This is a genomic window from Microbacterium sp. 18062, from assembly GCF_902706225.1.
Classification (GTDB): Bacteria; Actinomycetota; Actinomycetes; order Actinomycetales; family Microbacteriaceae; genus Microbacterium.
The window spans coordinates 1-53,114 of sequence record NZ_CACSKB010000026.1; the positions used below are offsets into that span (position 1 = coordinate 1).

The 53,114-nt window shown below is 70.9% G+C and carries 45 protein-coding genes; 21 read left to right on the forward strand and 24 right to left on the reverse strand.

The features are described from left to right. The coding region (locus tag GVL03_RS11005; RefSeq protein ID WP_159501044.1) for a multifunctional oxoglutarate decarboxylase/oxoglutarate dehydrogenase thiamine pyrophosphate-binding subunit/dihydrolipoyllysine-residue succinyltransferase subunit at positions 1 to 3,472 on the forward strand (3,472 nt) is incomplete at its 5' end. 198 nt (positions 3,473 to 3,670) lie between these two features. On the opposite strand, the gene GVL03_RS11010 is transcribed toward GVL03_RS11005, so the two are convergent. After that, entirely contained in the window at positions 3,671 to 3,916 is a 246-nt protein-coding gene (locus tag GVL03_RS11010; protein ID WP_159501045.1) for a zf-HC2 domain-containing protein, read from the reverse strand. Then, positions 3,913 to 4,566 carry a sigma-70 family RNA polymerase sigma factor gene (locus tag GVL03_RS11015; protein WP_373683840.1) on the reverse strand — a complete coding sequence of 218 codons (654 nt, stop codon included), beginning with the start codon at positions 4,564 to 4,566 and terminating at the stop codon, positions 3,913 to 3,915. The genes GVL03_RS11010 and GVL03_RS11015 overlap by 4 nt, the downstream gene beginning before the upstream one ends. Before the next feature lie 57 nt (positions 4,567 to 4,623). Between GVL03_RS11015 and aroA the strand changes: the two genes are divergently transcribed. The 3 genes from aroA (at position 4,624) to bcp (ending at position 7,599) form a co-directional block, all read left to right on the forward strand. Further along, positions 4,624 to 5,961 carry a 3-phosphoshikimate 1-carboxyvinyltransferase gene (aroA, locus tag GVL03_RS11020; RefSeq protein ID WP_159501046.1) on the forward strand — a complete coding sequence of 446 codons (1,338 nt, stop codon included), beginning with the start codon at positions 4,624 to 4,626 and terminating at the stop codon, positions 5,959 to 5,961. Continuing rightward, positions 5,958 to 7,001 (forward strand): ribosome small subunit-dependent GTPase A, encoded by a 1,044-nt coding sequence (rsgA, locus tag GVL03_RS11025; protein WP_159501047.1) that lies wholly within the window; start codon positions 5,958 to 5,960, stop codon positions 6,999 to 7,001. Before aroA ends, rsgA begins: the two co-directional genes overlap by 4 nt. A gap of 130 nt (positions 7,002 to 7,131) precedes the next feature. Next, complete coding sequence (gene bcp / locus GVL03_RS11030; RefSeq protein WP_159501048.1) at positions 7,132 to 7,599, forward strand: thioredoxin-dependent thiol peroxidase; 468 nt, start codon at positions 7,132 to 7,134, stop codon at positions 7,597 to 7,599. Between the two features lie 176 nt (positions 7,600 to 7,775). On the opposite strand, the gene GVL03_RS11035 is transcribed toward bcp, so the two are convergent. Beyond that, complete coding sequence (locus tag GVL03_RS11035; protein ID WP_159501049.1) at positions 7,776 to 8,177, reverse strand: histidine kinase; 402 nt, start codon at positions 8,175 to 8,177, stop codon at positions 7,776 to 7,778. A 238-nt stretch (positions 8,178 to 8,415) separates the two neighbouring features. Between GVL03_RS11035 and GVL03_RS11040 the strand changes: the two genes are divergently transcribed. After that, positions 8,416 to 8,664 carry a WhiB family transcriptional regulator gene (locus GVL03_RS11040; protein WP_047542656.1) on the forward strand — a complete coding sequence of 83 codons (249 nt, stop codon included), beginning with the start codon at positions 8,416 to 8,418 and terminating at the stop codon, positions 8,662 to 8,664. A 56-nt stretch (positions 8,665 to 8,720) separates the two neighbouring features. Here the strand turns inward: GVL03_RS11040 and GVL03_RS11045 are convergent, their stop codons facing one another. Genes GVL03_RS11045 through GVL03_RS11055 form a run of 3 tightly spaced genes read right to left on the reverse strand, consistent with a single transcriptional unit; the run spans position 8,721 to position 12,146 of the window. Then, positions 8,721 to 10,214, reverse strand: a complete 1,494-nt coding sequence (locus GVL03_RS11045; protein WP_159501050.1) for a sensor histidine kinase — start codon at positions 10,212 to 10,214, stop codon at positions 8,721 to 8,723. A 10-nt stretch (positions 10,215 to 10,224) separates the two neighbouring features. Then, on the reverse strand, positions 10,225 to 11,520 hold the full coding sequence (locus GVL03_RS11050) for a hypothetical protein (protein WP_159501051.1): 1,296 nt from the start codon (positions 11,518 to 11,520) through the stop codon (positions 10,225 to 10,227). Continuing rightward, on the reverse strand, positions 11,517 to 12,146 hold the full coding sequence (locus tag GVL03_RS11055; protein WP_159501052.1) for a hypothetical protein: 630 nt from the start codon (positions 12,144 to 12,146) through the stop codon (positions 11,517 to 11,519). Before GVL03_RS11055 ends, GVL03_RS11050 begins: the two co-directional genes overlap by 4 nt. Before the next feature lie 98 nt (positions 12,147 to 12,244). Between GVL03_RS11055 and GVL03_RS11060 the strand changes: the two genes are divergently transcribed. After that, entirely contained in the window at positions 12,245 to 12,526 is a 282-nt protein-coding gene (locus GVL03_RS11060) for a helix-turn-helix domain-containing protein (RefSeq protein ID WP_159501053.1), read from the forward strand. Between the two features lie 20 nt (positions 12,527 to 12,546). On the opposite strand, the gene GVL03_RS11065 is transcribed toward GVL03_RS11060, so the two are convergent. Further along, positions 12,547 to 13,149, reverse strand: coding sequence for a hypothetical protein (locus tag GVL03_RS11065; protein WP_159501054.1), 603 nt, complete (start codon positions 13,147 to 13,149; stop codon positions 12,547 to 12,549). 129 nt (positions 13,150 to 13,278) lie between these two features. On the opposite strand from GVL03_RS11065, the gene GVL03_RS11070 reads away from it, so the two are divergent. Beyond that, complete coding sequence (locus GVL03_RS11070; protein ID WP_159501055.1) at positions 13,279 to 13,707, forward strand: Rv3235 family protein; 429 nt, start codon at positions 13,279 to 13,281, stop codon at positions 13,705 to 13,707. Positions 13,708 to 13,917: 210 nt separating this feature from the next. On the opposite strand, the gene GVL03_RS11075 is transcribed toward GVL03_RS11070, so the two are convergent. The 5 genes from GVL03_RS11075 to GVL03_RS11095 all read right to left on the reverse strand — a co-directional run bounded on the left by GVL03_RS11075 (position 13,918) and on the right by GVL03_RS11095 (position 19,421). Further along, a complete protein-coding gene (locus tag GVL03_RS11075) occupies positions 13,918 to 15,144 on the reverse strand; it encodes a pyridoxal phosphate-dependent aminotransferase (protein WP_159501056.1) in 1,227 nt (408 codons plus the stop codon). 113 nt (positions 15,145 to 15,257) lie between these two features. Further along, entirely contained in the window at positions 15,258 to 16,076 is an 819-nt protein-coding gene (locus GVL03_RS11080; RefSeq protein WP_159501057.1) for an ABC transporter permease, read from the reverse strand. Continuing rightward, on the reverse strand, positions 16,073 to 16,996 hold the full coding sequence (locus GVL03_RS11085) for an ABC transporter permease (RefSeq protein WP_159501058.1): 924 nt from the start codon (positions 16,994 to 16,996) through the stop codon (positions 16,073 to 16,075). Before GVL03_RS11085 ends, GVL03_RS11080 begins: the two co-directional genes overlap by 4 nt. Positions 16,997 to 16,998: 2 nt before the next feature. After that, on the reverse strand, positions 16,999 to 18,186 hold the full coding sequence (locus GVL03_RS11090) for an ABC transporter ATP-binding protein (RefSeq protein ID WP_159501059.1): 1,188 nt from the start codon (positions 18,184 to 18,186) through the stop codon (positions 16,999 to 17,001). A gap of 5 nt (positions 18,187 to 18,191) precedes the next feature. Continuing rightward, complete coding sequence (locus tag GVL03_RS11095) at positions 18,192 to 19,421, reverse strand: PotD/PotF family extracellular solute-binding protein (RefSeq protein ID WP_159501060.1); 1,230 nt, start codon at positions 19,419 to 19,421, stop codon at positions 18,192 to 18,194. Between the two features lie 185 nt (positions 19,422 to 19,606). Between GVL03_RS11095 and GVL03_RS11100 the strand changes: the two genes are divergently transcribed. After that, positions 19,607 to 20,065 carry an Lrp/AsnC family transcriptional regulator gene (locus GVL03_RS11100; RefSeq protein WP_159501061.1) on the forward strand — a complete coding sequence of 153 codons (459 nt, stop codon included), beginning with the start codon at positions 19,607 to 19,609 and terminating at the stop codon, positions 20,063 to 20,065. 37 nt (positions 20,066 to 20,102) lie between these two features. Here the strand turns inward: GVL03_RS11100 and GVL03_RS11105 are convergent, their stop codons facing one another. The 3 genes from GVL03_RS11105 to secA form a co-directional block, all read right to left on the reverse strand. Continuing rightward, positions 20,103 to 20,891 (reverse strand): lytic murein transglycosylase, encoded by a 789-nt coding sequence (locus tag GVL03_RS11105; RefSeq protein WP_235038127.1) that lies wholly within the window; start codon positions 20,889 to 20,891, stop codon positions 20,103 to 20,105. A 79-nt stretch (positions 20,892 to 20,970) separates the two neighbouring features. After that, on the reverse strand, positions 20,971 to 25,641 hold the full coding sequence (locus tag GVL03_RS11110; RefSeq protein WP_159501063.1) for an HtaA domain-containing protein: 4,671 nt from the start codon (positions 25,639 to 25,641) through the stop codon (positions 20,971 to 20,973). A 340-nt stretch (positions 25,642 to 25,981) separates the two neighbouring features. Continuing rightward, positions 25,982 to 28,789 carry a preprotein translocase subunit SecA gene (secA, locus tag GVL03_RS11115; protein ID WP_159501064.1) on the reverse strand — a complete coding sequence of 936 codons (2,808 nt, stop codon included), beginning with the start codon at positions 28,787 to 28,789 and terminating at the stop codon, positions 25,982 to 25,984. Between the two features lie 249 nt (positions 28,790 to 29,038). On the opposite strand from secA, the gene GVL03_RS11120 reads away from it, so the two are divergent. From GVL03_RS11120 to GVL03_RS11145, 6 genes are all read left to right on the forward strand, one after another. Beyond that, on the forward strand, positions 29,039 to 29,965 hold the full coding sequence (locus GVL03_RS11120) for an efflux RND transporter periplasmic adaptor subunit (protein ID WP_159501065.1): 927 nt from the start codon (positions 29,039 to 29,041) through the stop codon (positions 29,963 to 29,965). Next, positions 29,962 to 30,693 (forward strand): ABC transporter ATP-binding protein, encoded by a 732-nt coding sequence (locus GVL03_RS11125; protein ID WP_159501066.1) that lies wholly within the window; start codon positions 29,962 to 29,964, stop codon positions 30,691 to 30,693. The genes GVL03_RS11120 and GVL03_RS11125 overlap by 4 nt, the downstream gene beginning before the upstream one ends. Next, the gene (locus GVL03_RS11130) at positions 30,690 to 31,910 is read left to right on the forward strand and encodes an ABC transporter permease (RefSeq protein WP_159501067.1); all 1,221 of its coding nucleotides are present in this window, start codon (positions 30,690 to 30,692) and stop codon (positions 31,908 to 31,910) included. The genes GVL03_RS11125 and GVL03_RS11130 overlap by 4 nt, the downstream gene beginning before the upstream one ends. An 18-nt stretch (positions 31,911 to 31,928) precedes the next feature. Next, on the forward strand, positions 31,929 to 32,531 hold the full coding sequence (locus GVL03_RS11135; protein ID WP_159501068.1) for a PadR family transcriptional regulator: 603 nt from the start codon (positions 31,929 to 31,931) through the stop codon (positions 32,529 to 32,531). Between the two features lie 206 nt (positions 32,532 to 32,737). Continuing rightward, the gene (locus GVL03_RS22635) at positions 32,738 to 32,872 is read left to right on the forward strand and encodes a hypothetical protein (protein ID WP_306770333.1); all 135 of its coding nucleotides are present in this window, start codon (positions 32,738 to 32,740) and stop codon (positions 32,870 to 32,872) included. Positions 32,873 to 32,920: 48 nt separating this feature from the next. Next, positions 32,921 to 34,249 (forward strand): hypothetical protein, encoded by a 1,329-nt coding sequence (locus tag GVL03_RS11145; protein WP_159501069.1) that lies wholly within the window; start codon positions 32,921 to 32,923, stop codon positions 34,247 to 34,249. Positions 34,250 to 34,519: 270 nt separating this feature from the next. Here GVL03_RS11145 and hpf read toward each other — a convergent pair whose 3' ends face one another. The 5 genes from hpf to mtrA form a co-directional block, all read right to left on the reverse strand. Continuing rightward, positions 34,520 to 35,179, reverse strand: a complete 660-nt coding sequence (hpf, locus tag GVL03_RS11150) for a ribosome hibernation-promoting factor, HPF/YfiA family (protein ID WP_159501070.1) — start codon at positions 35,177 to 35,179, stop codon at positions 34,520 to 34,522. A 65-nt stretch (positions 35,180 to 35,244) separates the two neighbouring features. Continuing rightward, a complete protein-coding gene (locus GVL03_RS11155) occupies positions 35,245 to 35,925 on the reverse strand; it encodes a ComF family protein (protein ID WP_159501071.1) in 681 nt (226 codons plus the stop codon). A gap of 91 nt (positions 35,926 to 36,016) precedes the next feature. Further along, a complete protein-coding gene (locus GVL03_RS11160) occupies positions 36,017 to 37,690 on the reverse strand; it encodes an LpqB family beta-propeller domain-containing protein (RefSeq protein WP_159501072.1) in 1,674 nt (557 codons plus the stop codon). Then, positions 37,687 to 39,366: an MtrAB system histidine kinase MtrB gene (gene mtrB, locus GVL03_RS11165; RefSeq protein ID WP_159501073.1), complete on the reverse strand. Its 1,680-nt coding sequence runs from the start codon at positions 39,364 to 39,366 to the stop codon at positions 37,687 to 37,689. Before mtrB ends, GVL03_RS11160 begins: the two co-directional genes overlap by 4 nt. A gap of 1 nt (position 39,367) precedes the next feature. Next, positions 39,368 to 40,048, reverse strand: a complete 681-nt coding sequence (gene mtrA, locus GVL03_RS11170) for an MtrAB system response regulator MtrA (protein WP_159501074.1) — start codon at positions 40,046 to 40,048, stop codon at positions 39,368 to 39,370. Between the two features lie 161 nt (positions 40,049 to 40,209). Here mtrA and GVL03_RS11175 point away from each other — a divergent pair, with 161 nt between their 5' ends. The 5 genes from GVL03_RS11175 to GVL03_RS11195 are packed head-to-tail and all read left to right on the forward strand — an operon-like array spanning position 40,210 to position 45,595. Further along, positions 40,210 to 41,529, forward strand: coding sequence for a glycerophosphoryl diester phosphodiesterase membrane domain-containing protein (locus GVL03_RS11175; protein ID WP_159501075.1), 1,320 nt, complete (start codon positions 40,210 to 40,212; stop codon positions 41,527 to 41,529). Beyond that, the gene (locus tag GVL03_RS11180) at positions 41,526 to 42,176 is read left to right on the forward strand and encodes a DUF4129 domain-containing protein (protein ID WP_159501076.1); all 651 of its coding nucleotides are present in this window, start codon (positions 41,526 to 41,528) and stop codon (positions 42,174 to 42,176) included. The genes GVL03_RS11175 and GVL03_RS11180 overlap by 4 nt, the downstream gene beginning before the upstream one ends. Then, on the forward strand, positions 42,173 to 43,327 hold the full coding sequence (locus GVL03_RS11185; protein WP_159501077.1) for a DUF4350 domain-containing protein: 1,155 nt from the start codon (positions 42,173 to 42,175) through the stop codon (positions 43,325 to 43,327). The genes GVL03_RS11180 and GVL03_RS11185 overlap by 4 nt, the downstream gene beginning before the upstream one ends. Further along, positions 43,324 to 44,289, forward strand: coding sequence for a MoxR family ATPase (locus GVL03_RS11190; protein ID WP_159501078.1), 966 nt, complete (start codon positions 43,324 to 43,326; stop codon positions 44,287 to 44,289). Before GVL03_RS11185 ends, GVL03_RS11190 begins: the two co-directional genes overlap by 4 nt. 1 nt (position 44,290) lies before the next feature. Then, on the forward strand, positions 44,291 to 45,595 hold the full coding sequence (locus GVL03_RS11195) for a DUF58 domain-containing protein (protein ID WP_159501079.1): 1,305 nt from the start codon (positions 44,291 to 44,293) through the stop codon (positions 45,593 to 45,595). 258 nt (positions 45,596 to 45,853) lie between these two features. On the opposite strand, the gene katG is transcribed toward GVL03_RS11195, so the two are convergent. Next, a complete protein-coding gene (gene katG / locus GVL03_RS11200) occupies positions 45,854 to 48,124 on the reverse strand; it encodes a catalase/peroxidase HPI (RefSeq protein ID WP_159501080.1) in 2,271 nt (756 codons plus the stop codon). Between the two features lie 8 nt (positions 48,125 to 48,132). After that, entirely contained in the window at positions 48,133 to 48,585 is a 453-nt protein-coding gene (locus GVL03_RS11205) for a Fur family transcriptional regulator (RefSeq protein ID WP_235038128.1), read from the reverse strand. A gap of 151 nt (positions 48,586 to 48,736) precedes the next feature. Between GVL03_RS11205 and GVL03_RS11210 the strand changes: the two genes are divergently transcribed. After that, positions 48,737 to 49,561: an aquaporin gene (locus GVL03_RS11210; protein ID WP_159501082.1), complete on the forward strand. Its 825-nt coding sequence runs from the start codon at positions 48,737 to 48,739 to the stop codon at positions 49,559 to 49,561. A gap of 86 nt (positions 49,562 to 49,647) precedes the next feature. Here GVL03_RS11210 and GVL03_RS11215 read toward each other — a convergent pair whose 3' ends face one another. After that, a complete protein-coding gene (locus GVL03_RS11215) occupies positions 49,648 to 50,643 on the reverse strand; it encodes a stage II sporulation protein M (RefSeq protein ID WP_159501083.1) in 996 nt (331 codons plus the stop codon). Positions 50,644 to 50,659: 16 nt separating this feature from the next. Here GVL03_RS11215 and GVL03_RS11220 point away from each other — a divergent pair, with 16 nt between their 5' ends. Beyond that, positions 50,660 to 51,463 (forward strand): RDD family protein, encoded by an 804-nt coding sequence (locus tag GVL03_RS11220; protein ID WP_159501084.1) that lies wholly within the window; start codon positions 50,660 to 50,662, stop codon positions 51,461 to 51,463. Between the two features lie 145 nt (positions 51,464 to 51,608). Here GVL03_RS11220 and ahcY read toward each other — a convergent pair whose 3' ends face one another. Continuing rightward, a complete protein-coding gene (ahcY, locus tag GVL03_RS11225) occupies positions 51,609 to 53,069 on the reverse strand; it encodes an adenosylhomocysteinase (RefSeq protein WP_159501085.1) in 1,461 nt (486 codons plus the stop codon). Between the last annotated feature and the right edge of the window lie 45 nt (positions 53,070 to 53,114).

Sequence of the window (53,114 nt, forward strand, 5' to 3'; positions counted from 1 at the left end):
CCCCGTCACCGCCCCCATCCCGGTGATCGGCACGCAGCCGGTGGCCCGAACGACGGCCAAGCCCGCCGCTCCGCAGCCGATCCCCGCGCAGGCGCCCAACGCCCAGCCGTCCGATCCGTCCGGCGCCGTCCAGGAGGACACCGTCACGGTGCTCCGCGGGATGACGAAGACCCTCGCGGCCAACATGGACGAGTCGCTGACCGTCCCGACCGCCACGAGCGTGCGCACCGTCCCGGCGAAGCTGATGATCGACAACCGCATCGTCATCAACAACCACATGGCGCGCACCCGCGGCGGCAAGGTGAGCTTCACGCATCTGATCGGCTGGGCACTGATCCAGGCGCTCAAGGAGTTCCCGAGCCAGAACGTCTTCTACGCCGAGGTCGACGGCAAGCCGTCGGTGGTCGCGCCTGCGCACATCAACCTCGGCATCGCGATCGACCTGCCCAAGCCCGACGGCACGCGCGCGCTGATGGTGCCGAGCATCAAGCGCGCCGAGGCGCTGACGTTCGACGAGTTCCTCGCCTCCTACGAGGACCTCGTCAAGCGCGCCCGCGGCAACAAGCTCACGGCAGCCGACTTCCAGGGCACGACGCTCTCGCTCACCAACCCCGGGGGCATCGGCACCGTGCACTCGGTGCCGCGTCTGATGAAGGGCCAGGGATGCATCGTGGGCGCGGGCGCCCTCGAGTACCCGGCCGAGTTCCAGGGCTCGAGCGACAAGACCCTCATCGAGCTCGGCATCGGCAAGACCATCACCCTGACGAGCACCTACGACCACCGGGTCATCCAGGGTGCCGGCTCCGGCGAGTTCCTGAAGAAGGTGCACGAGCTGCTCATCGGCCAGCGCGGCTTCTACCAGGGCATCTTCGCGGCGCTGCGCATCCCGTACGCGCCGATCCACTGGGCCAACGACATCAACGTGGATCTCGCCGAGCGCGTCGACAAGGGCGCGCGCGTGCAGGAGCTCATCAACTCCTTCCGGGTGCGCGGTCACCTCATGGCCGACATCGATCCGCTCGAGTACGTGCAGCGCACGCACCCCGACCTCGAGATCGAGAACCACGGGCTGACCTTCTGGGACCTCGACCGCGAGTTCGTCACCGGCGGATTCGGCGGCAAGCGCATCATGAAGCTGCGCGACATCCTGGGCGTCCTCCGCGACTCGTACTGCCGTACGACCGGCATCGAGTACATGCACATCCAGGACCCCGTGCAGCGCAAGTGGTTCCAGGACAACCTCGAGGTCAAGTACCAGAAGCCCGGGCACGCGGAGCAGCTGCGCATCCTGTCGAAGCTCAACGAGGCCGAGGCGTTCGAGACGTTCCTGCAGACGAAGTACGTCGGCCAGAAGCGCTTCAGCCTGGAGGGCGGCGAGTCCGTCATCCCGCTGCTCGACGAGGTGCTGCAGGGAGCCGCGTCCGCCGATCTCGACGGCGCCGCGATCGGGATGGCGCACCGCGGGCGCCTGAACGTCCTCACGAACATCGCCGGCAAGACCTACGGCCAGGTGTTCCGCGAGTTCGAGGGCACGAGCCTGCCGGGCAACAAGCGCGGGTCGGGCGATGTGAAGTACCACCTCGGCACCGAGGGCACCTTCCAGTCCGACCGCGACGAGGAGCTGCCGGTCGTGCTCGCCGCGAACCCGTCGCACCTCGAGACCGTCGACGGCGTGCTCGAGGGCATTGTCCGGGCCAAGCAGGACCGCAAGCCCATCGGCACCTTCTCGTGGCTTCCGATCCTCGTCCACGGCGACGCCGCCTTCGCCGGTCAGGGCGTCGTGGTCGAGACGCTGCAGATGTCACAGCTGCGCGGCTACCGCACCGGCGGCACCATCCACGTCGTCATCAACAACCAGCTGGGCTTCACGACCCTCCCCATCGACGGCCGCAGCTCGGTCTACGCCACGGACGTCGCGAAGACCATCCAGGCACCGATCCTGCACGTGAACGGCGACGACCCCGAGGCCGTGGTGCGCGCGGCGGAGCTCGCCTTCCGCTACCGCCAGGAGTTCCACCGCGACATCGTCGTCGACCTCGTCTGCTACCGCCGCCGCGGTCACAACGAGGGCGACGACCCGTCGATGACCCAGCCCCTCATGACGAACCTCGTCGAGGCCAAGCGGTCGGTGCGCCGCCTCTACACGGAGTCGCTCGTCGGTCGCGGCGACATCACCGAGGAGGAGTACGAGCAGGCCAAGCGCGACTTCCAGGACCGCCTCGAGATCGCCTTCGCCGAGACGCACGCCGCGGAGACCGGAACGCAGCCGATCGTCTCCGACGCCGTCGAGGTCGAACCCGCCTCGGGCGAGCCCGACACGACCGGGGTCTCGACCGAGGTCGTGCACCTGATCGGCGACGCGTTCGTCAACAAGCCCGACGGCTTCACCGTGCACGCGAAGCTGCAGCAGCTGCTCGACAAGCGTCATGCGATGAGCCGCTCCGGCGGGATCGACTGGGCGTTCGGCGAGCTGCTCGCGTTCGGTTCGCTCGTGCTCGAGGGCACGCCGGTGCGCCTGGCCGGGCAGGACTCGCGTCGTGGAACGTTCGTGCAGCGCCACGCCGTCTTCCACGACCGCTCGAACGGCCAGGAGTGGCTGCCACTGGTCAACATCGCGGACAACCAGGGCCGTTTCTTCGTCTACGACTCGTTGCTCAGCGAGTACGCGGCGGTCGGATTCGAGTACGGGTACTCGGTCGAGCGCCCCGACGCGCTCGTGCTGTGGGAGGCGCAGTTCGGCGACTTCGCGAACGGCGCGCAGACCGTGATCGACACGTACCTCTCGTCGGCCGACCAGAAATGGGGCCAGCAGTCCTCCGTGGTGCTGCTGCTCCCCCATGGCTACGAGGGCGCCGGCCCCGACCACTCCTCCGCCCGCATCGAGCGGTTCCTGCAGATGTGCGCCCAGGACAACATGGTCGTCGCGCGCCCGTCGACCCCGGCCTCGTACTTCCACCTGCTTCGCCGCCAGGCCTACGCCCGACCGCGAAAGCCCCTCGTGGTGTTCACCCCGAAGGCGATGCTGCGCCTGCGCGACGCCACGAGCCCCGTGGAGGCCTTCACCCGCGGCCGCTTCGAGCCGGTTCTCGACGACGACCGCGGTGTCGACAAGAACGCCGTGAAGCGCGTTCTGCTGCACTCGGGCAAGGTCCACTGGGACCTCCGCGTCGACCTCGACAAGACCCCGAACCCGGAGATCGCGCTCGTGCGGGTGGAGCAGTTCTATCCAGCGCCGATCGACGAGCTGAATGCGATCATCGACAGCTACCCGAACGCGGAGCTCGTCTGGGTCCAGGAGGAGCCGGAGAACCAGGGCGCCTGGCCGTTCATCGCCCTCGAGGTCGTCAAGCATCTGCACGGACGCACGATCAGCGTGGTCTCACGTGCCGCCTCGGCGTCGCCCGCGGCGGGCGCGGCCAAGGTGCACCAGGTCGAGCAGGCTGCCCTGCTCGCGAAGGCCCTCACGGTCTAGGCGCACCCGGGGGTCGGCGCCGGCTCGTTCGATCGCCGGGGTCGCCGCATCCCTCGATAGGTCGTGAGCCTGCCGCCGAGGACGCTGACCACGCCGGACGAGGACACGCGCACCGAATGCGGCCGGACGTTCTCGGGCCTACGCCGACGGCGATCCGATCGGCGCGCTTCCCCTCCGGGTGGAGGCGGGGCCCGGGTCTCAGTGGTGGGTGGACTGTGCGAGGCGCAGACGTGCCAGCACCTGGTCCCGCAGCTCCTCCGGCGCCGTCTCACGGCACGCGCGGGCCACCACGTCGGTGAGAGTACGCGCGACGAGCGCCTCATCACGGCACGCCTCGCAGCTGGCCAGGTGCTCGGTGATGTCGGTGTGCTCGGTGTGGCAGACCTCGTTGCGGAGATACTCCTCGAGGTCGCGTCGCGCCTTGTCGCAGCCGCAGTCGGTCATTTCCCACTCCTGGATGCCGACGGGGTGATGCCCCGTTCCTTCGCGTAGTCGGCGAGCAGTTCACGAAGCATCCGTCTGCCACGATGCAGACGGCTCATGACCGTGCCGATGGGGGTCTTCATGATGTCCGCGATCTCCTGGTAGGCGAAGCCCTCGACGTCTGCGAGGTACACCGCCAGCCGGAAGTCCTCGGGGATGGACTGCAGTGCGTCCTTCACGACGGAGGCGGGCATGTGGTCGATGGCCTCGGCCTCGGCCGAGCGCGCGCTCGTCGCGGTCGTGGACTCCGCACCGCCGAGCTGCCAGTCCTCGAGGTCGTCGATGGCGCTCTGGTAGGGCTCGCGCTGCTTCTTGCGGTACGTGTTGATGTACGTGTTGGTCAGGATGCGGTACAGCCACGCCTTGAGGTTCGTGCCCTGCGTGAACGTCGACCACGACGAGTAGGCCTTCACGAAGGTCTCCTGCACCAGATCGGCCGCGTCCGCGGGATTGCGCGTCATGCGCATGCCTGCGGCGTACAGCTGGTCCATGAAAGGCAGCGCCTGCTCTTCGAACTGTGCGCGCCTGTCCGCGGGATCCTGGTCGTCCATCACGGGCAAGTCTACGGCCGACTCCGCCGCGATCCGGGGACGCTCGATCACACCGTTCATCCGCATCCTTTCCCGCCGGTCCCTCTGCGGGCGAGGGCGTTCAGTAGTCTGGAACCGATGAGCGCCGACCGCTATTCCCCGAAGCCGACCGAGGCCGGCCCCTGGCAGGCGCCCACGGCGCCCGCCCCCCTCCACGCGGTGGTCGCGGTGCCGGGATCGAAGTCGCTGACCAACCGCGAGCTCGTGCTCGCCGCCCTCGCCGACGGCCCCAGCACGATCCACGCGCCGTTGCACTCCGACGACTCCGCCCGCATGATCGACGCCCTGCGCTCGCTCGGTGTCGGCATCGAGCCGCTCGCGGGCTCGGGCTCGTTCGGCGACGATCTGCGCGTCACTCCCCCGGAGCGCATCCCCGCCGGGGGGACGGTCGACTGCGGCCAGGCCGGGACGGTCATGCGCTTCGTCACGCCCGCCGCCGGCTTCGCCACCGGCGACGTGACGGTCACCGCGCACGCGAGCGCCCTGCACCGGCCGATGGGCGAGATGATCCGCGCCCTGCGCGAGGTGGGTGTCGACATCGACGACGGCGGCACGTGGGCGCTGCCGTTCACCGTGCGCGGTCGCGGGCACGTGCGCGGCGGCGAGGTGACGATCGACGCGAGCGCGTCGAGCCAGTTCGTCTCGGGCCTGCTGCTGTCGGCGGCGCGCTTCGACGTCGGGATGCAGCTCATCCACGAGGGAGCCCGGCTGCCGAGCGTGCCCCACATCGACATGACGGTCGAGTCGCTCGCGCATCGGGGCGTGCACGTGGAGCGCCCGGCTCAGGGACAATGGCTCGTGCCGCCCGGGCCGATCCGGGCCAAGGACGTCTCGATCGAGCCCGACCTCTCGAACGCGGCCCCCTTCCTCGCAGCGGCGCTCGTCACGCGCGGCCAGGTGTCGGTGCTCGGCTGGCCGGCGCACTCGACGCAGCCGGGTGCGCAGCTGCCCGAGCTGCTGTCGGTCTTCGGAGCGCGGTGCACGCGTCGCCACGGCATGCTCACCGTGACCGGCGGCAGCGGCATCCAGGGCGTCGATCTCGACCTGTCGGCGGTCGGCGAGCTGACCCCGACCCTCGTGGGGCTCGCGGCACTCGCCGACGGCCCCTCCACGTTCACCGGGATCGGCCACATCCGGGGCCACGAGACCGACCGCATCGCGGCGCTGGTCGGCGACCTGCGCGCCATCGGCGGCGAGGCGGAGGAGCTGCCCGACGGCATCCGGGTGATCCCCCGCCCGCCGACGGGGGGGCTCTGGCGCGCGCATCACGATCACCGACTGGCCACCACCGGCGCCCTCCTGGGCCTCGCGGTCCCGGGCGTCGCGGTCGACGACATCGGAACGACCGCGAAGACCATGCCGGAGTTCCCCGAGTTGTGGCAGCGGATGCTGGCCGGGGAGGACGCGACCGCGTGAGCTGGTTGCCGGACGACGACGAGGGCGACGACGAGGGTCTGGACGAGTCCGACTTCCGGGCGCGCCCGAACCCGAAGGCGAACCGTCCCCGGACCAAGCGCAGGCCGGCGCATCTCGACGCCCAGGTCGCGCGCGTGCTGGGCGTCGACCGCGGCCGGTACGCCGTTCTGGTGGGCGAGGATGGTCCGGACGAGCGGGATGTCGTGGCCACCAGGGCGCGCGAGCTGCGGAAGCAGCCCATCGTGACCGGCGACCGGGTACGCGTGGTGGGCGACCGGACGGGCTCGGAAGGCACGCTCGCGCGGATCGTCGGGATCGAGCCGCGCACGACGCTGCTGCGGCGCAGCGCCGACGACACCGACCAGGTGGAGCGCGTGGTCGTCGCGAACGCGGACCAGATGCTCGTGGTCGTCGCCGCGGCCGATCCCGAGCCCCGCGAGCGGCTCGTCGACCGCTATCTCATCGCCGCGCTGGATGCCGGCATCCGGCCGCTCCTGGTCGTGACCAAGACCGACCTCGCCGACCCGTCGGCGTTCCTCGCGCACTTCGACGGTCTCGACCTGGAGGTGTTCACGAGCGGGCAGGGCGAGATGCCGACGGAGCGGATCGGGGCGGCGCTGGTCGGCAGGTCGACGGTGTTCGTCGGCCACTCGGGCGTCGGAAAGTCGACGCTCGTGAACGCCCTGGTGCCGAGCGCGATGCGCGCGACCGGTCACGTGAACGTCGTCACGGGGCGCGGGCGCCACACCTCGAGCTCGACCGTCTCGCTGCGCTACCGCGGCGCTGGCGGCACCGGGTGGGTGATCGACACGCCGGGGGTGCGCTCGTTCGGTCTCGGGCACGTCGATCCGGCCAACGTGCTGCGCGCCTTCACCGACCTCGCCGAGGCCGCACAGGACTGTCCCCGCGGGTGCACGCACCTGCCCGATGCCCCCGACTGCGCGATCGTCGAGGCCGTCGCCGAGGGCCGTCTGGGGCCCAGCGCGCCTGCGCGTCTCGACTCGCTCCAGCGCCTGCTGACCACGTTCGCACATCGCTGACGGACGCTCATCGCGCTCCGATCCCCGGGCGAGGAGCGCCGAGGAGCGGCGCCCCGGAGAGGGACGTCCGCTCGCTCACGGGCGCCCGAACGCACGCGCGTGCGTGCCCGTGAGCGCATACGCTGGGGGCATGACCACGCTGCATCCCGGAGACATCGCGCCCGACTTCACGCTCGTCGATCAGGACGGCACCGCGGTGTCATTGCACGACCTGCGCGGGCGTCAGGTGATCCTGTACTTCTACCCGGCCGCGATGACGCCCGGCTGCACGACGCAGGCGTGCGACTTCCGCGACAGCCTGTCGTCGCTCGAGGCGGCCGGGTACACGGTGCTCGGCATCTCGCGCGACTCGCCCGCGAAGCTGAAGGAGTTCCGCGAGCGCGACGGCCTGACCTTCGAGCTGCTGTCGGACGAGGACCACGCCGTGCACGATGCGTACGGGGCGTGGGGCGAGAAGATGAACTACGGCAAGCGGATCGAGGGCGTGCTGCGATCGACGTTCGTGGTGGATGCGGAGGGTCGCATCCTGCACGCGCAGTACAACGTGAAGGCGACCGGCCACGTGGCCCGGCTGCGCAAGCTCCTCAGCATCGACTGATCGGCGGAACCGCGTCAGCGACCCACGGTCGCTGACCATCCCTGGCTGATCCGAGCTCTCGCCCTCCGGGGGACCTTCGGGTCCGCCGGTCAGCACCCCTGCGGGGCGCTCCGTGGGGTGGGGAAAGTCCAGGCAATGCGCCTGTTCAACAGAACCGGGGCGCGGAGACTTTCGGGTCAGGAGGACGCGTCCGGCGAGCCGTCGGCCTCGCGCGCGGCGCGGCGGACGGCGGCGAACAACAGCACCAGGGTGAGGATCGCGGGGATCGCGAGCTGGAGCCCGAGGAGCGGGTGGGCGTAGGCGCCCGTGGCCGCGCCGGCGGCGACCGCGAGGATCAGCAGCTGGGTCACGATCCCGCCCGACCGGCCCCACGAGCGGCCTCGGGCGGCGGCGACGCCGAAGGCGACGACGCCCGCGGCGGCGATGGACATGAGCACGAGCAGCGCGACGGCGGTGTCGACGGCGGCCGTGTCGCCTCCGAAGATGGCGCCGGCCTGCATCACGACGAGCACCGCCATCCCCGCCCCTTCCAGCACGAGCAGACCGCCCGCGATCGTGCTCAGCAGGTCGTGACGCATGGGGCTCCGCTCGGTCGAGTGTCGATGTGCGCGCACGATGGAACTTCGGTGAATGCCGACAAAACACGAAGTGAACCCTTGATAAGGTCACCGCCCTGTGGGACGATTGACCACGTCGTGTGCTCCCACAGCGGCGTGGGGCGAGCAATGCGCTCGCACACTCAGACAGGGTATCGGACCCTCGTTCCGTCCTGTCATCCCACCCGAAATCTTCGTTACGTCTTGAGGAGCAACAAGCATGGATTGGCGCGACAAATCAGCCTGCCTGACGGTCGACCCGGAACTCTTCTTCCCGGTGGGCAACACCGGCCCGGCGGTCGATCAGATCGAGAAGGCCAAGGCGGTCTGCGCACGTTGCACCGTGACCGAGGTCTGCCTCCAGTACGCGCTCGAGACCGGGCAGGACTCGGGCGTGTGGGGCGGCCTGTCGGAGGACGAGCGTCGCGCGCTGAAGCGTCGCGCAGCGCGCGCCCGCCGCGCCTCCTGATCGTGCCGACGGGCCCGGCGATCCGGGGTCGCTGACCGTACCGGACGCCCGGCGCGTCACACCTGCGCGCGGGCGATGTAGCGCATCGGGATGTCGATCGTCACCTCGGTGCCGCTGCCCATGATGGTGTGCCAGTCGATCGTGCCGCCGAGCTCTCCCTGGATGAGGGTGCGGACGATCTGCGTCCCGAGGCCTCGGCCGACCTGCCCTTCGGGCAGGCCCACGCCGGTGTCGCGGACCCGCACCTCCAGGTTGTCCTCGGTGCGCACGGCCGCGATCTCGACCTCGCCCTCCTGACCGGCGAGCCCGTGCTCGACGGCGTTGGTCACGAGCTCGGTCAGCGCGAGGGCGAGCGGTGTCGCGTACTCGCTCGGAAGAGGCCCGAAGGATCCGGTCTTACGTGTCTTCGCGCGCGTGTTGGGCGCCGCGGCGACCTCCGCGACGAGTTTCAGCACCCGGGAGAACACGTTGTCGAAGTCAACGCTCTGCGTGAGCCCCTCCGAGAGCGTGTCGTGCACGACGGCGATGGCCGAGACGCGGCGCGTGGCATGGGTCAGCGCCTCACGTGCCTCGTCGGAGTGCGTCCGGCGCGCCTGGATGCGCAGGAGCGAGGCGACCGTCTGCAGGTTGTTCTTGACCCGGTGGTGGATCTCGCGGATCGTCGCGTCCTTGGTGATCAGCTCCTGCTCCTGGTGACGCAGCTCGGTCACGTCGCGACACAGCACGATCGCGCCGATGCGCGTGCCGTGGTCGCGGAGGGGGATCGCGCGCAGCGAGACGGTCACCCCGCGCGCCTCGACGTCCGTCCGCCAGGGGGCACGACCGGCGACGACCACCGGCAGCGACTCGTCGAACTGGCGCTTGGCCGGGAGGATCTTGGTGATCACCTCGATCAGCGGCTCGCCCTCGAGCTCGTCGTCGAATCCCATCCGGTTGAACGCCGACAGCGCGTTGGGGCTCGCGAACGTGGCGAGCCCGTCGACGTCGATCCGGATGAGGCCGTCCGAGGCGCGAGGGGCCCCGCGACGAGGGGACGTCGGGGCGTCGAGGTCGGGGAACTCCCCCGACGCGATCATGCCGAACAGGTCGTCGGCGCAGTCGTTGAACGTGATCTGCTGGCGCGACGGCGTGCGCGCCTCACCGAGGTTGGTGTGGCGGGTGAGCACCGCGATCACCGTCGCCGGGGTGCCCGCGGGCCCGCGGGTGCGCATGATCGGGACGGCGCGCACCCGGGTCGGGGTCTCCTCGAACCAGTCCGGCGACGCCGAGTCGACGATCCGGCCGGTGACGAATGCCTCGCGCACCTGGGCTCGCCACTGCGGGCGCACGCGGTCGCCGACGATGTCGCGGTAGAACAGGGTCGCCGCGCCGCTCGGACGCGCATGGGCGACCGCGATGAACGAGTCGTCGGATGTCGGCACCCACACCACGATGTCGGCCGAGGCGAGGTCGGCGAGCAGCTGCCCGTCGCCCGCGAGCCGGTGGAGCCACTCCACATCTGCCGGGTCGGAGACGCCGTGCGCGTAGACGAGATCGCTGAGGGTCGACACGCTCCCCAGCCTAGACGTCGGCAGGCGCCCGCCGACGTGCGGCGCTGGGCCGGCCGGAACGCCGACGCACCCGCCGGGTGCTGTCCGCCGACGGCGCCGGAGCGGCCGCCGGCACGAGATCGCCGCCGACGATGCGGCGCACGGCCGCGACGAGCGTCGAGCGCGGCGCGACCTCCGAGACGGGGCGGGCGGCGAGCATGGCCGCATCCGCTCCACGCCGATCCTCGGGCACGAACCACACGTCGTCGATGTCGGCGTATCGCGCCAGCGTCCGGCGGATCTGCCCGCGGGCGTCCATGCCCACCGCCCCGGGGCGCAGGCGGTTCACCACCACCGACACCGGGGTGGGCCCCGCGACCGCACGCAGGTCGGGATAGGCCCGGAGGAAGCGGGCGACACCGACGGGGTCGGCCGAGAGCACCGCGACGACCCGGTCGGCGGCGGCGATCGCGGCCAGCGTCGCGGCGTTCCGACGCGGTCCGTCGACGATGTCGCTGACGATCTCCTCGTCCTGCTCCAGGCTCGCAGCGACGTCCACGACGGTGTGCTGGGCCCAGCCCGCGCACGCCGCGAGCGCGCCACGGACGCGCGCCGCGCTGAGCTCGGGCCAGCGTGCCGCGCGGTTGATGCCGGCGAGCACGTCGACGTCGACACCGCCCAGTGGCAGGCTGATCCGATGGAGCTCGGCCTCGTCGAGCAGACCCCGCTCGGCCTGGCGGCAGGCGACCGCGAAGCCCGGGCCCTCGTCGGGGAGACCGAGTGAGAGGGCGATCGCCGGCGCGTGGGAGTCCGCGTCGACGAGGGCGACGTGCCGCCCGCCCCGGGCGAGCTCGGTCGCGAGGGTGATCGCCACCGTGGTGCGGCCCGGGGCGCCGTGCGCTCCCCAGACCGCGATCGTCCGGGGTCCCGCGGCGACGACCTCCGCCACGGTGCCCGGACGGGCCGCCAGCACGGCGTCCGCGAGCTCGCGGGTCGACAGCGTCTCGGACAAGGGAGCCGCCAGGCCGAACGCCGCGGCCAATCGCGCCGCCGCCGCATCCTCGCCCAGGGGGACGAGTCGGATGCCGCGACGGTCCGCGAACGCCACGATCATCGGGGTGAGCACATCCGACCGCGCCGGCAGCACGATGGTGGAGGCCCTCGCCACCGCCTCCCCCGTGGCGGCGTCGGGCTCACGCCCGGCCGCGATGGTCGTCGCCACGTGCTCCGGGGAGACGTGCGCGATCTCGGCGACGCCGTGGAGAGCCAGCTCCGTGGCCAGCGCGGAGGCCAGCGGCTCGGCCAGGACGAGCACGACCCGCCTCATCGTGACGCGCCTCCGGCCGGCACGACCGAGAGCGCCGCCTGGCCGGCGATCGCGGCGAGCACGTCCGCCACGGCCGCGCGCGGGATGACGAGCTCCACGGATGCGGCCCCACCGCCCATCATCGTGTCATCCGACGCGACCCCGGCCACGATGGCGTCGGCGACGAGGATGCGCGGCGCCTCGCGGACGCCGTCGCCGTCGAGAGGCGCCGCCCACACCTCCACGGAGGTCCCCGCCCCGACAGAGCCGGGCACGTCGGTGGTGCTGCGCACGACCACCGTCGTGCTGCGCGCGGCGGCGGCGTCGCCCAGAGCGTCGACCGGAACCAGCTCCCCCGCGTGGATCGTCCGCGTCGCGACGGTGTCGGCGGTCACCTGAGCGCCGCCGACGTAGAGGTCCTCGACGGAGCCGAGCGCGACGTCGACGATCCGCAGGTCCGCGCCGGCCACGGTCTCGCCCGGCATGATCGTCCGGGCGGCGACATAGACCTGCGTCGTCTGACGCGCCGCGGCGACGACGAGCCAGACTCCGGCGATGGAAGCGATCACCAGCAACGCGCCGATGAGGAAACGGGCATCCGCCCACACGGCTCGCGGTCGCTGCCGCGGAGGATCCTGTGCTGTCATGGCGTCCATGGTCGCCCAGGGGTGACATCCCCGTCGGATGTTATCCACAGCCGCCTGCACTGGTCGGGGGTGTCGATGCCTCGACGCATAATGAAGACATGCCCGATTCCTCCTCGGCCGAGGGGCGACTGCTCGCTCCCGCCCACGTCGCAGAGGCGTTGGCGGTCTCCGTCGACGAGGTGATCGCCCTCGTCTTGGAGGGCCGACTGCGCGGGATGCGCGTCGGCTCGGGCCGCCAGTGGCGTGTGGAGGAGGCGAGTGTCGCGGAGTACCTCGACGACCAGGCCGAAGAGGCCCGGCGCATGGCGCTCTGGCGACAGTCCAACGCCGCGAGCTTTCCCGAGCTCTGGGGCACGGGCACCGTCCGCAACCCCGACTGAACGCGCCCGGCCGAACGCGCTCAGAGGCGGTCGAGGCTGTCGATCCGGACCCAGCCGATTGCGCTGAAGGGCACGAGCCGATGCCCGCGCACCGCATCCGCCCGCCGTGGCGAACCCGGATCGTGCAGCGCGAGATCGAGGTGGTCGGCGCCCGCCCGGTCGATCGTCCCGGTCAGCGCTCGCCCCGTCGTGGTCGAGATCGTCAGGGGGATCCGGCGGCGGGCGAGGTCCCGGAGCACGAAGCCGATCGACATCCGTTCGGTCAACGACGCCCGCTCGACCGGATGCGGACGTGCGCTGCGGAGCAGATCCGCGTGCGCGAGGCCGACGCTGCAGATCGCGCCGAGGGGGACGATTCCCGACCTGGACGCCGCGGTGACCACGCCGACCCAGTCCGCCCCGACCGCGCTCACCCGCGCGGTGACGGTGGCATCGCCGACGAGGTCGAAGACGAGCTCCGTCTGCGCCGTGTCCGCACCCCGCCCGAGCTCGGTCAGGCGTTCCCGAAGAGCGACGCGCGACAGTCGCAGGCGTTCGGCCTCGGTATCGAGGACCGCCCGTTCCGCCTCCCACTCGGCGTCGAACTGATCCTGAAGGTCTTCGAAGAAGCGATCCCAGCGCACGCCGCGAGATTAGACCTCCCGGAGGTTGCAGATGAGAAGTTTTCCACAATAGGGATCCGCTCTGGAGGCTCCGCGACGCCCCGTGGTCTACTGAACCGACCCAGGATCCCCCCACCCTGTGAGGCTCAGATGGCACACTCATCGTCGAGAGCGAGACACGCTCCGTCCAGCGACCGCACCGGAGACTTCTTCGCTCCGCAGCCGACCTCCACCGCGGATCTGCCCGACCCGATCCCTCTGGTCCGCAACCTCACGGGCGGGGTTCTCGAGGCCCTCGCCGGCGTCCGGGACATCGACCAGTTCGCCCGTTGGCTCACCGAGGACGCCTACCGGGCGCTGCTCACGCGGGTGAACCTCGCGGCACGTGCGCGCAGCGCTCGCGGGGTTCCGGCCGCCCGTCCTGTGCACGCGATCCTGAGCGTGCACCACTCCGCGCCCGCGGACGGCGTCGTCGAGGCTGTGGTGATCGTCGCGGGCCCCGCGCGCACGCGCGCCGTCGCCATCCGTCTCGAGGGCATCGACCGCCGCTGGCGCGCGACCTCGCTGGCCCTCCTCTGACCCGAAAGTCTCCCCGCCCCGGTTCTGTTGAACAGGCGCATTGCCTGGACTTTCCCCACCCCACGGAGCGCCCCGCAGGGGCGCGGAGAAGCTGACCCGAAAGTCTCCGGGTTCGGCCCCTGAGCGAGGAGCGAAGCGACGAGACGAAGGGCAGCGACCGGGCTCCGCGCATAGCGCAGCAGTCCGGCGTCGGTCGATGCCGCTCGCGGGCTACTGCCGGTAGGAGGACAGGAAGTTCCCCATCCGCTCGATCGCCTCCGAGATGATCCGCGCCTCCGGCAGCGTGACGATCCGGAGGTGGTCGGGGGTCGGCCAGTTGAACCCGGTCCCCGGCACGAGCAGGATGTGCTCGGACAGCAGCAGATCACGCACGAGCCTGGCGTCGTCGCGGATCTCGTGCACCTCGGGGTCGAGCCGGGGGAACGCGTACAGAGCGCCGCGCGGCCGGACGCAGGACACGCCGGGAATGGCCTCGAGTCCCTCCCAGGCGGCATCGCGCTGCTCGTGCAGGCGCCCCGACGGAGCGATCAGCGCATCGATCGACTGCACGCCGGACAACGCCGCCTGCACCGCGTGCTGAGCGGGGACGTTCGGGCACAACCGCGTCGAGGCGAGCAGGTCGATGCCCTCGAGAAAACCGCTCGCGTGGTCCTTCGGCCCGGTGACGACGAGCCAGCCGGAACGGTACCCGGCCACACGGTAGGTCTTCGACAGCCCGTTGAACGTCAGGCACAGCAGATCGGGGGCGAGGGTCGCGAGCGGGATGTGCCGCGCGTCATCGAACAGGATGCGGTCGTAGATCTCGTCGGCGAGCAGCAGCAGCGAGTTCTCGCGGGCGATCTCGACGATCTGCTCGAGCACCTGGCGGCTGTAGACGGCACCGGTGGGGTTGTTCGGGTTGATGACGACGATCGCCTTGGTCTTCGGCGTGACCTTCGACCGGATGTCCTCGAGGTCGGGCTGCCACTCGTTCTGCTCGTCGCAGAGATAGTGCACCGGGGTGCCCCCGCCAAGGCTCGTCATGGCCGTCCACAACGGGTAGTCAGGGGCCGGGATCAGCACCTCGTCGCCCTCGTCGAGCAGAGCCTGCATCGTCATCGTGATGAGCTCGGACACGCCGTTTCCGAGGTAGACGTCGTCCGGGGTGAACGAGGGGAAGCCCGGTTCCTCCTCGTACCGGTAGACGACGGCACGGCGCGCGGACACGATGCCCTTGCTGTCGCTGTACCCGTGCGAGCTCGGGATGGCCTCGATCATGTCCCGCACGATCTGAAACGGCGCCTCGAACCCGAAGGTCGCAGGGTTGCCGGTGTTGAGCTTCAGGACGGTGTGCCCCTCGGCCTCGAGCCGATCGGCCTCCGCCAGTGCGCCGCCACGGATCTCGTAGAGGACGTTCTTGAGCTTGGCCGATTGGTCGAGGTGGCGGAGCGAGGTCATCCGATCAGGATAGTCCCGCCACCACCCGGCCAATCCGCAGCCGCTGGCCCGTGCCCTCCGCCCGTCCGGTCCGAGGCCGCGGATTCGACCCCAGAGCCACTCCGCCCGGGCGGTCAGCGCCGGCGCGCGGCGTGGCGGGCGGAGACGACCTGGAAGACGAGCACGGCCGCGATCGCGAGGAAGAACACCGCCGAGGCGATCACGTTCGCCTGCGGCGGGATGCCCCGCTGCGCGGCGACGTAGACGTAGACGGGGAAGGTCTGCGTCGTGCCCGAGGTGAAGTACGTGATGATGAAGTCGTCGAAGCTGAGGCTGAACGACAGCAGCGCCGCCGCGACGATGCCCGGAAGCAGCAGCGGGAACGTCACCCGCCAGAACACCTGCGTCGGTGAGCCGTAGAGGTCGCGTCCCGCCTCTTCGAGCGCGGGGTCGAGCGAGAGCACACGCGCGCGCACCGTCACCACCACGAAGCTCAGGCAGAACATCGCGTGCGCGATGATGATCGTGCCGAGCCCCTTCGGGACGCCCGCGGTGAGGAACTGCGCCGCCAGGCCCGCGCCCATCACGACCTCGGGGGTCGCCATCGGCAGGAACAGCAGCAGGCTGATCGCTCCCCGTGCGGGGAACCGGTAGCGCACCAGCGCGATCGCGATCATCGTGCCGAGGACGGTGGCGATGAGCGTGGCCGCGCCGCCGACGAGCAGGCTGTTGCCGAACGCCATGCAGACATCCGGCTGCGAGCAGACGCCGAGCCAGTTGTCGAGTGTGAACCCGTTCCACGAGATGTTCGAGCGGTTCGCGTCGTTGAACGAGAAGACGAACGTGTACGCGATCGGGATGAGCAGCAGCACGAACGCGACGACCACGTAGGTCGGCAGCAGCCAGCGGCCGAGCCCGATCCGGCTCCGGGCTCGAGTCGTCACCGCGCTCACAGCAGGTCGTCCGTTCCCGAGCGGCGCACGTACACGCCCACGATCACCACGATGACCGCCATCAGCAGGATGCTGAGAGCCGCCGCCTGCGGGTAGTTCACCGTGATGAGGAACTTCGACTGGATGACGTTGCCGACCATCGCCGTCGAGGCGCTCCCGAGGAACGCCTGGCTGGCGTTGACGTAGTCGCCCGCGGCCGGGATGAAGGTCAGGAGCGTCCCCGATACGACGCCCGGGATCGACAGCGGCAGCGTCACCCGGAAGAAGGTCGACACGGGTCCGGCGTACAGATCGTTGCCGGCTTCGAGCAGGCGGGTGTCGAGTCGGTCGAGCGAGGCGAACAGCGGCAGCGTCATGAACGGGATGAAGTTGTAGGTGAGACCGAAGACGACGGCGAAGCCGGTGCCGGTCAGGTGCGCCTGGGGTCCGAGCAGACCGATCACCTGAAGCGTGCTGACGACCGGGCCCTCGTCTGACAGGATCTGCTTCCACGCGAAGGTACGGAGCAGGAACGAGATGAAGAAGGGCGCGATCACGAGGACGAGGAGAAGGTTCCGCCAAAGCGGCCGGTCGCGCAGCCGCACGCCGATGAAGTAAGCGATCGGGTAGCTGATCAGCAGGGCGAACACGGTCGCGAGCAGGGCGTACCAGAAGGAGCGGAGGAACTGCGGCCAGTACGCCGAGATCACGTCGACGTAGTTCTGCCACTCGAAGCCGTAGAAGAAGGCTCCGTACTGCCCGGGATCGTTCACGCCGAAGGAGGTCAGCAGCAGCGACACGAACGGCACCAGGAAGAACAGCGTCAGATACAGCAGCCCCGGCAGCAGCAGCACCAGGGCGACCGCCCCGATGCGGCGGCGCGGGGACGGCGCCGCCGCCGCATCCGCTCCCCCGGGCGGCGCCAGGACCGACAGCGCCATGACTAGGCCGCCTCGACGGGCGGTCCCGCCGCGTCGTCCGCGGGCTCGGGATCGAGCTCGTCGTCGGGTGCGGCGGCGGCGCGGGCGTCGGCGTCGAGGCCGAAGGTGTGCTCACGCTCCCAGGCGACCCACACCTCCTGCCCCGGCGTGTAGACCGCGCCGAAGACCAGGTTCTGGGCGAACACGGCGATCGTGCCGAGGCCCGGGATCTCCACGAGGTACTGGGTGCTCACCCCCGTGAACGAGGCGTCGACGATCCGGCCGGGGCCGAGCACGTTGTGCTGCTCATCGCGCGCGGGCTCCGTCGGATGCAGCAACAGCTTCTCGGGGCGGACGCCGAGGGTGATGCGGCCCGCCGCCGAGACGGCGCGCGCGGCGGGGACGGCGAGCACACCGCCGGCCGTGCGCGCGGTGATCACGCCGCCCGCCGTCTGCTCGACCGTCGCGTCGAACAGATTGGACTGGCCGAGGAATGTGGCGACGAACCCGGTCCGGGGCAGTTCGTAGAGCTCCGCGGGCGAGCCCAGCTGCTCGATGCGCCCCTTGTTCATGACGGCGACCGTGTCGGCCATCGTCATGGCCTCCTCCTGGTCGTGGGTCACGTGCAGGAATGTGAGACCGACCTCGCTCTGGATCGACTTCAGCTCCAGCTGCATCTGCCGCCGCAGCTTCAGATCGAGCGCCCCCAGAGGCTCGTCCAGCAGGAGCAATGCCGGCCGGTTCACGACCGCGCGCGCGAGCGCGACGCGCTGCTGCTGCCCGCCGGAGAGCTGGCTGGGACGGCGGTTGGCGACGTGGTCGAGCTCCACCAGACGCAACGCCTCGTGCGCCTTGCCGATCGCGTCGGCGACCTTGCGGCGGCGAAGGCCGAAGGCCACGTTCTCGATCACGCTCATGTGCGGGAACAGGGCGTAGCTCTGGAAGACCGTGTTCACCGGACGCCGGTGGGGCTTCGCATCCGTGACGTCGGTGCCGCCGATCAGCACGCGCCCGGCGGTCGGCACCTCGAGCCCCGCCACGAGCCGGAGCGTCGTCGTCTTGCCGCAGCCGGACGGACCGAGCAGCGCGAAGAACGAGCCCGCCGGGATCGTCAGGTCGAGCTCCTCGATCGCGGTGAAGCCGGGGAAGGCCTTTCGGATGCCGACCAGTCGCAGGTCTGCGCCCGACTCGCCGAAGGTGCCCGCCGCCATGGCCGTCAGGCGCCCAGGCCGATCGCTTCGAAGGCCGCGTTGTACCTCTGCTGCTCCTCGTTCGTCAGCGCGCGGAAGATGTGCGCCTGCGCGAGGGTCTGCTCGTCCGGGAAGATCAGCTGGTTGTCGACCATGTCGGGGTCGATCTCGGCCATCGCCTCCTGCGCGCCGACCACCGGGGTGATGTAGTTCACCCATGCGGCGACCTCGGCGGCGACGGCGGGGTCGTAGTAGTAGTCGATCAGCTTCTCGACGTTCGTCTTCTGGCTCGATCCGACGGGGATGAGGAAGTTGTCGCTCCAGAGCGTGCCGCCGGAGTCCGGCAGCGCGAAGCCGAACTTGTCGCCGACCTCGGCGTTGATCGCGGCGATGTCGCCCGACCACACGATGGCCGCCAGCGTGTCCTCGTTCTTCAGGTCGTCGGCGTAGGAGTTGCCCTTGATGTTGCGGATCTGGCCGTCCGAGACCTGCTGCGCGAACACGTCCAGCGCGTTGTCGAACTGCTCGTCGCCCCAGCCCGAGCCGGAGATGTCGACGCCCTGGCTCAGCATGATGAGACCGAGGGTGTCACGCATCTCGCTCAGCACGCCCACGCGTCCCTTCAGCTCCGGCGCCCAGAGGTCCTCGAGCGACGCGAGCCCGTTCGGCAGCTTCTCCTTGTTCCAGGCGAGACCGGCGAACCCGGACTGCCACGGCAGCGAGTGCGCACGCCCCGGGTCGAAGCTCGGGTCCTGCAGGCTCGGAGCGAGGTTCGCGGTGGCGTTGGGCAGGTTCGCCTTGTCGAGCGCCTGCGTGTACCCGGACGAGATCCAGATGTTCGCCATCCAGTCGGTGAGACAGACCGTGTCGGCCCCGATGTCCTGCCCGAGGGCGAGCTGGTCGCGCACCTTGGCGAAGTACGTGTTGTTGTCGTCGATCGACACGTCGTAGTTGACGGTGAGGCCCGAGAGCTCCTCGAAGGCCTCGAGCGTGGGATGCGCGCCATCGTCGTCCTCGTCGAGGTAGAACGACCAGTTCGCCCAGGTCAAGGTCTTCTGACTGTCTGAGAGGTCCTGTGCCGCGGTGGCGGATGCGGCGGGCCCCGAGCCGCCCACGCGCCCGGAGCAGGCGGCGAGGAAGGCGGCCATCGAGAGGCCGGCGCCGACCGCGAAGCCGCGGCGGGTCAGGGTGGCGTTCCGGGCGTGCACGATGAGCGCGCGAACGGCCGGATCTTCGGGCAGCGGTCCTCGAGGCATCAGCTCTCCTCCGACGGTCGACGGGTTCGATTCCGGGTGAGCCGATACTGGCAGATAGTCCCGCCTCTCGCTACGGATCCGGTTGCATGAAACATGGATTTCACACGATTCGTGACCGAATGGAACACGAAGACCGAGGTATCCGCAGTAGCGTGAGTGCTTCATCATCCGTCCGGAGGAGTGCCATGGCCGGTCGCGACGCCCTCGACGACACGTCGAAGCGCATCATCGAACAGCTGCAGGAGAACGGTCGCCGCTCGTACGCTGAGATCGGCAAGGCCGTGGGGCTCAGCGAGGCGGCCGTGCGCCAGCGCGTGCAGCGGCTCACCGAGTCCGGCGCGATCCAGATCGTGGCGGTCACCGATCCGATGCAGCTCGGCTTCCACCGTCAGGCGATGGTCGGCCTCCGCGTCAGCGGCGACACCCGCGCGGTCGCCGCCGAGCTGTCCCGACTCGAGGCCGTGGACTACCTGGTGCTGACCGCCGGCAGCTTCGACATCCTGGCCGAGGTGGTGTGCGAATCGGATGCGGACCTCAGCGAGCTGCTGAACACCCGCATCCGCACGCTTCCGGGCGTGCTGTCGTCCGAGACCTTCGTCTACCTCGAGCTGCGCAAGCAGTCGTACGACTGGGGCACCCGCTAGCCGCGTTCCACGACGTTGTGCCCCCTGTGGCCCTGCATCAGTCCCCCGTAAACCCTGCGTAGTGCGCCGCGGCGTCCGCCACCCGGCGCTGATACTCGGGGTCGTCGTTGTAAGAACGGATAGCCCCGATCCACGCATCCGAGCCCTCGAGAGTGCCGTGCGCCTGACAGAGATAGCGCGCCGCCGTGAGTGCGGCGTCGTCGATGTCGTGGATGTCGGTCGTGGCGTCCTCGTCGCCGTCTGTGCCCCACTGCGCCCAGGTCTCGGGGATGAACTGCATGGGGCCGACGGCCCTGTCCCACACCGTGTCGCCGTCCAGCGCCCCGCCCTCGGTGTCCGGAATCGACGCGCTGCTCGTGCCGTCGAGCGAAATGCCGACGATACCCGGCCGGGCGACGCCGTCGGGGTGGATGCGCCCGCCCTGCAGCGTCCCGTGCTCACTCTCGACGAGACCGACGGCGGCGAGCGTGTTCCAGCCGACGGAGCATCCGTAGTGCTCTCGCGCGTAGAGGTCGGCGCCGGCGTACGCGGACAGCGCCCGCGCGGGGATGCCTGCCTCATCCGACACACGCGCCACCCACGACGGATCCGTGAGAAGGACGATCCCGCGGGCAGACGCGTCGCTCGAGAGCGACGGAGAGGGCGTGAGGGTGGGTGCAGGGTCCTCGTCGTCTTCGGGTGCGAACGGGGTCTCCTCCGCGACCTCGGCGGCCGCGGGCGCATCGGCGACGGCGTCCGCCAGCACGGCCAGGGACGCGAGGAGGATGCCGGCGGCGGCCACGGCGATGCAGGCGACGAACGCGAGCCGCCCCTTGTCACCGCTCACGGCGCGGCAGGGACGACGGGCGTTCCTGTGCCTCCCCCCGCCAGCAGATCGCCGATCGCGCGCACGCGTCCCGTGCGGCTCATCGCCCGCCGCCCAGGACATCGTCGAACGGGCCCGTGTCCGGCACCGCCGCGACTTCTGCACCCTCGGCCGCAGCACGGCGCCGACGGGCGATCCAGATCGCGAGCGCCGTGATGAGCCCGGCGAGCGCGATGCCCCCGCCGGTCCACGCGAGCCACGTCAGGTCGGTGTCGTCCGCATCCGGCGCCTCGACCGCCGCGGTCACGTCGGCGGTGTCTTCGTCCTCGGGAACGGCCACCACGCAGTCGGTCTCCGTCGTGATCGAGAACGACACGGGGTCGAACTCGGTGCCGGCCTCGTAGTTCGGGAACGCCTCGTATCCCTGGCTGGTGATCACGGCCGGGACCGCGCTCGCCGTGACCTCCGATCCGTCCTCGCTGATCTCCACGTCGCCGGCCGAGAGGTCGAGCTTCACGAACGACACCTGGTCGAACGTCAGCGCGTTGTCCGCGTTGCCCGCGAGGGCGTCCTCCATCGTCACGCCCGCGACGTCCAGCAGCAGGTATGCGGTGTCGGGGCCCGTGAACAGGATGGTCGGGTTCGCCACGGTGGTGTCGAGCAGGCCGTCATGGCCCGTGAAGCGGATGGTCCCCTCGAAGCTCACCTGACCCGTGAAGATCTCCGCGTCGAACACGCCCTCGCCATCCGACCAGCCGAACTCGGGGGTCTCGTAGGTCGCGCCGTCGGACACCGTCCATTCGCCGTGGGCGATGCTGCCGGAGATGTACGAGCGGAACGACTCCTTGAAGCCCCAGTCCAGGGACGCCGCCGTCACGGTGCAGCCCACGAGCTCCTCCGGCTCCAGGACCTCGACCTCGATGCCGAGGTCCTGGCTCTCCGACTGGAACGTCAGCGTGTGCGCGCCGATCTCGGTGTCGAGCGGGACGATGCCCGACCACTGCGCGCGTCCGCTCGCGTCGGCCGTGAGGTTCTCCTCGAGCACGACGGGGTCGGAGTACAGCACGACCTTGATGTCGGTCTCGCTCGGTTCGTATCCCTCGCCGATCACGGTGATCTCGGTCCCGGGGCGGATGTTCTTCAGCACCTCCGGGTCGATGTAGAGACCCGTGTTCGCGGGCGGCTCCGCGGGCGGCGTCCAACTGGTCTCCTCGTGCGCGGCGACCGTCTGGGCCGTCCCGCCGCCGGGTGTGGATGTCGCGCTGGCGCCCACGACGAACGACACCGGATCCATCGCCGCACCTGCGGCGTAGAACTGCGACGAGCCGTACGAGAACACCCGCGCGCCGGCTGACGTGAGCGTCACGGGCGCGTTGGAGTACGAGACACCGCCGTCGACCTCGGTCCGGCCCGCCGCTCCGAGGTCGATCGAGCCGACCTCGACCGCGCTGCCGTTGGCCGTGACGATCAGGGCTCCCGAGCTCGCGGAGTCGATGCGGACCTGCGGGTTCGCGAACGTCAGGTCGAGGATGCCGGAGTGCCCCGTGAAGCGCACGGCGCCCTGATACCCGGTCGTGCCGGTGCCCGCCTCCGTCGTCCAGTCGGTGGAGGACTGACCGAACCAGTACGACCCGCCGAGCACCGAGGCGCCGTTCGAGACCGAGATCGTTCCCTTCGCGGTCGACCCCGTGATGTAGGAGCGGAACGACTGTTTCACGCCCCACACGAGCGAGCCCTCGACCACGCCCGACTCCGGGTCGGTGGTCGGCGTGAGAGCGGGCGTCGTCGGGTTCGGCGACGGCTCCGGCGTCGTACCGGGCTCCTCGGGCTCGGCGGGAACCTCCGGCGTCGCGCCGTCGAAGCCGACCGCGAAGGCGTTCGGGGCCTTCTTCGAGTCGAGCGAACCCCCCGTGGAGTAGAAGTACGCTGCGAGCCCCGTCGCGCCGTGGAAGGTCACGAACTCCTGCGGCCACGCGCCCCATCCGGAGACCGTCGTGTTCTGCGAGGCTTCGCCCTCGGGGGCTGTGATCGTCACGTTCCGATAGTCGGGACGGACGGTAAAGCCGTTCTCGGTGTCGACCGTGACGTTGGCGAAGGTCGCCACGGTCACGTCGGCTGCCGGCGTCACAGCCTCTTTCGGGGCGTTCGGGTTCGCGATGTCGCCCTGGTAGCCGCTGAGGTCGGCCGTCAGGGTGCCACTGCCGTTCTCGTCGACCGTCAGGACGAGGTTCGACATGGTGGAGGGAACGAGGCCGTCGTAGAAGTTCACGCTGAAAGACGCGGGCCATTCGATGACCGCCGAGCCGTCGGGCTCGACCGTGGCCGTGCCGTCGTCGAGCCGGACGACCTGGGCGGCCCCGTCGACGTTCACGTGCGCACCGCGGGTGGCGTAGGTCGCGGTGTCGCTGCCGGAGGAGGTGCGCTGGAGGATCTCCGCGCCGTCCTTCTTCGCGGAGTAGGTCGCCTCCGTGCCGTCGGACACCCCGGCGGAGAGGTAGTGCGCCGCGCTGCCGTTCGGCGGCTGCGCCTGCCACTCCGCGCTGCCGGTCCACTCGAACGCGACGCCGGTATAGGTGGTGGTCTCCGCCGGGGCGTCGGGCCTATCCGTGACGGTGAGCGTCGCCGGGTCGCTGTACGCAGTGCCCGCCGCGCTCGTGAAGACCGCGCGATACTGCGCGCCGTCGAGCGACGCCTCGACGGCTTCGACCGTGAGGGTGTCGCCGAACACCGAGACGGTGTCGGAGTACTCGATGCTCTGCCAGCCCGAGCCCGTGTCGATCTCCCAGTCCTGGGAGGGAGCAGGGTTGCCCGCACCCGTCGCCGTGAACTCGGCCACGCCGCCGTCCACGACGCTCACACTCTGCGGTTGGGTGGACACCGAGGGCGCGACCTGTACGGTGAGGGTCGCGGTGTCGGAGACGACGCGGCCGAAGTCATTGGCAGCGATGACTCGGTACTGGGTTCCGCTCGACGCCGATGACGCGGTGATCGTGAGCTCCGGTCCGACCGCGCCCTCGACATCGGCGAAGGCGATCGCTCCGGGGATCTTCTGCTGCCAGTGCAGGGTGACGCCCTCGCCGTCGACGGCGCTGGTCAGCGTGACGTCCGTGCTGTCGGCGCCGGCGGGGATGACGGCAGTCTGGTCGGAAGGACTCGCGGTGAAGGCAGGCGTCGTGCCGTAGGACACGACCTTCGTCGCCGAGGCATAGAAGAACCAGATGCCCGCGTCGCCCATCGCCTCGTTTCCGGCGTAGATGCCCGCGCCCGTCGTGTCCCACGCGGTGCTGATGACGGTTTCGCCGATTCCGGCCGCGTCGCCCAGCGAGCGGGCCTGCAGGGTCGCTCCCCCGGTCGTCACCAGCGTCTGCCGCGCGGGATCGTACCGGACCACGGTGCCGACGAGCCCGTCGATCGCTGAGACGGAGGCCGCAGGCATGAGCGTGCCCGACGACGTCGAGAGGTTCTCGTAGACCTGCAGAACTCCCCCGCCGATCGTGAAGAGGCGATCGTTCGCGCGATCAGGCACGAAGTTCGCGACCGTCCCGGACGGGGTCACCTGGTCGACGAGCACGAGGGAGCCCGAGTCGTCGATGTCGTAGCGGAGATAGGCGGCGCCCTGCTGGGCGACGAGCCGCCCCTGCGCGTCGAAGAACACCGGGATGCCACTACGCGAGGTCGTGTAGTCGCTCACCTGGGCGTACTCGTCGTCGGCGCCGGGGAGGAAGACCGTCTTGCGCGAGTTCCCGCCGATCACGATGGCGCCCGTGACGTCGTCGATCGCGCCCGTTCCGACCGAGATGGGTCCGGCGAACGTGCGTCCCGCGCGGTAGCGGCCCGCCCCGTCGGGCTCGACGAGAGTGAACTGGGTGCTGGGGTTCGGCGCCTTCACGAGCAGTTCGCCTGTCTCCTCGTTGACGTCGATCAGGAAGCTCACGTTCTCGACCGTCGAGAGCACCTCGCGCGTCGCGGCGTCGAAGACGTGCAGCACGTTCGACGCCGCGACGGCGAACACGACACCGCGTGCAGGGTCGGACAACGTGCGGCCTGTCACCCAGCCCGACGCCGTAGCAGGCAGGGCGAGGTCGTCGATCGACGCCGAGACGATACCCGCCTCAGCCCAGGTCTCCGGCACCGTGCCCGACGGCCAGTCGCCCGCGAGGTCGAGGTCGATCGCATCCACGGGGTTGCCGTACGAGTAATGGTCGAGGAACGGCTCGACACCGCCGCGACCGAGCGAGGCATAGACGTCGTCCCAGGTCAGGCGCCCCTCCTCCGGCGTCACGGTGCCGCCGAGGGCGGCGGAGATCTCGGCGAACTCGACGCCGTCGCCCTCGCGCACGGTCGTGCCGTCGTCGACCCGGTAGTCGGCGTACAGCACCGCGTCGCCGTAGGCATCCGCGACGATGCGCAGATCCCAGATTGTCAGGTCCATGAGACCCTCATGACCCCAGAAATTGGCCTTGCCCTCGAAACTGACGTCGAGCGCTCCCGACACCGGGTCGAAGGTGCCTTCCGCGACGGGCCAGCGATACGTGCCGTCCTCGTTCTCGGTGAGGCCTTCGCTCAGCGTGATGCGTCCAGAAGCGTTTCCGACGACATAGGTGCGGTACGACTCGCGCACACCCCAGTCCATCGCGCCCTCGGAGATGGCGTATACGGCGGGCACCTCGTCCTCTGCCGCCGCCGGATTCGCGACGAGGACCGAGGAGAGCAGGACGAAGAGCGAGACGAGCAGGGCAGTCGCCCGCGGGAAGATGGATCGAGAAGGCAACTCAGGAGGCTTTCGGGTAGCGCGACGGTCGGATGGCTGCGGTCAAGGACACCGGGGCGCGCGTCATGCGGCACCCGTATAGGACACGCCCTCACGCACGCGGGGCCGCCCCGGGTGCCTGGCGCGCCGCGGAGTCCTGCATGTGAGACGAGCTCGCCCTGGCTTCCCCTCGGAGATGCCCGGACGACCAAGCGAGCGTCACGTCCGCCTCGGTCTTCGGCTAAGGCAAGGTTTACCTGACTAAACCGAGCCTATCCAGGCAGTCGAAGTTAGGCAAACCTGTTTCGGTCAAGCCGCTATCACGGTGACCGCCTACTCGTGCGGGTGCCTGCGCCGAGCGCTACTTCTTCTTCGCGCGGCGCTGGGCCCGGTTCTGCGGAGCGGGAGAAGGCGCGGATGCGGCGGAGCCCGCGGCATCCGTCTTCTGTCCGAAGGCGCCACGGGCGGCGGGCTCGGGCACACGGGCCGGGGCCTGCGGCGCCGTCGCCTGGCGCGCGCGGCCCGTCGCCGCCTTCTGCACCTGACCGCGATCGTTGCGCACCTCGACGTCGCCGTCCTCGGTGGGGGCGGTGTACTCGAGCCGCTGGGCCTCGACGGCGGGGGCGACGAGGCCCTTCGCGGCGACCTCGGTGTGATCGTCGCCCTGACGGCGCACCTCGACCTCGAGGTTGAAGAGGAAGCCGACCGACTCCTCCTTGATCTGTCCCATCATCGTCTGGAACATCTCGTAGCCCTCGCGCTGGTACTCGATGAGCGGATCGCGCTGGGCCATCGCCCGCAGGCCGATGCCGTCCTTGAGGTAGTCCATCTCGTAGAGGTGGTCTCGCCAGCGACGGTCGAGCACCTGCAGCACGACCCGGCGCTCGAGCTCGCGCATCGCGGCCTCGCCGAGCTGCTCCTCGCGCTTCTGATAGGCGATCTTCGCGTCGCTCGTGAGCTCGCGCTTGAGGCCGGCGGGCGTCACGCGCCCCTTCTCCCCCGCCTCTGCGACGACCTCGTCGATCGTCACGCCGACGGGGTAGACGGTGCCCAGCTCGGTCCAGAGGGCGTCGAAGTCCCAGCTCTCGGTGTGGCCGCTGCCGGTGCGGTCGTCGACGATCGCGGCGACGGCGTCCTCGACGAAGTGCGACACGCGGTCGGCGATGTCGTCGCCCTGCAGGATGTGGCGACGATCGGCATAGATCGCCTCGCGCTGACGGTTCAGGACGTCGTCGTACTTCAGGACGTTCTTGCGCATCTCGGCGTTCCGCGACTCGACCTGGCTCTGGGCGCTCTTGATCGCCCGCGACACCATGCCGGACTCGATCGCGACGTCGTCGGGGAAGTTCGTGCGCGCGAGGATCGCCTCCGCGGCGCCCGACTGGAACAGCCGCATCAGGTCGTCGGTGAGCGACAGGTAGAAGCGGCTCTCGCCGGGATCGCCCTGGCGGCCCGAGCGACCGCGCAGCTGGTTGTCGATGCGCCGCGACTCGTGCCGCTCCGTGCCGAGCACATACAGCCCGCCCGCCTCGACGACCTTGGTGGCCTCCTCGGCGACCGTGTCGCGGGTGCCCTCGTAGACCGCGTCCCACGCGGCCTCGTACTCGTCGGGGGTCTCGACCGGGTCGAGTCCCTTCGCCTTCATCTCCTGCACCGCCAGGAACTCGGCGTTGCCGCCGAGCATGATGTCGGTGCCGCGGCCGGCCATGTTGGTGGCGACCGTGACGGCGCCCAGGCGCCCGGCCCGGGCCACGATCTCGGCCTCGCGTGCGTGGTTCTTCGCGTTCAGGACCTCGTGCTTGATGCCCTTCTTGGCGAGCAGCCTCGAGAGGTACTCGCTCTTCTCGACGCTCACCGTGCCCACCAGCACCGGCTGGCCCTTCTCGTGCCGCTCGGCGATGTCCTCGACGACCTGCTCGAACTTCGCCTGCTCGTTCTTGTACACCAGGTCGGGCTGGTCCTTGCGGATCATCGGCTTGTTCGTCGGGATGGGGACGACGCCGAGCTTGTAGGTCGACATGAACTCCGCGGCCTCGGTCTCGGCCGTGCCGGTCATGCCGGAGAGCTTGCCGTAGAGACGGAAGTAGTTCTGCAGCGTGACGGTCGCGAGGGTCTGGTTCTCGGCCTTGACCGGCACCCCTTCCTTCGCCTCGATCGCCTGGTGGATGCCCTCGTTGTAGCGGCGACCCACCAGGATGCGGCCGGTGTGCTCGTCGACGATCATGACTTCGTCGTTCATCACGACGTAGTCGGCGTCGCGCTTGAACAGCGCGAGCGCCTTGATCGAGTTGTTCAGGAACGAGATGAGCGGGGTGTTCGCCGACTCGTACAGGTTGTCGATGCCGAGGTAGTCCTCGACCTTCTCGATCCCGGGCTCGAGGACGCCGATCGTGCGCTTCTTCTCGTCGACCTCGTAGTCGACGCCCGCTTCGAGGGTGCGTGCGACCTTGGCGAACTCGGTGAACCAGCGGTTCGCCTCGCCCGAGGAGGGCCCGGAGATGATCAGCGGCGTCCGCGACTCGTCGATGAGGATCGAGTCGACCTCGTCGACGATCGCGAAGAAGTGACCGCGCTGGACGAGGTCCTCCTTGCGCCAGGCCATGTTGTCGCGCAGGTAGTCGAACCCGAACTCGTTGTTCGTGCCGTAGGTGACGTCAGCGGCGTACTGCTCGCGGCGCACCTCCGGTGTCTGGCCCGACACGATGGTCCCGGTCGTCATGCCGAGCGCGCGGTACACGCGGCCCATGAGCTCGGACTGGTAGCTCGCGAGGTAGTCGTTCACCGTGACGATGTGCACGCCCTCGCCGGCGATCGCGTTGAGGTATCCGGCGAACGTCGCGGTGAGCGTCTTTCCCTCACCGGTCTTCATCTCGGCGATGTTGCCGAGATGAAGGGCGGCGCCGCCCATGACCTGAACGTCGTAGGGACGCTGGCCGAGCGTGCGCTGGGCCGCCTCGCGGACGGCGGCGAACGCCTCCGGCATGAGCCGGTCGAGGGTCTCCCCGGCCTCGTGACGGGCGCGCAGCTCCACGGTCTCTCCGCGCAGCTCCTCGTCGGTGAGGTGCGAGTACTCCTCCTCGAGGGCGTTGACGGCCTTGGCCACCTGCTGCAGGCGGCGCACGAGCCGGCCCTCGCCGGCGCGGAGCAGTTTCTCGAGAGGGTTGGCCACGGGGCATCTCCATCTGTCGGGTGGGCGCTGTCGCACCCAGTCGCGCCCGGAATCCGAGCACACCGCCTTCCATGTTATCCGTCCGTGACCTTCGAGAGCACTGGATGCGTCGACGACCGACTCCCTCCGACACTCGGACATCCGGAGGGACAGGAAAGCAGTGTCGCGTATGCATATACTCGGAAACTACATACGAGGTATGCATCTGAAACCGAGTTCCGCCGCCGGGCGGATGGGAGAGGACGAACCGTGGTCGTCTGGCGTCGTTGGGTGTTCCCTATCCTGCTGGTGGTCGCCTTCGGGCTCATCGCCGCCTCGCTCACGAAGATCGCCTTCTTCCCCGACGCGCAGCCCGTCTCGGCCGAGCCGGTCGCGGGGATCGCCGACCCCGTCGTGACCGTCGAGCGCGGCGAGGTCGTGAACGCGCTGAGCCTGTCCGGCACGATCGCGCGCGACGAGGCGTTCGACGTGAAGTCGGAGATCGACGGGACCGTCACCGCCGTGCACGTCGGCGACGGCCAGAGCGTCGAGGCGGGTCAGGTCCTGTTCACCGTCAAGCAGGCCGACCCGGTCCGCACCATCGACATCGCCGCCCCCGAGGCGGGCGCGGTCTCCGAGATCGCCGTCGTGCGAGGGCAGGCCGTGTCGGTGGGTGTCGCACTGGCCTCGCTCTCGCCCGCGCGCCACCACGTGCTCAGCGCCGTCGAGCCCGTCCAGCTGTATCGGCTGCTGGGGGCGCCGTCCGAGGCCTCGGTCACGATCCCGGGCGGACCGGCGCCCTTCGCCTGTACGGGGCTGGACGTGCAGGTCGCCGAGGACGGCACGACGAGCGTGCGCTGCGCCGTTCCCGGCGACCAGACCGTCTTCGCGGGACTGCCGGTGACCCTGGACCTCACGATCGGCACGGTCTCGGATGCGCTCGTCGTCCCCACCACCGCGGTGAAGGGCGGCGCCGGCTCCGGCGTGGTCTGGGTGGACGCCGGCGACGGCGGAGACCCGGAGGAGCGCACGATCTCGCTCGGCGTGAGCGACGGCACGACGGTGGAGGTCGTCGACGGACTCGCCGAGGGCGAGATGATCCGGCAGTTCGTGCCCGGGGTAGCCGCTCCCGTCGAGGAGGTCTGCTACGACGACGGCGCCGGGGGCGAGTACTGCGAGACGGGGATGAGCTGGTGACACTCGTCTCGCTGCGGGGCGTCGCCAAGCACGTCGTGCTCCCCGACGACTCTCGACTCGACATCCTCCACGGCATCGACCTCGACGTGGAGGCGGGCGACCACGTGGCGATCGTCGGTCGCAGCGGCTCCGGCAAGTCGACGCTCCTGAACATCCTGGGCCTCATCGACATGCCCTCCGCGGGCTCGGTCGCGTTCGAAGGACGATCGGTGTCGAGGATGCGGTCGGGCGCGCTCGATCGGATGCGGGGACGCACTGTCGGATTCGTCTTCCAGCAGTTCAACCTGCTCGCCGGACGCACCGCGCTGGAGAACGTCGCCATGCCGCTCGGCTACGCGACCGGGCGCGAGTTCTGGCGCCGCACCGACATCGCCGCGGCGATGCTGGAACGCGTCGGGCTCGGCCACCGGCTGGACTCGCCGCCCGAGCGGCTCTCCGGCGGCGAGCAGCAGCGCGTGGCGATCGCGCGCGCGCTGGTGAGACGCCCCTCCCTGATCCTCGCCGACGAGCCCACGGGTGCTCTCGACGTGCACACCGGATCGGTCGTGATGGGGCTGCTCGATGAGATCGCGTCCGAGACGGATGCGGCGCTCGTGACCATCACCCACGACCTGCACGTCGCGGCCCGCGCGCGCCGGCACTTCCGGCTCGAGGAAGGCCGGATCGCCCCCGCCGACCTCGATCGCGCCTTCCGCGAGAGCACGCTCGCCGCCGAGGTCCCGGAATGAGCCGCCTGCTCGCCCCCGTCGTCGGAGCGCTGACCGAGGCGTGGGCCGAGATCCGCCATCATCGGCTCCGGGTGCTGCTGAGCCTGATCGGCATCGCGGTGTCGGTCGGTGCGCTCGCCACCGTCTTCGCGCTCGCCGACTATCAGCGGCAGTACTCCGCCGAGCAGTCGGACAGGTACGGCGGACGCGTCGCGACCATCGCGGTGACCGCCTCCGGCACGGACGGCACGGCGGTCGACCCCGATGCGCTCGACGCCCAGTTCGCCCGCGTGGCCGAGCGCTACGGCTTCGGACATGTCTCACGCGTCGCGACCCTCACCGTGCCCGTGCAGGCACCCGACGGTGTGCGCGACACCACCACCCGCCTGATGGATGTCGACTACCCGGTCATGCACCGGCTCGCGCTCGCCGAGGGCCGGTGGTTCACGTCGGAGGATCGGGAGCTGCTCGCCCCCGCCGTGGTCGTCTCGGAGCCGCTGTGGGACTCGCTCGGCCGCGTGCCGCTCGCGCAGCATCCGACGCTCACCCTGACGGGGCCGCTCGCAGGCACCTACCAGGTCGTCGGGGTCACCCCCCGGCAGGGGCAGTGGGACACCGAGCACCGCGTCGACATGCTCTACGACAGCTACCGCGACAGGGTGGACGCCATGCCCGCCGACCTGATCGTCCAGCGGGAGGTGTGGGTGCCCCCGGGAATCGTCGACGAGATCGGTCCCGTGCTCGCGATGGACCTGCGCGCCGCCGCCTCGTCCGGCGTCGAGATCGCGGTCAACCGCACCGACTGGGCCGCGCAGACCGGCGCGGGCGACGCGGCGCTCGCGTTCGAGCTGGTCACCGGCGCCATCGCCGGGCTCGTTCTGCTCCTGGGCGGGCTCAGCCTCGTGAACGTCCAGCTCGTGGCGATGCGTCAGCGCATCCGCGAGATCGGCGTCCGACGCAGCTTCGGCGCGACGAGCGTGCGGGTGTTCACCTCGGTGCTGCTGGAGAACGTCGTCGCGACGGCGGTCGCCGGCGCCGTCGGCATCGTCCTCGCGATCGTCGTGCTCCGCACCCCCGTCGTCCTGTCCATGTTCACCGGGATGCAGGACGTGCCGCCGTTCCCCGTGCGCGCCGCGCTGCTGGGCCTGGCCGCATCCGTCCTCGTCGGCGCGCTCGCCGGCATCCTGCCCGCCAGCGTCGCCTTGCGCGTCAAGGTCATCGACACGCTCAGGTTCTGAGCAGATCGGAAGTCGCCCGTGTCCGTCCGCCAGAGCATGCTCGCCATCCTCGACCAGGGTCCGTGCTACGGCTATCAGCTGCGCGCCGAGTTCGACCGGCGCACCGGCTCGACGTGGCCGCTCAACGTCGGCCAGATCTACAACACCCTCGACCGCCTCGAACGCGACGGACTCGTCGTCAAGGGCGACATCGACCCGCAGGGCCACGTCTACTACGAGATCACAGAGGCGGGCCGAGAGGAGGTCCGCACGTGGCTGGGGTCGCCCGTCGAACGCGGCCAGGGCACGAGGGACGAGCTCGCCGTCAAGCTCGCCGTCGCCGCGACGCTGCCGGGCGTCGACATCGCCGCGGTGATCCAGACCCAGCGGCGCGCGTCTCTCGGCCAGCTGCAGGCGCTGCACCAGGCGAAGTACGCCGGGGACAACACGGACGGCCCGGAGGAGCTCGCCTGGTCCCTCGTCGTGGACGCGATGATCTTCTCCGCCGAGGCCGAGGTGCGCTGGCTCGACCACACCGAACAACGGCTCGCTCAGCATCCGCAGCATGCTCTGGCGCTCGAGCTCTCGACCGAGCGGCCCAAGCGCGGGCGTCCCTCCCGCACCGCGGAGTCGGCGCGATGACCGACGCCGTGCTCACACTCGTGGGCGTCTCGCAGCAGTACGGCACAGGACCCACCGCCGTCAGCGCGCTCAGCGGCGGCGCTCGCTCGGCTTCGTCTTCCAGGACTTCAACCTCATCCCGACCCTCACCGCCCTCGAGAACGTGACGCTTCCGCTCGAGCTCGACGGGTTCCGCAGCCGCGTGCTTCGCGATCCAGTCCGACGGGATGCTCCGGCTCGAGGACGTGCCGTGGTCGCTCATCGCCGCGACCGCCCTCGCGCTTCCCGCGGGCATCGCCGCCGTCTCCTGGCTCGTGCCGCCACGACGCCCCGACCTCACCCGCCGCACGGCGATCGCGTGACGACGGCGGCGCCGGTCCGCACCTCTCCGACCCGCATAGGATCGATCCATGGCCGGTTTCTGGGGTAAGCGCAAGCGCGAGCAGCAGGCGGAGATCGACGCGCAGGACGCGGATCTCGCCCGGCGCGCGCAGCAGTCGCTGGTCGCCGCCGACGAGCGGATCCGGTCGACGTCCGAGGAGCTGTCGTTCGCCGAGGCGGAGCTCGGAGACAAGTCCACCCGGGACCTCCGCGAGGCGCTGACGGCCGTGCGCACGCACCTCGCCGAGGCGTTCCAGCTGCACCAGCTGAACCACGACGAGATCCCGGACACCCCGGAGGAGCTGCGCACGCGCAACGCGCGGATCGTGCAGCTGTGCGACTGGGCCGAGGAGCTTCTGGACGACCGTACGGCGACGCTCGCCGACGCCGTCGCCCGCATCCGACGAGCGCCCGAGGTGCTCGCCGGCGTGCGGACGGATGCGGAACGCCTGCGCGAACGCATCCCGCACGCCGCGGAGGTCGTGGAGCGCCTGCGCGGGCGGTACGCCGCATCCGCCGTCCACCAGATCGAGAACGCTCCCGCCGAGGCCGAACAGGTGCTCTCCTTCGCCCTGCACAGCGCCGACGTCTCGACCCGCCGCCGGGCGGCGAACCGCGCGGAGGAGGCGAACCTCGCGCTCGAGGCCGCGACCGAGTCGGTGCGCCGGGCGGAGAACCTGCTGGACGGCGTCGAGGACTTCGAGATCGAGGCGCTGCGGGCCGAGTCGACCCTGGCCGAGGTGATCGCGGACTCCCGCGACGATCTGGTGCGGGCGCGCACCGCCCCGACCACGCCCGAGGTCGCGTCGGCGACGCGGGACCTCGAGCAGACCCTCTCGACGCTGCCCGCCCCCGGGACGCCCACGGATCCCTTCGCCGAGCTGTCCCGGCTGCGCGGCGCCAACGAGGCGCTCGACATCGCGGTCGCGAAGGCCCGCAAGCGCGCGGAGCACCCCCTGCCGAGCCCGGCCCAGGTGCGCCACGCCGTCGACGACGCCGACCGTCAGATCGCCGTCGCCGGCAGTCTCATCAACGGCCACCGCGGGTGGATCGGCGCCGACGCGCGCACCCGGCTCGCCGAGGCCGAGCGCACCCGCGCCGACATCGAGCGCCTGCCCGACGAGGAGGACTCGCTCGAGACCGCGCTGCACCTCTCCCGGCGCGCCGGGCAGCTGGCCAGCGAGGCGTTGCAGCTCGCGCAGCGCGACATCGACTCCGCCCGCCCGCGCGACGACGACTGGGGCGGCGGATGGGGCGGCCGCGGTGGCCGGGGAGGCCGCGGCGGCATGGGCGACGCGATGGGCGGCATTCTCGGCGGGCTCGTCATCGGCGGCCTTCTCGGCGACATGTTCGACTGACTGAGCCGCGCCCCGCTCCCTCCCGACGACCGGATGCGGGATCTCCCCCTCCCCGGGAGACTCTCGCATCCGTCTTGGTGCGCTGATGCTCGTGCGTCGCGTGTCTCGCTCAAGCATCCGGATCACGCCGAAGCCCTGCACAAGTGAGACACCGACCCCCGGAACCACCCACACCCTCGACCCCGTGTCTCACTTGTGCAGCCGGAAACCCCGACCGACCTGCACAAGCGAGACACGGATCCGGGACGACCGTCCCGGGGGACTCTCGTGTCAGGAGGCCAGCTGCTCCGGCACCGCCTGGGTCGTCAGCGAGATGACGCCGTAGTCCCAGCCCTTGCGGCGGTAGACGACGCTCGGATGGTCGGTGCGCGCGTCGATGAAGAGGAAGAAGTCGTGGCCGACCAGCTCCATCCGGTCGACCGCCTCCTCGACGGTCAGCCACTCCGCATCGAACCGCTTGGTCCGGATCACGACCGGCGTGTAGTCGGCCTCGTCCTCCGCCCCCGTGATGACCGGGATCTCGCCCGTCGCGACCGCCTTGATGACATCCGCGGACGCCGGCTGCACGTCGATTCCGGCGATCTCGCCGGTGCCCTTCTCGTAGTGGGCCCCGCGCGGGTGGTTGCGGCCGTCGATGCGCTTGTCCTTCGCGCGCCGCACCTGCTCGCAGAGCTTGTCCACCGCGAGGTCGAGAGCGGTGAACTTGTCGCCGTCGACGGCTTCGGCCCGCACCAGGGGGCCCTTGCCGGTCAGCGTCAGCTCGACGGTGGAGTCCTCCATCCGGCCGTTGTGATAGGCGCGGTGCGTGACCTTCACGTCGAGGCTCTGCGCCCGTGGCGCGATGTTCTCGATGCGACCGGACTTCTCCTCGACGACAGCGCGAAAGCGATCCGTGATCCCGACGCCCACGCCGACGATGCTGGTATCCATCCTTGACCTCCTTGTTCCGGTCCACCCGGTCAAGGGCGGACCATCGTCGCCTTGTCCCCTCCACGCTAGTCCTCGGAGGTGGCGGTGTCACGCGCCGAACCGCGCTTCGGCGTGGCGGCGACGGTGAGCGCTCCGACGACCACGCCGCCGGCCCGCTCGAGTGCGCGGGCGGCCTCGGACAGAGTCGCCCCGGTGGTGACCACGTCGTCGACCACCACGACCTTCTCCCCGGGAGTCACACCGGCCGCCGTGAGGCTGCCCGACACGTTGCGCGCGCGGTCGTCCCGGCCGAGCCGGCGCTGATCCGCCGTCCGGCGGGCGGTGCGCAGAGCCGGGACCGCGGGCAGCCCGCTCCGCCGCAGGACGAGCTCGACCACCCGGTATCCGCGCCGTCGCATGGCCGCGGGCGAGGTCGGCACCGCCACGTACCGCATCCGGTCCCCCGGGAACACGGATGCCGCCCGCGCTGCGAGGGCCAGCCCCAGGGGCCGGGCCAGCGACGTGCGTCCGTCCTCCTTGAGTGCGCGGAGCACGGCAGCCGGCTCCCCCTCATACGCGAAGGCCGAGTGGACGTCGAGCCGCGGCCCCAGCCGACGCGTGAGCGGGAGCGGCGTCGAGAGCAGCCTCCGGCACGCGGCGCACAGCGCCACGTCGAGCGTTCCGCATCCGGCGCACGAGACCGGCAGGACGAGAGCGAGCGCGTCGGCGGCGGCGCGTCGGGCGAGCTCGGCGAGAGAAACGGCCATGGCGCGATGCTGGCGCATCCCCGTGGCCCGCCGCGGGAACGCGCGGCCCGACGGTGGACAGCGGGGTCGCACCGCCGTCTGGGGAGGGATGCTACTGCTGACCGCCCTGCTGCACGGCCAGCACCTCGACGCCGGCGCCGGTCTGCACCCAGTTCGTCTGGCGACGGACGAACAGCTCGCCCGCCGCCGAACGCAGCCGCACGGCGCCCGGGTTGTTCACGCCCGCGAGGTCGACGGCCCCGGCGGGCGCCTCGAGCGAGGAGGTGAAGCCGCCGATCGGCTGCTCGATGTAGGTCGACGCGTCCGCTCTGGCATCGAGCGCACCGATCGTGGCGTTGTCGAGCCAGCCGACGTCCGTGCCGTCGCCCCCGAGGCCCGCGAGCGTGATCGGCTCGCCGAGCGCGCTGGGCACGCCATCGGCATCCCGGATCACCCCCGCGACGACGAGCTCCGGGCGCGATCCGAAGCTGACGATCGCGGCCATCCGCGTGCCGTCTCGCGAGATCTGCATCGAGTGGATGCGGCTGGCGCCCGTCCACGCGCCGGTGATCTCGACGGCCTCACCGGACGCGATCGTGGCCCGCACCGCACCGGGTGTGCCGGCGGGAACCGTCCAGACCACGTCGAAGGCATCGATCGTCGGGTCGAGCAGGCCCGCGCGGTCGTCGAGCGTCGTCGTCGTGCCGTCCTCCGCCACGAGGGCGGCGGAGCCGTCGGCGAGGCGCACGGCCGCAGAGGCCCGGTCCCGGGCCAGCTGCACCGCGAGCGGCTCGGCCGCCACGATCGCGTCGGAAAGGCCGGGTATAGGTGTCAGGTCGCCCGAGACGAGGTAGCCGAAGCCCTCCTCCGTCAGCACGAGCGCTCGCGGATCGATGGTGGTGTCCTGGGTGGACAGCCGTCGGGCGTCCAGGCGCGTGCCGTCGACGAGCATCTGGACCTGTGTCACCTGAGCGGAGGCAAGACTCGCAGACAGCTGCGTCTGCATCCGGTCGAGCGTCGCCTGGTCGAGCGCGAGCGCCTCCGCGCTGAGCTGCGCCTGCGCGACGCCGTCGGGCGTCGGCACGGACGGCAGCAGGTCGACGTTGTCGGGGAAGGCGGACACGACCGACTCCGCGAGCCACGACGCGGCATCTCCGTTCACGAGCGCGTCCGCGACGCGGGTGGCGGCGTTCGAGGTCGGGAACCAGCGGGCATCGGGGACGAGGAACTCCCATGTCGGATCGAAGTACATCAGGGCGTAGGAGCGGAACACGCTCCGAAAGACGTCCTCGTCGAGCACGATGCCGTCGGGGGCGCGGACGATACGCCATTCCCCGTCCTCCTGCTGCGCGAGCTCGTAGGTGAGCGGCGCCGCCACCCCGCCGTCCGACCGCGAGTAGCTGCCGCCCTCGTCGACCGTGGCCCGCGGCGTCACCTGGAGGTCGATGCTGCCGTCGGCCAGGGGGGCGTACAGCCGGTCCGCCAGCACGTCGACGATGACGCCGGCCTCGGGCTGCCAGGCGTCGCGGTAGTCGGACGCGAGATACAGTCGCGCCGTCTCCCAGTTGTCCTGGGGCCCAGATGCGGCCGTGACGAACCCGTCCACGATCTGCTCGGGGGTGGCGCCCGGCTGCGGCGCGTTCGGCCGGAAGATGACGTCCGGAGACTCCGGGTCCGAGCTGTAGGACGGTCCGGGCTGGACCGGCCCGCTCGTGGGCAGTCCGGCACAGCCGCCGAGCGCGACGACGACCACGAGCACGCCGACGAGTCTCCACACGCGCCTCATCGGCGATCCTCCCCGTGCCCGGCGCCGGCGGCCCGGATGTCGAGCGGCTGGGTCACGCCGAGCACGTCGAGCACGTCGTCGCCCGGATCGAGCGGCAAGGGCGAGGCGGCTTCCTCTGCCGACTCGCGTCGCGGCAGGGTGAGCACCATGTTCGTGCCGCGGCCGGGCGATGACCAGACCGCGAGCGAGCCGCCGTGCAGACGTGCGTCGCCGAGCGCGATCGACAGCCCGAGACCGGTGCCGCCGATGGTGCGCTTGCGCGAGGGATCGGCCCGCCAGAAGCGGTCGAACACACGTTCCTGGTCCTCGGCGCTCATGCCGAGACCGTAGTCGCGCACGCCGAGGGCGACGGCGTCCTGATCGCTGTCGACCGTGACGACGATGGGCCTCCCCTCGCCGTGCTCGATCGCATTGCCGAGGAGGTTGCGCACGATCCGGCGCACGCGACGCGGATCCATGTCGACCGGGGAGTACCCGCCCGGCGCGACCAGCCTGACGTCGCTGCCGTGCGTGTCGGCCAGTTGCTGCATCGAGGCGATGACGTCCTCCGCGAGGGCGGCGAGGCTCGTCGGCTCGCGTTCCAGCTGCACCGACCCGGCGTCGTAACGGCTGATCTCCAGCAGGTCGCCGAGCAGCACCTCGAACCGCTGCACCTGGGCGTGCAGCAGCTCCGCCGCGCGGGCCGACACCGGGTCGAAGCCCTCCCGGTGGTCGTTGAGCACATCGGCGGCGAGCCGGATGGTGGTCAGCGGGGTCCGCAGCTCGTGCGAGACGTCGGAGACGAATCTCTGCTGCACGAGCGAGAGGTCGGCGAGCTCCTTGATCTGCGCCTGGATGCTGTCGGCCATCGCGTTGAAGGACCGTCCGAGGGTCGCGATCTCGTCCTCGCCGTGCACGTCGAGCCGCATGTCGAGCCGGCCCGCGGCGAGCTCCGCGCTGGTACGCGCGGCATCCCCGATCGGCACCGTGACGCTGCGCAGCACGAACCAGGAGATGCCCGCGATGATCGCGATGAGGGCGAACCCGACGATCCAGAGCGTGCCCTGCACGAACGCGAGCGTCTGCCCGGCGGCGGACAGGTCGTAGGCGATGTAGAGCTCGTAGGGGCCCACGCCCTCGACCTCGAGCTGCTGACCGACCACCATGCCGGGCACCGAGCGCCCGGCGTCGTCGGTCAGCGCGATCGACTGCCACCACTGCACGTCGGCGTTGCTCTGCACACGCGCACGCAGGGCATCGGTGATCTCGGCGTCCCACTCGCCGCCGAGCGTGAAGTCCTGCGGCGCCGTCGCCGACGGCGTCTGATCGACCCGGAAGACCGCGACGCGTTCGGATGCGGACTGCCGCACCAGCGTGTCGCGCACGCTCACCATGACGTTGCGCACCTGCACGCTGTCGCTCTGCACCGCCGCGTCCAGCCGGTCCTGCGCCGAGATCGTCGCACGTCGCGCGTCGCCGAGCACCTGATCGCGACGGGACTGGAACAGATCGTTCTGGATGGCCAGCGCCATCCAGACGCAGGCGACCAGGATGGCGAGGGTCGACAACGCGATCGTGAGCACGAGCGTGCGGAAGCGCAGCGAGCGGCTCCAGAGCCCGGCGAGGGTCTCCGGCCAGGTGCGCCACGCCCGCGGGGTGTGCGCGAACCACGTGCGGCGCACGGCCGGAGCGGCCATGTCAGACCACGGCGCCCGCGCGGTAGCCGACCCCGCGCACCGTCGTCACGATCTTGGGATTGTCCGCATCGAGCTCGACCTTGGCGCGCAGGCGCTGCACGTGGACGTTCACGAGGCGGGTGTCGGCCTTGTAGTGATAGCCCCAGACCTGCTCGAGCAGCATCTCGCGGGAGAACACCTGCTGCGGCTTCGAGGCGAGGGCGACGAGCAGCTCGAACTCGAGCGGGGTGAGCGCGATGGCGGCGTCGGCCCGGCGCACCTCGTGCGCGGCGACGTCGACCGTCAGATCGCCGATCCGCAGCACCTCGCCCGATTCCACCGGGGTCGTGCGCAGCCGGGTGCGGACGCGGGCGACCAGCTCCTTCGGGTTGAAGGGCTTCACGATGTAGTCGTCGGCGCCGGACTCGAGTCCGCGGACCACGTCGGCGGTGTCGGTGCGCGCGGTCAGCATGATGATCGGCACCCCGGACTCGCGGCGCACCCGCGTGCAGATCTCGATCCCGTCCATGCCGGGCAGCATCAGATCGAGCAGCACAAGATCCGGGCGCTCCGTCCGGAACACGTCGACGGCCTCGGCGCCGTCGGCGCAGAACACCGTCTCGAAGCCTTCGGTGTCGAGCACGATGCCGATCATCTCGGCCAGCGCTGTGTCGTCGTCGACCACGAGGATGCGTGAAGTCATGAAACGCGTTCGTCCTTTGCGTCCGGCACGGCACGGCCGGGCACCGCCGATGCTCCCCGTGCGCTTCCCACAGAGTAGTCCACCACGACCGCAACGCCGCCGAGCACCGCCCGGCCGTGTGTCACGATAGGAGCAGCCGACGAATCCGCGAGGGAGACATCGTGACCGCCTATCCGTCCTGGACGCCGGCACCGCGAGCGGGCATCGTGCCGCTGCATCCGCTGTCGTTCGGCGCCATCCTCGGCAGATCCTTCACGGCGCTGCGCCAGAACCCGCGGGTCCTGCTCGGCTTCGCGCTCGGGATGCAGATGATCGCGTACGTCGTGCTGATCGTCGCGATCGGCGGCGCGGCGATCGCCTCGTTCTCGCGACTCGACACCCTCGTCGAAGGCACCGACGAGTTCAACGCCGTGCTCGCGGGCTCCATCGCCATCACGACGATCACGGGTGTCGTGCTCGGCATCGCCAGCACGGCGCTCACCGTGATCGTGCAGGGCGTCGTCGTCGCCGACGTCGCGCACGGGGTGGTGTCGGAGAAACTGACGGTCGGCGCGCTGTGGCGTCGGGTGCGTCCCGCGTTCTGGCGCCTCATGGGCTACACGTTCCTCTCGATCGGGGTCGTGCTGGTGGCCGTGGCCCTGGTCGTCGGCGCCGTCGTCGTGCTGTCCCAGCTGGCGCTGGCGGCCGGCATCGTCCTGGCGATCCTCCTCGTCCTCGCCGCGATCCCGCTGGCGTTCTGGCTGCCGACGAAGCTCTTCGTCGTGCCCGCCGTCCTCGTGCTGGAAGGAACCGGCGTCTTCGCCGCCATCGGGCGCTCCTGGCGGCTCACCCGCGGGCGCTTCTGGAAGACCCTCGGCGTCTGGTTCCTCGTGCAGCTGACCTTCAGCATCCTCGCCCAGGTGGTGAGCGTGCCGTTCTCGATCCTGAGCGGCATGCTGTCGGCGCTCGTCGCCCCGACCGGGAGCTCCGACCCGGCGGCGATCGTCGGGATCCTCGTCACGTCCGGCATCACCCAGATCGTCACGCTCCTGATCCAGTCGGTCGCGCTGGTCGTGGTCGCGTCCGCGAGCGCCCTCGTCTACATCGACGCCCGGATGCGGAGCGAGGGCCTCGACCACGATCTGCAGTCGTACGTCGACCAGCGACGGGCGGGCGCCGGCACCGCCGATCCGTACCGCTGGCACATCGGCCGGACCGTGGCGCCGGCCCCGGCACCGCCGGGATACACCGCTCCAGGGTACGGGAGCAGCCCGGGATATCCCGGTGGTGCGGGTTACCCCGGCAGTGCGGGCTCCGCGGCCGGTGCGGGCTATCCGGCTCCGCCTCCGAGCGCGCCCGGACCGGCCGCGGGACAGCCGGAGGCGCGTGAGCCCTCGCCCCCCGGGGAGCCCGCGGGCGACCCCGCGCCCTCCCCGGGCGCGCCGCCGGCGCCGCGTCCCACCGACTGGGCGGCTCCCGGCTCGGCGGACCCCACCCGGTGATCCGCGCGCTGGTGCCCGTCGCGCCGCTCGTCCCCGACGGCGACGAAGCGCGGCGCTGGGCCGAACGGGAGCTGGCCAACCCCGTCTACGAAGCCGCGCAGCCGACCCCGATCGACCGGATCGCGCAGGCCGTCGGCGATGCCGTCGTCCGCTTCTTCCAGCAGCCGCTGCCGGGCACCTGGGGCCCGGCGTTCGCCGTCATCGCGACGATCGTCGTGCTGGCGATCGTCCTGGTCGCGTTCCTTGTCTGGGGCCGACCCCGGGCGACCGCGCGATCACGCGCCTCCGCGTCCGCGGACCTCTTCGGAGACGCCGCCGGACGCAGCGCCGACGAGCTGCGCGCCGACGCCGCGCGCCACTCTGCGGCGGGCGAATGGGTCGAGGCCGTCGCCGCTGGCGTGCGCGCCCTCGCACGCGGTCTCGACGAACGCGGCATCGTCCAGACCTCGCCCGGCGCGACCGTGCAGGCCTTCGCCCGCGCCGCGGCCGACCGGTTCCCGGCCGAGTCCGCAGCGCTGGCCCGATGCGCGACCGACTTCGACGATGTCCGCTACCTGCGGCGTCCCGGCACCCGCGAGACGTACGAGCGGGTGCGCGCGCTCGACGAGCGGCTGGTCCGCACCCGCGTCCTGGCGGGCGCGGGATGAGCGCGCAGGTCGCCCCGCCCCGCCCGCGGGCTCGCGGAGTCACCGCGTGGGTCGCGATCGCCGCCGTGCTGGTCCTCGTCGGAACGCTCGGCGCGGTGCTCGCCTCCTCCGTCCAGTGGACGGCGCGGGATCGCTTCGACCCGGAGTCCGCCGGTCCCGACGGCACCCGCGCCCTCGCCCGCATCCTCGCCGACCACGGGATCGAGGTCGAGGTCGTCCGCGCACGCACGACGGCTCTCGACGCGCTCGATGCGGGTCCCGCGACCCTCGTGCTCCCCGACTCCGCGCTGCTCTCGGACGAGACCTTCGCCGAGCTCGCAGACGCCGCGACCGACGTGGTCGTCATAGAGCCGCGATCACGCGGCATCCGCCTGCTCTTCGATGGGCGGATCGACGGATACGGCGGATCCGAGCCGACCGCCCCGCACTGCGACCTGGGCGACGCCGAACGCGCCGGACCCGTCCTCGTCGGGGCGACGTTCACCGCGGATGCGGAGGGCTGCTACCCGGTCGGCGACGCGTACGGCCTCGTCTGGGGCGCCCACGGCGAGGGCCGCGCGGTCGCCGTCGACGGCACGATGCTGTTCACCAACGAGAACCTCGCTGAGAACGGCAACGCGGCCCTCGGGGTGAACCTGATCGGATCCCGGGACCGCGTCGTCTGGTTCGTGCCGGAGTTCGCCGACACCGACGGTGATCCCGCGACGCTGGGGGACCTCACCCCGGGGTGGGTGAGCCCCGCGATCGTGCTGCTGCTGGTCACGGCGATCGGCACGATCCTGTGGCGCGGTCGTCGCTTCGGCCCGCTCGTGCGCGAGCGGCTGCCCGTCACGGTCCGCGGCAGCGAGACGACCGCGGGCCGGGCGCACCTGTACGCGCAGTCCCGAGACGTCCGCCACGCCGCGACCGTGCTCCGGCAGGGCGCCGTCGGGCGGCTCGGGCGGATACTGGGGCTTCCCGCATCCGCGTCCGCCGAGGCCGTCGCAGACGCGGCCGCGGCCCGGCTCGGGAACGACCGGGCCGACATCGGGCGCATCCTGATCACCGACGAGGTGCGCACCGACCGCGATCTCGTCGCGCTCACCCATCGACTACACGACCTCGAGACCGCGCTCGCCCGGGCGCTCCGGCCCGGAAAGGAACCACGATGACCGAGTCCTCCCCCACCGACGAGGCGCTCCGCAGCGCCGTACACGACGTCCGCACCGAGATCGGGAAGGCGGTCGTCGGCCAGGACGGCGCGGTGACGGGGCTCCTGGTCGCCCTGCTCGCCCGCGGACACGTGCTGCTCGAGGGCGTGCCCGGGGTCGCCAAGACCCTGCTGGTGCGCGCATTCAGCCGCGCGCTCGGCCTCGAGACGCACCGGGTGCAGTTCACCCCCGACCTGATGCCGGGCGACGTCACGGGCTCGCTCGTCTACGACGCGCGCTCGGGCGAGTTCGACTTCCGCGAGGGCCCCGTCTTCACCAACGTGCTCCTCGCGGACGAGATCAACCGCACCCCGCCGAAGACCCAGTCGGCCCTGCTCGAGGCGATGGAGGAGCGGCAGGTCTCGGCCGACGGCGTCACCCGCGCCCTCCCCGACCCGTTCCTCGTCGCGGCGACCCAGAACCCGATCGAGCACGAGGGCACCTACGACCTCCCCGAGGCTCAGCTCGACCGCTTCCTGCTGAAGCTGCTCATCGACGCGCCCGCCCGCGACGCCGAGATCTCGGTGCTCCGCCGCCACGCCGACGGCTTCCGCCCCGGCGACCTCGGCGCGCTCCGCGCCGTCGTCGACGCCGACGGCATCCGCGCGGCGCAGCGGGCCGCCGCATCCGTCGCCGTGTCGGACGAGCTGCTCGGCTACGTGGTGGACCTCGCCCGGGCGACGCGGGAGGCGCCGTCGGTGCAGCTGGGCGCGAGTCCGCGTGCGGCGACGGCGCTGCTCGCGACCGCCAAGGCCTGGGCCTGGCTCGGCGGCTACCCCGCGATCACCCCCGACCACGTGCAGACGATGCTCACCCCGACCTGGCGGCATCGGCTGCGGCTGCGGGCCGAGGCCGAGTTCGAGGGTGTCACCGTCGACGCGGTGATCTCGTCGGTGCTGCAGCAGACCCGCGTTCCGATCTGACGTGTACGTCACCGGCCGCCTTCCCCTCCTCGTCGCCGTCGGCGTCGTGCCCGTCGTGCTGCTCGGCTCCGCGGGCGCGGACCCGTGGCTCGTCGCCGCCGGGTGGATCGGGCTGTGTGCGGCGACGACCGCGATCGACACCGTGCTGGCGGCGTCCCCGCGGGGAATCGAGGTGTCCCGGACGATCCCGGCCCGCGCGCGGCGGGACGAGCCCGTGCTCACGGAGGCGGTGCTGCGCAACACCGGGCGTCGACGCCTGCGGGGGCGCATGCGGGACGCGTGGCAGCCGACGGCCGGCGGCCCGTACGCCCGCGCGCCGATCGACGTCCCGGCGGGTGAGTCGCGGCGCGTGCCGGTGCCGCTGCATCCGCGCCGCCGCGGCGAGCTGGTGTCGGAGTTCGTCGTCGTCCGATCCGTGGGGCCGCTCGGGATCGCCGGCCGGCAGCGGGTGATCCCGGCCCGGGGCGCGCTCCGGGTGCTGCCGCCGTTCGCGTCCCGGCGGCATCTCCCCTCCCGGCTCGCGCGGCTGCGGGAGCTCGACGGCTCGACGAGCGTGCAGATCCGGGGGCGCGGCACCGAGTTCGACAGTCTGCGCGAGTACGTGCGCGGCGACGACGTGCGCTCGATCGACTGGCGGGCGACGGCGCGTGCCGGAACCACGATGCTCCGCACCTGGCGGCCCGAGCGCGACCGCCACATCGTGATCGTCGTGGACACCGGCCGCACCTCGGCGACGAGGGTGGGCGACGGCGTGCGGCTCGACGCCTCGATGGAGGCGACGCTGCTGCTGTCCGCCCTCGCGGCGCGGGCCGGCGACCACGTGCACCTCGTGATGGTGGACCGGGTCGTGCGTGCGCGGGTGAGCGGTGTGGACGGGAACGCGCTCGTGCCGGCGCTCGTCGACGCGATGGCGTCGGTGGAGCCGCAGCTCATCGACACCGACTGGGCGAGCGTCACCGCGCTCGTGCGCCGGCTCGCGGTGCGTCCGGCGCTCGTCGTGCTGCTGACCGCACAGGACGATCCGGCCGCATCCCGTGCGTTCCTGGCGGCGCTGCCGACGTTGACCGAGCGCTCCCGGGTGCTGGTCGGCACGACGAACGACGAGGAGCCCGCCGCCGCCGGACCCGCACGCGATGCGGACGACGCCTATCGGCAGGCCGCCGTGCTGCGCGCCCGCGCGGATGCGGCCCTGGTCGCCGACGCCGTGTCGCGAGCCGGCGCGATCGCGCTGTCCGCGGATGCCGAGAGCCTGCCGCCGCGCGTCGCCGACCACTACCTCGCCCTGAAGCTCAGCGGCCTGCTCTGACCCCACCTCGCCCCCGCTCCCGCGATGCATGTCTCACTCGTGCAGGCGACACCCCACCCTGAGCTGCATATCTGAGACACGAAGCATCCCTCGGACGACGGACTGACCGTTCGTGTCTCAGTTGTGCATGACGAAGCCGCTCGGATGCTGCACGAGTGCGACACAGGAAGCCACCGCAGGCGCCAGCACACGCACGACACAGGAATGCCGATGGGCCCGCCCCCGCGTGAGCGGAACGGGCCCATCGGGCGCGGAAGATCAGACCAGGTCGAAGCGATCGAGCTCGGTGACCTTCGTCCATGCGGCGACGAAGTCGCGGACGAACTTCTCGGCCGCATCGTCGCTCGCGTACACCTCGGCGAGGGCGCGCAGCTCCGAGTTGGAGCCGAACACGAGATCGGCGCGGGTGCCGATCCACGTTGCCTCGCCCGTCGCGTCGTCGTGCGCCTGGAAGGCGTGCGACCCCGGGTCGAGCGGCTTCCACGTCGTGCCGAGCTCGAGCAGGTTGACGAAGAAGTCGTTCGTCAGCACACCCGGGCGCTCGGTGAGTACACCGAACGACGAGCCGTCGTACGTGGCGCCGAGCGCGCGGAGCCCACCGACGAGCACCGTGGTCTCGGGCGCCGTGAGCGTGAGCAGGTTCGCCTTGTCGATCAGGTGGTACTCGGCAGGGAGCGTGGCCGAGGGGCCGTAGTAGTTGCGGAATCCATCCGCCACCGGCTCCAGGTACCCGAACGACTCGGCGTCGGTCTGCTCCTCGGTCGCGTCGACCCGCCCGGCGTGGAACGGCACCTGGACGTCGAATCCGGCGTCCTTCGCCGCCTTCTCGACGCCGGCGTTGCCCGCCAGCACGATCAGGTCGGCCAGCGACACCTTCTTGCCGTCGCTCTGCGCATCGTTGAAAGATGCCTGAATGCCCTCGAGCGTCCCCAGCACCGTCGCGAGCTGGGCGGGGTTGTTGACCTCCCAGTCCTTCTGCGGAGCGAGCCGGATGCGGGCACCGTTGACGCCGCCGCGCTTGTCGCCGCCGCGGAAGGTGGATGCGGCCGCCCACGTCGTGGAGACCAGCTGCGACACGGTCAGCCCGGACTCGATGATCCGCGCCTTGAGCTCCGCGGCATCCGCCGCGTCGATCAGTGCGTGGTCGACAGCGGGCAGCGGGTCCTGCCAGATGAGGTCCTCGGCCGGCACCTCGGGTCCGAGGTAGCGCACCTTCGGTCCCAGGTCGCGGTGAGTCAGCTTGAACCAGGCCCGCGCGAAGGCCTCGCCGAGCTGCTCGGGGTTCTCGTAGAAACGACGCGAGATCTTCTCGTACTCCGGGTCGAACCGCAGCGCCAGGTCGGTCGTCAGCATGCGCGGCTCGCGCTTGCCCTCCGAGTGCGCCAGCGGCACGAGGTCGGATCCGGCACCGTCCTTCGGACGCCACTGGTGGGCACCGTGCGGGCTCTTGAACAGCTCCCACTCGTACGAGAAGAGGATGTGGAAGAACTCGTTGTCCCAGCGCGTCGGGTGGTAGGTCCAGGTGACCTCCAGTCCGCTCGTGATCTGGTCGTCGCCCTTGCCGCTGGCGTAGTTGTTCTTCCAGCCGAGGCCCTGCTCCTCGAGAGGAGCGGCCTCGACGTCGGGGCCGAGGTTGCTGTCGGGCGCGGCGCCGTGCGTCTTGCCGAAGGTGTGGCCGCCGGCGATCAGCGCCACGGTCTCCTCGTCGTTCATCGCCATCCGCTTGAACGTCTCACGGATGTCGTGTGCTGCCGCAAGCGGGTCGGGAACGGCCTGGGGGCCCTCGGGGTTGACGTAGATGAGTCCCAGATGGGTCGCCGAGAGCGGCTTCTCCAGGTTCTCGGGCTTGCGCTCGCCCTCGCCGAACCGCTTCTCGTCGCCCAGCCACTCGGTCTCCGAGCCCCAGTACACGTTCTCGGGCTCCCAGACGTCCTCGCGACCGCCGCCGAAGCCGAAGGTCTCGAACCCCATGGACTCGAGCGCGACGTTGCCCGCGAGGATGAACAGGTCGGCCCAGGAGATCTTCTGGCCGTACTTCTTCTTGACCGGCCACAGGACGCGCCGACCCTTGTCGAGGCCCACGTTGTCGGGCCAGCTGTTCAGCGGTGCGAAGCGCTGCTGCCCGCTCCCGCCGCCGCCGCGACCGTCCCAGACGCGGTACGTGCCGGCGCTGTGCCAGGCGAGTCGGATGATGAGCGGGCCGTAGTGGCCGAAGTCGGCGGGCCACCAGGCCTGGGAGGTGGTGAGCGCCTCCTCGATGTCCTTCTTGACGGCTGCGAGGTCGAGGCTGCGGAAGGCCGCAGCGTAGTCGAAGCCGTCGCCGAGCGGGTCGCGCTCGACGGGGTTGTACGCCAGCAGCCCGATGTTGAGCTTGTTCGGCCACCAGACGCGGTTCGCGTCGCCGGTGGTCGGGCGGGGCAGGTTCTCGTGGGCGACGGGGCAGGAGCCCGCGGCGGGGGTCTCCTCCCCGGTCACGGTGGTGGACTCGGTCTCCTCGTCGGTGACGACGGGGGCGTCGCTATCAGTCATCGGCTTCCTTACTGTGAGGGGTTTTCTGCGGATGCGGATGCGGCGCACGAGGGGCACAGCCCCCAGAACGTCACCTCCGCGACGTGGAAGGAGAATCCGTGGGCGTCGGACGGGCTGAGGCAGGGAGCGTGCCCGTCGGCGCAGTCGACGTCCTCGACGCGACCGCACGAGCTGCACACGATGTGATGGTGGTTGTCGTCGACGCGCAGCTCGAACAGGCCGGGGTGTCCGGCAGGCTCGATCCGACGGGCGAGTCCCGCGTCGACGAAGTCGCCGAGGGCGTTGTAGACCGACTGCATGCTCGTCGCCGGCACCGCCGCACGCACGCGACCGAGCACCTCGTCCGCACGCGCGTGGGGCATCGTGCGAAGCGCCTCGAAGACGCCGCGGCGCGTGTCGGTGACACGGAGTCCCGCACCGCGGATGGCGGCGTCGGTCTCGGCGATCGGGGTGTCGGGCACGCGTCCATTGTATCCGAGTTTTGAGTCACTCAAAACAAGATGCATCCGATTGTTTCGCCCGTACGTACGTCGTCTTGCCCGGTCGCGCGCAGCAGTGGGACGATGCATCCGAATCCGGCGACGATCGCCGGATGTCGGGAGGAGAGAGCCCATGTCGGATCCACGCTCGGAGAAGCCCGTCGAACCGGTCGAGCTCGCGCACACACCCGACGACGCGCCCGTCGGCCCATCGACGGCGGCCCGGCTCACGGCCGAGTTCTTCGGCACCTTCCTGCTCGTGTTCGGTCTGATCGGCACGGCACTGTTCGCCTCTCACCTCGCAGATGCGGCGGGAGCGTTCGCGCCGGGCGTGGTCTACGTGGCAGCATCCTTCGCCGTGGGACTCAGCGTCGTCCTGGGGGCGTATGCCTTCGGTCCGATCTCGGGCGGCCACTTCAACCCCGCGGTCACACTGGGGCTCGCGGCCGCGGGACGCTTCCCCTGGAGGGAGATCTGGGGATACCTCGTCGCGCAGGTGCTCGGGGGCGTGTCCGCCACATCGGTGCTCTATCTGATCGGCCTCTCGGGCCCGGATGGATGGCTCGCCGAGGCGCAAGAGACGGGTTTCGCCAGCAACGGATGGGGAGCGCTCTCCCCCGGCGGTTTCGGGCTGCCTGCGGCCATCATCGTCGAGATCGTGCTGACCGGACTCTTCCTCATCGTGATCCTGGGCGTCACGCACCCGAGTCGAGGCACGCCCCTGGCCGGGCTCGTGATCGGGCTCTCGCTCACCCTCATCCACTTCATCAGCATCCCCGTCGACAACACGTCCGTGAATCCGGCGCGCTCGCTCGCGACCGCGGTCTACGGCGGCGGCGAGGCGCTCTCCCAGCTCTGGGCGTTCCTCGTCTTCCCCGTCGTCGGCGCGCTGGTGGCGGGCTTCCTGTATCGCGCTCTGTTCGACGGCACCCGGCGCGTCCGGCCCGCGCGACGCTAGTGTCGCGCGTCGGAGGTTCTCGGACAACCGTCGAGGTCCTCCGTGCACACGACACCGGGACACCGACGCCGCATCCCGGACGTGGTTCAGCCGGAGACGAGCTCGGGAGCCCCGGTCTCGTACTCGGTGAGGTCGCCGGTCTCGCCGCGACGGTGCGCCCGGCGGCCGATCACGAGCATGTAGACGAGGAAGACCGCGAGCGCGAGCGCGCCGAGCGCCAGCTTGACCGGCCAGGGCCACGGCTGCGGCGTCACGTACCCCTCAACGACGCCCGAGAGCGCCAGGGCGAAGACCAGCCCGATCGCGACCGTCACGAGCGACCGGCCCGCCGCCGCCAACGCCGCGCTGCGGGAGCGACGTCCGGGCGCCACCCAGGCCCAGAAGATCTGCAGTCCCGCGGCCGCCGCGACGAAGATGCAGGTGAGCTCCAGCAGGCCGTGGGGCAGGATGAACGCGAAGAAGACGTCGAGGCGGTCGAAGGCGGCCATGACGGCGGCGGAGGTGCCGATGCCCACCGCGTTCTGCATGATCACGTACACCGGCCAGATCCCGCTCACCCCGAACAGCACGCATTGCGCGGCGATCCACGCGTTGTTCGTCCAGACGGTGCCGGCGAACACGGCGGCGGGGTTCTCCGAGTAGTAGGCGGTGAACTCGTCCTGCGCATAGGAGGACAGCTGCGCCTCGGTGCCGAGCGTCGCCACCAGCGCCGGATCGCCGCCGATCCATGCGCCGACGAGCGTGGCTGCCAGCGCGAACCCGACCGCCACCGCGAGCGTCGCCCACCGCGCCCCGTAGAGCGCCGCGGGCAGCTGCAGCGCGAAGAAGCGCGGGATGCGGCGCAGCACGTTCTCGGACGCACCGGTCAGACGCAGCCGCGCACGCGCCAGCACGAGGGAGAGATGATCGGCCTGGGGGCTCCGACCGGCGGACGTCTTGATGTCGGCGAGGTCGGCGGATGCGGCGCGATACCGCGTGACGAGCTCGTCGACGGACTCGCCGTCGAGCCGTCGCGTGCGCGAGAGCTCATCGAGGCGCGCCCATTCCTCGCGATGGGCCGCCGTGAGCGCGTCGAGGTCCATGTGTTTCACTGTACCCATGGCGTCCCCCGTGACCGTGGTCGAGATCGGCCAGGACGAGATCCTCACCGGTGAGGCGGTGGCGCTCGACGTGCAGCCGACCGGCTTCTTCCTCCGGGCGCTGGGCGCGGTCATCGACGTGGCGGTCGCTGTCGTCGTCTACATCCTCTTCGCCCTCGTGATGGTCTGGTGGGGCGGGTTCGGCCTCGACCCCGCCGTGATCCCGATCGTCGCCATCGCGATGATCGTCGTCGTCGCGGTCGTCCTCCCGACCGTCGTCGAGACGGCGACGCGGGGGCGCAGCCTCGGCAAGCTCGCGGTCGGCGGACGGATCGTGCGTGCCGACGGCGGAGCGGCGGGCTTCCGGCACGCGTTCATCCGCGCGCTCGTCGGCGTCCTCGAGGTCTGGATGACCGTCGGAGCCGTCGCCGCCGTCACCGGCGCGTTCACCCCGCGCTCACAGCGCCTCGGCGATCTGCTCGCCGGCACCTACAGCGAGCGGACGCGCGCTCCGCGGCTCGTCGCGGCCGACCCGGTGGTCCCCGCGGCGCTGGCCGCGTGGGCGGAGGTGGCGGATGTGGCACCGCTCTCCGAACGCCTCGCCCGCCGGCTCGGCCAGTTCGTGCGCCAGGCCGAGCAGCTGCAGCCGGACGCCCGGGCACGCGTGGCCGCAGAGCTCGCGGCGGAGGCGTCGGCGTCCGTGTCCCCGGTGCCGCAGACCGACCCCGAGCTGTTCGTGCGAGCCGTCGTCGCGGTCCGCTTCGCCCGCGAGCTCTCCGCGGTGCGTCTGCGCGACGCGCGCGCGGCGGCACTCCTGCGCTGACGCGCCGATCCCCCCGGGTCAGATGGACCTTCAGTCGTCGGATCCGCCACTCAGAGGCCGCCACATCCGCCGCAGAAGCACACATCCGCCCCACCGATCCGACGACTGAGGTCAGACGAACCGATATGCCGCGCCGGCGCCCCGGTCAGTAGCGGTAGTGCTCGAGCTTGTACGGGCCCTCGACGGGGACGCCGAGGTAGTCGGACTGCTCGGGCGTCAGCCGCGTGAGCTCCACGCCGAGCGCCGCGAGGTGCAGTCGCGCGACCTTCTCGTCGAGCACCTTCGGCAGCACGTACACGCCGACCGGGTAGTCCTCGCGCTTCGTGAACAGCTCGATCTGGGCGAGCACCTGGTTCGTGAACGACGCGCTCATGACGAACGACGGGTGGCCGGTCGCGTTGCCGAGGTTGAGCAGGCGCCCCTCGCTGAGAACCAGGATGCTGCGCCCGTTCGGCAGACGCCACTCGTGCACCTGCGGCTTGATCTCGACCCTCTCCGCGCCGGGCAGCGCCTCCAGACCCGCGATGTCGATCTCGTCGTCGAAGTGCCCCACGTTGCCGACGATGGCGAGGTGCTTGAGGCCGAGCAGGTGCTCGACCGTGACGACGCGCGTGTTGCCGGTGCCCGTGATGACGAGGTCCACCTGGTCGATGACGGACTCGAGCTGTGCCACCTGGTAGCCGTCCATTGCCGCCTGCAGTGCGCAGATCGGGTCGATCTCGCCGATGATGACCCGCGCGCCCTGGCCGCGGAGTGCCTCGGCCGCGCCCTTGCCCACGTCGCCGTAGCCGACCACGAAGGCCGTCTTCCCGCCGATCAGCACGTCGGTCGCGCGGTTGATCCCGTCCGGCAGCGAGTGCCGGATGCCGTACTTGTTGTCGAACTTCGACTTCGTCACCGAGTCGTTGACGTTGATGCCCGGGAAGAGGAGATCCCCGGCCGCAGCCAGCTCGTAGAGCCGGTGCACGCCGGTGGTGGTCTCCTCCGTGACCCCGATGAGACCCTCGGCGATCCGGGTGAAGCGCTGCGGGTCTCGGGCGAGCGAGGCACGGAGCGTGTCGAGCACGACCCGGTACTCGGCGGATGCGGAGGGGTCGGCATCCGGCACAGCACCGGCCTTCTCGAACTCGACGCCCTTGTGGACGAGCAGCGTCGCGTCGCCACCGTCGTCGAGGATGAGGTTCGGCCCGGCGGCGCCCTCGGCGCTCCAGTCGAAGATGCGGTCGGCCAGCGCCCAGTACTCCTCGAGGGTCTCGCCCTTCCACGCGAACACCGGAACGCCCTGCGGGTCGGACGGGGTGCCGTAGGGCCCGACGACGATCGCCGCCGCCGCCTCGTCCTGCGTGGAGAAGATGTTGCAGCTGGCCCAGCGCACCTGCGCGCCGAGGGCCGTGAGCGTCTCGATCAACACGGCCGTCTGCACGGTCATGTGCAGCGAGCCCGCGATCCGGGCGCCCTTCAACGGCTGGGTCGGGCCGAACTCCTCGCGCAACGCCATAAGGCCCGGCATCTCGTTCTCGGCGAGGCGGATCTGGTGGCGGCCGGCCTCGGCGAGCCCGAGGTCGCGGACGGCATGGTCGATCGTGGTCTGGGTGGGGGTGGGCATACTCCCATTCTCGCGCACGTTCCCCGTGCCCGAACCCCCTGTTAC

Coding starts and splice junctions, on each gene's coding strand:
- GVL03_RS22635 (WP_306770333.1), top strand. CDS start 32,738: ATGCTCCGGCTCGAGGACGTGCCGTGGTCGCTCATCGCCGCGACCGCC.
- GVL03_RS11035 (WP_159501049.1), bottom strand. CDS start 8,177: ATGCGTCACGACCTGCTGAGCACGATCGCGGGCGGTCTGCTCGTGCTG.
- aroA (WP_159501046.1), top strand. CDS start 4,624: ATGAGCGCCGACCGCTATTCCCCGAAGCCGACCGAGGCCGGCCCCTGG.
- GVL03_RS11220 (WP_159501084.1), top strand. CDS start 50,660: ATGGCGTCCCCCGTGACCGTGGTCGAGATCGGCCAGGACGAGATCCTC.
- GVL03_RS11015 (WP_373683840.1), bottom strand. CDS start 4,566: ATGAACGGTGTGATCGAGCGTCCCCGGATCGCGGCGGAGTCGGCCGTA.
- GVL03_RS11100 (WP_159501061.1), top strand. CDS start 19,607: ATGGCCGGTCGCGACGCCCTCGACGACACGTCGAAGCGCATCATCGAA.
- mtrB (WP_159501073.1), bottom strand. CDS start 39,366: ATGGCCGCTCCGGCCGTGCGCCGCACGTGGTTCGCGCACACCCCGCGG.
- GVL03_RS11040 (WP_047542656.1), top strand. CDS start 8,416: ATGGATTGGCGCGACAAATCAGCCTGCCTGACGGTCGACCCGGAACTC.
- GVL03_RS11130 (WP_159501067.1), top strand. CDS start 30,690: ATGAGCCGCCTGCTCGCCCCCGTCGTCGGAGCGCTGACCGAGGCGTGG.
- mtrA (WP_159501074.1), bottom strand. CDS start 40,048: ATGACTTCACGCATCCTCGTGGTCGACGACGACACAGCGCTGGCCGAG.
- GVL03_RS11085 (WP_159501058.1), bottom strand. CDS start 16,996: ATGGCGCTGTCGGTCCTGGCGCCGCCCGGGGGAGCGGATGCGGCGGCG.
- GVL03_RS11055 (WP_159501052.1), bottom strand. CDS start 12,146: ATGACAGCACAGGATCCTCCGCGGCAGCGACCGCGAGCCGTGTGGGCG.
- GVL03_RS11070 (WP_159501055.1), top strand. CDS start 13,279: ATGGCACACTCATCGTCGAGAGCGAGACACGCTCCGTCCAGCGACCGC.
- GVL03_RS11095 (WP_159501060.1), bottom strand. CDS start 19,421: ATGCCTCGAGGACCGCTGCCCGAAGATCCGGCCGTTCGCGCGCTCATC.
- GVL03_RS11050 (WP_159501051.1), bottom strand. CDS start 11,520: ATGAGGCGGGTCGTGCTCGTCCTGGCCGAGCCGCTGGCCTCCGCGCTG.
- GVL03_RS11185 (WP_159501077.1), top strand. CDS start 42,173: ATGAGCGCGCAGGTCGCCCCGCCCCGCCCGCGGGCTCGCGGAGTCACC.
- GVL03_RS11145 (WP_159501069.1), top strand. CDS start 32,921: ATGGCCGGTTTCTGGGGTAAGCGCAAGCGCGAGCAGCAGGCGGAGATC.
- GVL03_RS11215 (WP_159501083.1), bottom strand. CDS start 50,643: ATGGACCTCGACGCGCTCACGGCGGCCCATCGCGAGGAATGGGCGCGC.
- GVL03_RS11160 (WP_159501072.1), bottom strand. CDS start 37,690: ATGAGGCGCGTGTGGAGACTCGTCGGCGTGCTCGTGGTCGTCGTCGCG.
- bcp (WP_159501048.1), top strand. CDS start 7,132: ATGACCACGCTGCATCCCGGAGACATCGCGCCCGACTTCACGCTCGTC.
- GVL03_RS11060 (WP_159501053.1), top strand. CDS start 12,245: ATGCCCGATTCCTCCTCGGCCGAGGGGCGACTGCTCGCTCCCGCCCAC.
- katG (WP_159501080.1), bottom strand. CDS start 48,124: ATGACTGATAGCGACGCCCCCGTCGTCACCGACGAGGAGACCGAGTCC.
- GVL03_RS11155 (WP_159501071.1), bottom strand. CDS start 35,925: ATGGCCGTTTCTCTCGCCGAGCTCGCCCGACGCGCCGCCGCCGACGCG.
- GVL03_RS11090 (WP_159501059.1), bottom strand. CDS start 18,186: ATGGCGGCGGGCACCTTCGGCGAGTCGGGCGCAGACCTGCGACTGGTC.
- GVL03_RS11075 (WP_159501056.1), bottom strand. CDS start 15,144: ATGACCTCGCTCCGCCACCTCGACCAATCGGCCAAGCTCAAGAACGTC.
- GVL03_RS11190 (WP_159501078.1), top strand. CDS start 43,324: ATGACCGAGTCCTCCCCCACCGACGAGGCGCTCCGCAGCGCCGTACAC.
- ahcY (WP_159501085.1), bottom strand. CDS start 53,069: ATGCCCACCCCCACCCAGACCACGATCGACCATGCCGTCCGCGACCTC.
- GVL03_RS11210 (WP_159501082.1), top strand. CDS start 48,737: ATGTCGGATCCACGCTCGGAGAAGCCCGTCGAACCGGTCGAGCTCGCG.
- hpf (WP_159501070.1), bottom strand. CDS start 35,179: ATGGATACCAGCATCGTCGGCGTGGGCGTCGGGATCACGGATCGCTTT.
- GVL03_RS11010 (WP_159501045.1), bottom strand. CDS start 3,916: ATGACCGACTGCGGCTGCGACAAGGCGCGACGCGACCTCGAGGAGTAT.